Origin of the sequence: Mesorhizobium sp. M0954 (assembly GCF_040319155.1) — a bacterium.
Lineage (GTDB): Bacteria > Pseudomonadota > Alphaproteobacteria > Rhizobiales > Rhizobiaceae > Mesorhizobium.
The window spans coordinates 55,447-111,950 of the sequence record NZ_JAMYNR010000002.1 but is presented as its reverse complement, the minus strand read 5'-3'; the positions used below and the strand labels follow the sequence as shown (position 1 = coordinate 111,950).

Sequence of the window (56,504 nt, the reverse complement as noted above, 5' to 3'; positions counted from 1 at the left end):
GAGCGCGCCGTCGAGCCGCAGATCACAGAGATCTATCGACGCTTTGGTCTCAACGATCGCCAGATCGAGATCGTCGCCCGAGCGACACCGAAGCGCGACTATTATTGTCAAAGCCGCCGCGGCAACCGCCTGTTCGAGCTGGGGCTTGGTCCGATCGCGCTGGCGCTCTGCGCCGCATCGTCCAAATCGGACCAGGCCGCGATCGACCGGACAATCGCCGAGGCGGGGCGAGACCATTTCCTCGAGGCTTGGCTTACGAACCGTGGTCTCTCCTGGGCGGCAGACCTCATTCCCAATCTCACTGGCGTGATCGACCAATCCACAAAGGAGCTTCCCTCATGAATTCCGTTCTTGCAGGTCGCCGTATCCGTCGCATGGCGGCAGCCGGCGCAATCGTCGTCGCGACGGCGCTGTCATCGGCACCGGCATCGGCACTGATCGTGTTCGACCCAAAGAACTACGCCGAGAACCTGCTTTCGGCATCGCGTGCGCTGGAGCAGATCCACAACCAGATCAGCTCGCTTCAGAACGAAGCGCAAATGCTGATCAACCAGGCGAAGAATCTCACCTCCCTGCCAACCTCGCTGCTTGAACAGATCGAGGCCAATTTTTCCGAGATGAAGAGCCTGCTCGGCGAGGCCGACAAGCTGGCCTATAGCGTCCAGGAGATCGAGAGCCAGTTTACCTCCGCTTACGAGAATTTCGGTTCGGAACTCTCCAGCCAGCAGCTTGTCGACGGCGCGCGTCAACGCTGGCAGACCTCGGTGTCGGCCTTTGAGCATTCGCTGAAGACCGGCGCCGTCGCAGTAGACAACATCGCAGAGACACAGGAGCAGACGAGTGCGCTGGTTGGTGCCAGCCAGTCCGCGGTCGGCGTGCTTCAGGCGACGCAGGCCGGCAACCAGCTTCTTGCCGTGCAGGCCAAGCAAGTTGCCGACCTCACCGCGATGCTGGCGGCACAAGGACGAGCCGAAGCCCTTGAACAGGCGAGGCGGGCGGCCGCACAGGAGCAGGCGCGGGAACAGTTCAGCCGTTTCATGACGGGCAGCAGCTACAGCGCGTCATCCGTAAAAATGTTCCACGACTGAGGCGAAGACCGCATGGATCTCAAGATCGCCGCCCGGATAACAGCCGTTCTTGCCCTTGGCGCCGCCATGACCGCCGCCTCCATGGCGCTGCGCGGCGGCGGCTCGCAGGACGCGTCCTCCCCGCGCTCCGCATATCCGGGCGGCGAGCCGGCAAGTGTCGAGCTTGCCCGATGCCGGGACATCGGCATGGCGGCGATCGATGACGACGCCTGCAGGAAAGCCTGGGCGGAAGGCCGCCGACGCTTCCTGCGGCCATCCCGCCCGATCATGCCAAACGTGGCTCCGTCGATCGAAAAGGACCCGACCCGGCTGCCGCCGCTCCAACCGCCAACGCCGCCTTTCGCGGAAGACCGGCCCTATCCCGAAACGGTGGCGCCATGAACGACACCGGCGTCATCGACCGCTTCCTCGAGACTTTCACTCGCTACATCGATTCCGGCTTTGGTCTGCTCGGTGGGGAAGTTGCGTTTCTCACTTCGACCCTGATTGTGATCGACATCACACTGGCCGGCCTGTTCTGGGCATGGGGTGCTGATGAAGACGTGCTGCACCGACTGGTGAAGAAGACGCTCTATATCGGCTTCTTTGCCTTCATCATCGGCAACTTCAACCGTCTTGCCGGGATCGTCTTCGAGAGCTTTTCCGGGCTCGGCCTGAAGGCTGGAGGCTCGGCACTTTCAGGCTCGGCATTGCTGCAGCCGGGCCGCGTGGCGCAAGTCGGCATCGATGCCGGCAATCCGATCCTCGAGGCCGCCAGCCAGCTGATGGGCTACGTATCGTTCTTCGAGAATTTCGTCCAGATCGTAGTGCTGAGGGCGATCGTACTGATTGCGTTCTTTCTTCTGGCCGTCCAGATCTTCGTCACGCTGGTCGAATTCAAGCTGACGACGCTTGCCGGGTTTGTGCTGATACCCTTTGCGCTGTTCAACCGGACCGCCTTCCTTGCCGAAAAAGTGCTCGGCAACATCGTTGCCTCCGGCGTGAAGATACTGGTCCTTGCCGTCATCGTCAGCATCGGCTCGGGCCTGTTCGGCGAGTTCACCCAAGGCTTCGGCGCCGAACAGCCCACAATCACGGATGCGCTGTCGCTTGTCCTGGGCGCTCTGTCGCTGATGGGACTGTCGATCTTCGGTCCCGGCATTGCGACGGGGCTGGTCTCCGGTGCCCCGCAACTGGGCGCAGGTGCCGCTGTTGGCACGAGCCTCGTCGCTGGCGGCCTTGGCGTGGCTGGCGCTATGGGTGCTCGCGCCGGATTGAGCGGCGCGGCAGGCGCACTCAATGGCAGTGCGCGTATGTCGGCAGCAGCCGCACGCCGCGGCGCGCATCTGGCCGGCAGCACTTCGGCCGCCTGGGAACTTGGCGCAGCGACATCTGGAAGAGGTGGTGCAGGCTCGGTCGCCGCCGGCGTGGCGGGTGTCGCCAGGGCCGGTGCCAGCGCTGCCGTTCGACCGGTGAAGCAGGCCATGTCGCGCGCGGCGTCGGCGCTGTCCGACAGCTATGAGGCCGGCCGCTTTGCGGCTTGGAGTGCGACGAGTGGAGAGCGATCGTCGGGAACGGCTTCCTCGGGTGACTGGTCGACCTCCGAAACCAGTTCCGACGCCCCGCCCGCATGGGCAAAACGAATGAAGCGTAGCCAGGTCATGAGCCATGGCGCCAGCGTCGCCGCGCATTCAGTTCACTCGAGTGATGATGGGGGCGGCTCGATGAATGTTTCCCTCGATCAGGACGACCGCCGATGACCCCCCTTAGACGCCCTTTCGTTCGCTACGCAAAAACGCCCCACCCCGAGACGCCATATCAGCGTGCAGCCCAGATTTGGGACGAGCGCATCGGCTCGGCTCGCGTCCAGGCGAGAAACTGGCGGCTGATGGCCTTCGGCTCTCTCGTCCTGGCCGGCGGTTTTGCATCCGCATTGGTCTGGCAGTCAACGCGCGGCTCAGTGGTTCCCTGGGTGGTGGAGGTCGACAAGTTCGGTGAAGCGCAGGTTGTCGCTCCGGCCGTTGCCGACTATCGGCCGACCGATCCGCAGGTCGCCTGGCATCTGGCCCGCTTCATCGAACAGGTCAGAAGCATTCCGGCCGACCCGGTCATCGTCCGCCAAAACTGGCTGCGAGCCTACGACTACACCACAGACCGCGGCGCCATTTCCCTCAATGATTACGCCCGGTTGAACGACCCTTTTGCCAAATTAGGCAAACTCCAGATCGCCATCGAGGTTTCCAGCGTCATCCGTGCTACCCCCGATTCGTTTCGCGTCGCCTGGGTCGAGCGCCGTTACGAGAATGGCAACCTGGCCGACACCGAGCGTTGGACCGCAATCCTCACAATCGTGATTCAGCAACCCCGCGACGCTGACCGGCTCAAAGCCAATCCGCTTGGCGTCTATGTCAACGCCATCAGCTGGTCGAAGGAGTTTTCATGATGCGTGCAGCACCAACAAGAACGTCGGCGAGACCGGTCACGCACAATGCGCCCGAGGCACGTAGGCTTGCCCTGGCACTGCTGTCGGCAACGGCGCTCGCCGGCTGTGCATCGAAGAAATACATTCCGCCGGAAATCGCCTACGACGATGCGGTGCCTGCGGTGCGCAGGGTCGAGCCGCCTGGTCCGGTCAAAGTGGTGGAAGTGCCGAAACCGCTTCCGCTGCCTGGTCAGTTGAAACCAGTCGACGCTACGAAGGTGAAGCCGGAGCCGACCGATCCGAAGCAGCGTATCAGCCTGGCGAACGAGGCAGCGAGGATGCAGCCGGTTCGCGACGGGTTCGTCAATGCCATCCAGCTCTATCCTTGGAGTGAGGGCGCGCTCTACCAGATCTATGCCGCGCCCGGCCAGGTCACCGACATCGCCTTGCAGCCCGGCGAGCAGCTTGTCGGCTCCGGGCCTGTGGCCGCCGGCGACACGGTGCGCTGGATCATCGGCGATACGCAAAGTGGGGCAGGGGAGCGCCAGCAGGTCCATATTCTTGTGAAGCCGACACGGCCGGATCTGCAGACCAATCTCGTCATCAACAGCGACCGCCGCACCTATCATCTCGAGCTGCGCTCGACCGAAAAGACCTACATGGCTTCGGTCTCCTGGCAGTACCCGCAGGACCAGCTGATTGCGCTGCGGCGCCAGAACGCGCAGGCTTCCGCCGCACAGCCGGTCGCGTCCGGCGTCGACATCCAGAAACTGAATTTTCGCTATCGCATCGAAGGCGACATGGCGCCCTGGCGGCCGCTTCGCGCCTTCGATGACGGTGCAAAAGTCTACATCGAGTTCCCGTCGGGCATAGGGCAAGGTGAAATGCCGCCGCTCTTTGTCATCGGCCCATCGGGCGGCTCGGAGCTGGTCAATTACCGTGCTCGCCAGAACTACTACGTCGTTGATCGGCTGTTTGCCGCCGCTGAATTGAGGCTCGGCGACAAAACAAGCGAAAAGCGCGTCCGCATCGTGCGCACGGACGGCAAACGAACCTCGCCCAGCACGAGGCTGTTCCGATGAGCGACCCTACAAATGCACCCAACCAGGACATTCGAGCGGAACTGCGCCTTCGGCCCGAACCGGCCAGGGTCACGCGACTGTCGCGCAAGGTGCTGATAGGCGTTGGTGGAGTTGCCAGCGCTGCGATCCTCGGCACGTTGATTTGGGCGCTCGACACCAGACAGCGCGGAACCGAACAGCCGCCCGAGCTCTTCACCACCGAAAACCGCTCAACGGCCGACGGGCTACAGAAGCTGCCGAAGGACTATGCAGGTGTTCCGCAACTCGGCCCCGCGCTGCCTGGCGATTTGGGCCGGCCGATCTTGCGCGCGCAGGAGCGCGGCCAGCCGATTCGGGCGTCCAACGTCAGTGGACCGCGCGCCGATCCGGAGGAGCAGCGCCGACTGGCCGAGATCGAGGCCGCACGCTTGGCGAAGCTCTTCACCGATACGAACACGAGACCTGGTCCCACACGACAGGATACTGGCGGCAGAGTCATAGAACCGGACACCCAATCTGGTCTGACTCCGCCGCTTGGGCCGCCACCGATCGATCCTGGCGCCGCGCAAAACGTGCAGGATCGCAAGCTGGCCTTCGTCAATGCCGAGCCAGACCGTCGCACAGTCAGCCCCAATCGGCTCGCCGCGAAGGCCTCGCCCTATGTGGTGCAAGCCGGCAGCGTCATTCCAGCCGCCCTTATCACCGGCATCCGCTCCGACCTGCCCGGCGAGATCACCGCTCAGGTCACGGAAAATGTCTATGACAGCCCGACAGGATCCCATCTCCTGATCCCGCAGGGTGCGAGGCTGATCGGCCAGTACGACAGCCACGTCGCCTTCGGCCAGTCGCGCGTGCTGCTGGTCTGGAACCGGCTGATCATGCCTGACGGCACCTCGATCGTGCTGGAGCGCCAGCAGGGCGCAGACGCTGAAGGATTTTCCGGGCTGGAGGACGAGGTCGACCGTCATTGGGGCCAGATGTTCCGGGCCGCAGCACTCTCGACATTACTGGGCATTGGGACATCGCTTGGGTCCAGCGACGACGAAAGCGAAATCGCCAAGGCCATCCGCGAAAGCGCGCAGGATTCGGCCTCCGATATTGGCCAGCAGCTCGTGCGCAATCAGCTCTATGTCCAGCCTACGCTCACCGTGCGGCCCGGTTTCCCGGTTCGCGTGATTGTCAATCGCGACCTTCTTCTTGTGCCTTACGGCGCGTCAAAAAATCCATCATGACCAAGCTGAAACTTTCCGCCATTCCCGATGACCGTCCGGTCAAGATCACCGTCGAACTGCCTGCCGCCGTTCATCGCGACCTCGTTGCCTATGTCGATTATCTGAACAGTCAACATGTCTTTGTCTCACAAGCAGGAGGTGAACAATGCCTGATCTGAGGCTCGGTCGGCTGCCGAAGGTTGGTGTCGTCCGCATGACGATCATCCTGCCGGAGCCCCTCAAGGAGGAACTCGATCAGTATGCGGCCGAGCACAGCCGGCTCTATGATCCCGTGGACACCGCTGCCCTGATTCCGCACATGCTGGAAGCCTTCGTCGGTTCGGATCGCGGCTGGCGCAGCCGTAAGGCGAAGACCGGCCGTGCCCGTCAACGAGCGGCGTCTCCAGCCAGCACTATGGCGCGAAGCGGTGCTGAAGGCGATGGCCCCGCCTGAAGCTGTCCTGGTGGCTTTACCCTAAGCGGAATATCGGTTCCCACCCTAAGCGGAAGCTCGCTTGCTCCGGGCCAATTCACGGCCATGACCCAACAGAGATCTACGGCCCTTTGAGATGAAGGTCCGGAAGGGAGGACAAAGCAGCCAATCAGAAGTTTCTTCCTCCTCGCCCGTTCAGGCGAGCACTCGAGGTTGAATTGGCCGCTTTGCCCTCATACTCAAAGAACTTCGCGTAGCGGCTCCTCCAGATGACCGCCCGCAGTGTAGCGTCATCCCCTCCTCGGACATGTGATCCTCAAGCCCTTCGGAGAAACGCTCAAAGGGCGCGCAATGCCTCGGGCGTTTATCGTCCGCCTGATCGGAGCGACCCGGACTCTAAGCAATCAGATGTCGGAAAAAGAGCCGCTTTCGTCATCCACCTCGGACGCAACAACCTTTGTCCACTGTCGGCGAAATTCAATTGCCGCGAACAGCGCCAGCTCGTATCAATTTTTCTGAGACGATTTCTGCAAATTGTCATAAAAGATAATGTATAAACCAACGACAGTCCAAACAAAAAATTAAGTTATATTTTAATTAATTGCCTATATTGCTTTTTAGACATAGTTCTAGTTATATTTCTGATTGCTCATAATATGGCTTCATGTTATGGTCACATTGCGTAGTTTTAGCTTTATGCTTGTTTGGCGAGTTTTATCGCCAGCAAGAAGGCAACCTGAGGGCAATCAATTAAACCGACGGTAATGGCGGCAGACAACCGCCATGTTACTGATATTTCCATTTTGCCAGTTCTAGCGATTTAAACAACCCTGTCGAAATACTCATCGACGGGGGTGGCTTGTGGTGCAGCGATGCAGCATTTTGGTTTCGATTTCCGTGGGTTTCACTGCTTCGCGGCGGATGCCGACATGAAGTCTTGGCACTATCTGCCGCAGAGCGCAGATGTGCAGAGGGATGACGCGGGAAAGCCGATCCTGAGCTTCACCGACCTCGGTTCGACGGCCTATCTAATTTTCTCGGCGCGATGGGGCGCTACCAATGAAGATATCGAGGCGCTGCGGCGGGAAATAGCGGCCCGTTCGGGCCAGCCGGATGCGGCACAGACCCCGCTGTCGTTTGCGCCGATCACCTCGCCGCTTTGCAACGCCCTGATCGGTGACGGCCGCGGGACCTTTGAAATCGCCGCAAGCAGCGCAACATCGGGTTATCCGCCCTATGCCGCGGTCTTCGATCTCGCCCTCGAAGCCGAGTGGCTCGCATCTGCCCGCGCCGGTGTGCGGGAGCAAGCTGGCTTTCTCGCTGTGGAATATCTCGCGCGCCATCGCATGCCGATAAAAGCCAGGGCGCGGTTCCGCGCGCCGGCCGCTCTCATGGATGGATTGCGCCTCGACAGCGAAGACCTCGCGGAGCAGCTTGATGACGCCATCCGGGATGGCAGGGCCAGCATCGCGATCGAAGTCGACGGCGCGCCTGACGGAAAGATTTCCCAGACGCTGCACAGCAAGCTTTTCGCGCTGATCGCGGCAACGATCAGGCAGTCGCCCGCTCACCGGACGGTTGGCGACGCTGATATCGCGGTTGAACTCGAGCAAATGATTGAAGAGCCAGTCCGTGCGTTTCGCGATCTCGGCACGCTAGTAGCAGCGGGGTCGAACCGAATGCTCCCAGGAGGTGAAGATGCTGCAGATTGACAAGGTACAAGAGATCGAGGGCGTGACGGTCTTTGGCGATTCGGACAAGATCAATGTCTTCTATCCGCTGGCGCAACAACCACGTTATCGTCGCGGCCCCGACGGCAGATTGTCGTTCGCTTTCTATAAATACAGGTTCCCGGTCGATAGGCCCGACGGCAAGAAAGGCGGCGGCTTCCTTCTTTTTGACGTCGAGTTCGTGGTCGAAGACGAGGTCCTAGTCAAGGTCAAGCAGAAGCTCGCCGAACAGGTGGCTGCCGAGGCCAATCGCCTCGGAATCCAGCCGGTACCGGAAGTCGTCATCGGTGCTTTCACCTATACCAAGGGAACGACGTCGTTGCTCTATCCCCAGGGCCTCGTCGAAAGGGAAGTTCCCAGCGGCGGAACGCCATCGCTCTTCGGCAACAACATCTCGACATTCGCGCTGGAACTGCCACCCGAGGGTGCCACTTTCTTCGAGCAGGCCATGCAGGGCCAGGGAGGCGCCGTCGCTATCGCCTATGAGCTGTGGTTTTGGGCGCAACTGCCGGCGATTAACGTCAACGGCTATTTCAACGCATCGAAGTTCTACAGCTTCTATCAGACCATCGACACCGACTGGAACCTGTGGTCGGAGGATTCTTACAGGGAGACCGTCCGGGAACAGACGATCAATTCGGAATCGATGCACATCGATTTCGAGTGGGGCGGGGTGACCGATGAAAAGATCAGGGGGCCGATCCGCGACTGGGCATACCGCACGCTGGAAAAATCCATCGAACGCAACATGATCGATGCCATCGCGCCGGTTCCCGACGATCAGCGCAAATTGCCCGACGGGATCGAGGATGTCACGCGCGACATCTCGAACACCAAGATCACCAATATCTACATCAACTACAAGGAGTCGCAGACTGTCGAGTGGCGCGTGGCGCCTCGCGGCGTCCTGCCCAACATCACCAACCTCAAGGATGGCAACGGCGCGCCGGTCAAGTGGAGCGACTATGCCCGCGTGATCGATCTCGATGATCCGTTCTTCAAGACGCTGCGCATCAACACGTTCGTCAACGCCGATTTCAAAGGACTGCCGATCCACTCAGTCGAAGTGAAGCTGATTTACAAGGGCCGGCCCATGGCCAATCTCGCGGAAGGCGAGCCCGACGGCGAAGTCGTCATGAACAAGGAAGAGGATGTCGGGAAGTTCGCGGCTTATGTCGAAGGCGACGACTGGAAATACACCTACAGTTACCAGGTCAATTACCGCGGCGAGAGCCGGCAGTACCAGTCACCCGAAATCGAGACGAACGAAGGCAACCTCACCATCGGGGTCGACGATGTGGGCGTGCTTTCCATCGAAGCCACGGCCGGCGACATCAACTGGACCGAACTCGACCGCGCCGCCGTCGTGCTGACCTACGAGGATGACGCGGGCGGTGTGGAAGAACTCGAGGAGCAGTTCAACCTCACCCAGGCAGCGCCGACATTCAAGATCCAGCGCGTCATTTTTCAGCCGATGCGGAACAATTACAAATACCGCATCAAGTATTTCATGAAGGATGGCCGCGAATACCAGGGCGCCGAACGTCAGGGCCGATCGCAGAGGCTGTTCATCAACGATGTGTTCGATGCGCGCAAGACGGTTTCGGTGCGTGGCGTCGGCGACTTCGCCAACAGGATACAGACCGTCTTTGTCGATCTCGAATACACAGACGCCACGCATACCTATACGCAGACCAAAAGCCAGGCGCTGACGGCGGCCAGTCCCTTTTTCGACTGGACCTTCCCCGTCATCGACGAAAAGGCGGGCAAGGTCACCTACAAGGCCATGATCGCTTACAAGGACGGCACGACGGACACGGTGCCGGTGACGGACGCTGCGTCCGGAACCATCGTGCTGCCGCCGCCGGCGGAAGCGTTCCTCGAAGTGCAGATCATCGCTGACCTGATCAACTGGGAGCAGGTGAAATTGGCGCGCGTGTCGCTCAATTACGACGATCTCGCCAGCGATGTCTCACAAGCCAAGGATTTCGTCTTCAGTGCCAGCAACAAGGCCAACACCACATGGAAGGTGGAGGTCAAGAACAAGGAGCAGGACGATTACACCTACGCCGTCAGCTACTACCTGGCGACCGGGCAGAAGAAGGATGTTCCGCCAACGTCTACCAGCGAGCTTGCCCTGATCCTCGACCCCGCCGCCTGACGCTTACGCCGCGAGTGAGACCTTCATGCTTTATCTCAAGCCTCCATTCCACATCGTCCGCGGCGTGGCGGTCTTTCCGGATCACGCGAACAACCGTGCGTTCTATTTCCTGCCGGCGGAGCCGCATCTCTCGATGGTGCTGGACACTGCCACAGGCGTGAAAGTGCCGCAGATACAATTGCTCAAGTTTCGCGGCGGAGCGGGAAACGGGGGCTTCCTGACGTTCCAGGTCGACCTGGGTCTGGATGATGGCGTGATGGACGACATCGCAGCGGAACTCCGCGGCTTGTATCCCGGAGAGGGGCCTATCCAACTGGCGCCCGTTATCCTCGAAGGGGGGAGCGTGCGCCTGATCATGCTCGGCCGCGCCACAGACGAGCAGGGCAAGCCAATGTGGGATACGGAGCAGCAACAGCGTTTCGTCGTGCGCATCACGCATCCCTCGAAGCCTTCGCTCTATGGAAACAATCAGGCGATCTTCAGTGTCGAACTCGATCAGGAAGGCGTCGAACTGGTCGAGAACTCCATATTGCACAGCGAGCTGATGCCAATCGGAGTCGTCTATCAGCTGGACTTCTTCGCCCTGCGCCCCGCCTTCTCGGTCAAGATTTCGGCCGATTGGAACCGCGTGCAGACCCACATGGAGGAGAGTTTCACGACCGATGTCCTGTTCGCGTCCACCGAGATCGACAAGGTCGTCGACAAGCTGGTCGAGACCCAGGTGGTGCAGATCGATGTCGATTCATTCCTTCCGGAGGGCGAGGACGCGGGCTCCTGGGTCGGGCGGCGCGATCAGGCAATCGATCAGTTCAAGGACATGGTGCTGGAGAATTTCTTCAAGCCCAGTCTTGAACCGATGAAGGAAGAAAAAGACGGCTGGGATCGCTTCACCGATACGGCGGAGCGCCTGGCGCTTCTGGGCGCGACCGGCGGCTGGGGCGGCGTCGCCAAGTTCAGTTATGTGAAGAAGGACCTGCAGCGCATCGACCAGAAGCGCGCCAGTCTGCAGATGAACGAGCGCGTGACGGTGAAGCGCAGCATCTACCCGCAGACGACGCTGAAGGGGTTGGGCAAGATGTTGCGCGACGCGCAGGGGCAGATTGATGCCGGTCGCTTCATTCAGGAGGTGACGCTCGACGATCCATGGTTCGAGAAGCGGAAGATCAAGGCCTACTCACTCGTCAACTTCGAGCACGATGAAGTCGATTCGGTGAACCTGACGCTGACCTATGATGGCCAGCCGCGAACCATCCGGCTGAGCAAGGATCAACTGGACGGCAGCCAGGAATGGAACAGCCTCGTGGACGGCGGCAAGATGGTCCGCGGCATCCCCTATGAGTATCGGGTCACGTTCCACGATGTCGACTCTGGTGAGCGGCCCGGCGTCGTCAATACCGGCACGCTGACAACCATCGGCGACGAGTTCGAAGTCTCGCCGCGCAGCGACGGCCTCTATTTCATCGACGATATCCAGATCGGGGCGAGCCTGCTTCCCTGGGATCGCTTTCCGCAGGTTGCCGTCGAGGTGCGCTACAACGATCCGGTGAACCGGATCGATCTCGCCGAGAGCTTCCTGCTCACCCAGGACAAGCCGGAAGTCACCTGGAAACGGTTCCGCCTCGACAGCACCCTGGACCGCTACGACCTGAAAATGACGTTCATGGCGGCCGACCACAGGGACATCGTCCTCGACTGGGCGCCGACCGACCAGGAGCGCCTGATTGTGCGCGATCCTCATCCGCAGAAGCGGACGCTACAGGTCGCGCCTGCCGTGGACTGGCGCCTCGTCGCCATGATTCTCGTTGACCTGCGCTATGTCGATGCCGCGAACGGCATCGACGAACAGCAGACGCTCACCTTCTATGACACGCCGACGGACCGCAATCCCAAGGCGTTCTTGGTTAATCTCGCCGATGCGAGCCAGCGTCTCGTGAGCTACGCAGCCACGATCATACTGAAGGACAATCGCGTCATCACCATTCCCAACTCGATGACAACCGGATCGACCATCGCGCTGCGCACCGACATGGTCGGGCACAAGGTGGTGACGGTTACGCCACCGGACATCGATTTTACCTCGCGCGGCATCGAGCGCGTCGAAGCGCAGCTCTCATACCGCGACAACGATGCAGGGTTGAGCTTTCAGGACCGGCTGGTTTTCACCAAGCCGCGCGACATCGGCTTCTTCGAGTTCGACTACGTTTCGCCCGACCACTCGAGCTACGGCTGCCTGGCCACGCTGGTCTTGTCCAACGGCCTCGTCCTCGAGCGGGACCTGGGGAGCCTCGGCCTTGATCGGCTGGCGCTGCCGGCGGGTTGAGGAGCGTGTAATGCCGGGAGCTGAGCCATGCTGATGATGGGAAGCAAGACGGTTACGGTCGAAGGCGTTACGGTATTCGCCGATCATGCCGACCCGGCGCAATTCTGGTACCTGCCGGCGCCGGTCGTTCTTGCCGAGCGCGAGGGCGTGCCGCAATTCACGCTCATCCGCTACCGGCCGGCGGTGGCGGGCGCGGGCGTAAAGGGTGGCGGCTTCCTCATGATGGAGGTCGAACTGCGTCTTGATCCGGAGGTGGAACGCAAGATCATCGGTGCGGTAGCGCGCTTCAGCAATGGCACGCCTCGGCTCACCCCTGTTCCCTTCGATGACGGCAAGGTGCAGGTAATCGCGCTCAATGTCCAGGGAAGCGGCGGCACCATGGCGACGCCGTCACCGGCCGGCGCCTTCGTGGCGGTGGAGGCAGTGCTCGGCGCAACCAAGCCATCGCTCGGCGGCAACAATACGGCGATCTTCAGCCTGACGCTCAGCGAGGAGGGGTCGACCATCCTCGACCAGGCATTCAGGCAGGGCGCCACGCCCGTCGGCGTCATCTACGACCTCAAATACACCGCGCTGCGGCCGGCGCTCGATGTCAAGATAACCGCGAATTTCAAGCGGATCTACGATCGCCTGAACTTCAGCGTCGACCTGACCGCCGGCGCCGTCATCTATGGCGTTCCCGTCTATCTCGAGGCGGGCATCGACATGGCTTTCGAGAAGCTGAAGCAGGACGGCGTCATCGACATTAAGGTCATCAATTTCTCCAGTGCCGCCGACCAGGACGACAAGGAGAAATGGGCGCTCGACTTCTTCAAGCAGAATCTGCTGCAGCAATGGTTCCAGCCGACACTGGCTCCCGTCACCTTCGATCGAAAGCCACCGGCTGGCGGCACGCCGCCGGCCGGTGGTGGCGGTGCAGTGCCTGCCAGCGGTGGTGCATCGCCACCCGCCGGAGGAGCGCCGGCTGGCGGCAGCGCGCCGTCCGGTGGGAGTTCGCCGCGTCCGGCCGGCGGCGAGATGGCAAGCGAGTCGACCGTCATGCCAATGCGCTATGAAACGCGCGAAGTGTGGGCCTATGCCTTTCTCGAAGCGGCCGGACGAGCCCCGGCGCAGTTCACCCGCACGATCGATCCGGAAACCCCGGGTTATGACGTGCAGATGACTCAGCGCGCCGACAGCGACGAGGTGACGCTGCTATTTCTCGGTGCAAGCGAGCCCCCCATCGTGTTCATCAACGGAACACAAGAAGCGCTGTCAGATGACCGGCAGGCGACGCTCACCCTCGCGGCGGGCGCCACCGTCCAGGTCGAAGCGACCTATCGTCCCACGCCCGGCGGCCAGCAGGAATTCCGGCTCTATTTCGATTTTGACAAACCGCGCGCGCAGGGCTGGTCCGTATCGCCGCCCTCGGCCGCCTATGGCGGCTACCTGGCCAACCGCACCACTCCGCTGGATTCGCGGTTTGAAACGAGTACGGGTCAGCCGGGCGTTGGCGGCGATGGCGCGCATGGCGCCGACGCCTTGCGCGGCTGGCTCGGGAATACGCTCGGTTCGCCAAGGCGCGTGACGGTCGAGAGCCATGCGAGCTACGAGGGCAATGATGGCGCGGCGAGCCTCAACCAGGATCTCACGCAGCGCCGCGCCGATGTCGCCGTGGGCATCATCGGCACCGATGCGCAAGTCACGTCGGTCACGCCCATGGGCTTCAGTGTGGCGCGGGCCGCCGGCCGATCCGGCAGTCCCGAGGATCGCTATGCGCTGGTGCGCGGCGCTTCAGCCGAAGGGCGGGCGGTGACAATTCGCGGAACGCTTTCGCGCGCGGCCGCTCCTTCGAATGGCGGCGCCACGCCGCCGGCCTCCGATGGCGGTGGTTCAGCACCTCCGGCTTCCGGCGGCGGCACAACGCCTCCAGCTTCGGGTGGCGGTTCAGCGCCTCCAGCCTCGGGTGGAGGGGGAACGGCGCCTCCAGCTTCAGGTGGCGCCACGCCGCCTCCGGCTTCGGGCGGCGCTGCCGCACCCAAGCCCGGCACCACGGCGCCGACGATCCCGCAGCAGCCGCCGCTCGGCGTGAAGCTCGCGTTCCGGCTCCAGAAGATCGAGCAGATCGAAGACAAGACCGTGACGCTGCAATACAATCGCCAATCGGCGGAACAGCGCAGCTTTGCGCCACAAGGATTGATCGGGCTGCTTGCCGACGATCTCGACGGACCGCCGCATTTCATAGAGGTCGATCTCGACAGCCCCTTCTTCCGGGAACTCGCTATTCAGATCGACGCGCCTTCCGTCTTCGATCCGATCGGTCTGATGAAGGCCGATGTCGCCATCGAATACGGCCGCGCAACGGACCCGGTCGGCATCAAGCACAAGGACATCAGCTTCAGGCCCGGCGGCGCGAACCAGGACAAGGCGTCGTTCTTCCTGAACCCGAAGTTCGACTTGAGCTACACGCTCTCATTGCAATATCACTTCAACCCGCTCTCTGGCTGGGATGGCGAGAAGCTTAGCTACGACCTGCCGCCGGTGTCGTCCTTAGACCGCACGCTGCTGGTCAATCCGTTCCGCGATTTTGGATTCCATGAAATTCGGATCGTGCCGGGGGACATCGATCCCGACATGGTCGATTCCACCGATGTGTTTCTGCACTACGAGCATCCCGGCCAGTGGTCGCGCGACACCATGATCACCGTCACGCCCGGCGATGTCCCCAAGAGTTGGAAGCTGCGTCTCAGCGATCCGGAGCAGCGCTGGTTCACCTATCGCTGGGTTCACCGCCTCAAGGATGGGAGCACGAAGGAAATCGCTCCCCTGCGGACCAACATTCCTCTGATCACGGTGAACGACCCGTTCGACGAGCCGCTGATTATCGAACTCTACCCAAATTACGATGCCTCCCAGATCCGCCTGGTCATTGTCGATTTGAGCTATCAGGAGAAAAACTCGACGAAGAAGCGCACGCAGCAGATCAAGTTCCAGCCAACCGAGGTGGACTCGCGGCGTATCCGCTTTGGCCGCACGGATCGCAGTCAGAACACCTACACGATGCAGATCACCGTTCTGGGCGTCGACAACTCGGTACGCCGGCTTCCACCTGTCAACCCTGCAACCACAACAGTGTTCTTGGGCGAATACATGGCCCAGGAGACATTACGAAGGAGAGTGCTATGAGCAGTGCAACAAGTGCTACCTTACAGGCCAAGGAAGCGAAGCCGGCGCGCGAAGGAAAGAGCTACGGCTATCAGAAGCCTGCCGAAGCAGCGGCGGCGCCCGTCGTAGTCGCAGTCTCCGCTGTCGAGACGCAGAAGCAGAAAGTGGTCTCCGCCTTCGACGATTTTCTTGACGCCTTGGCGGACCAGGTTTCGCCCGGCGGCACCGGTGGAACCACTCCGAGCAACGGCTCCACTCCCAACGCGCCGGGCACCGGGTCGGGCACAACATATCCCGCAGGCACCGGAGGAACGGGCACCGGAGGAGCGGGAAGCGGCAGCGGAACCGGAACGACGACGGGCGCGGGAACCGGAACGTCAGGGACCGGCGCGCCGAGCGGCGGCACGGGAACGACAGGAACCACAGCGCCTTCGACCGGGGGAGAAACTGCAGATAGCGAAGCGGCCAAGAAGGAAGCATTTGAGCGCAACGTCGCCGTGCAGAAGGAAGCCTATGTTCTTGATCGCTTCCGCGAATCCACCAAATTGAGAAGGAAGCAATCCGAGTCAGCTCCGTCTCCCGCCGCGACCCTCATAGCCGCGGTCAACATGCATCAGTCGGACTCCAATCGCGCGCCGCTGACGGAGTCGAAGGAGTTCAAGTCGTATTTCGGGGCCCAGGGCCGCTCGCAGGCGCCGACAATCGAGAAGATGGCGACGCCGCGCTCGGAGCGGCCGGAGACGGTTCCAGCCCCGGGCGTCGTCAACCTGAAGCCCATCGACGCCTACTGGGGCAGCTATGGCAACGCGATCGAGCGGGCGGCGGCGCGAGCGCAACTGGTCAGCACCAAGCTTTACGAGGTCATTCTTGGAAGCGACGACCGTGTGCGCGTCACCAACAACCAGCTTTACCCGTGGCGCTGCATCTGCTCGCTCCTGATTACAGCCAATACCGGGGCCCAATATGTCGGAACCGGCTGGTTGGTCGGGCCTCGGCTGCTGTTGACGGCGGGGCATTGCGTCTACATGTCGGACGAGGGTGGTTGGGTCAGCCAGATCGAAGTGGCTCCGGGCCGCGATGCCGACAACCGTCCGTTCGGCACGGTTGTCGCCACCGACATGCGCAGCGTGACCGGATGGACGCGTGACGGAAATTCCGATTTCGACTATGGTGCGATCATCCTGCCCACTGACAAACGCCTCGGCGATCAGCTTGGCTGGTTCGGCTATGCCAATCGGCCGGACGACTACCTGCGCAACGTCACGCTGAACCTGTCTGGATATCCGGGCGACGGCGGTCCGGCCCATGTCGACGGCACTCAATGGTTCCACAGCCGGACGGTGAAAGACGTCTTCGAAAAACAGCTCACCTATGAGATCGACACATATGGCGGACAGAGCGGCTCGCCGGTCTGGGAAATGACCAGCGAAGGCTATCGCTATGGCGTGGCGATCCACACTTTCGGAACCTCGGTCAACAATGGCGGCACCCGCATCACCGGCGAAGTTCACCAGAACATCCTGAACTGGTCCGGCGAGGCGGCCTAGGGGGGCGGGGCATGGCGAAGGGATCGATCATCGGCATGGTCCGGGATGAAAAGGGTGGGCCGGTCGCCGGTGCGACGGTTGCGATCACGCAAAGCTCGCAGCCCCATCGCGACATGGCCGCCATCACCTCCGGCGACGGCTCCTTTCGGCTGAACGGCCTGAGGGGGGGAAGCTATTCGCTGGAGGCCCGCCGCGGCAACGGGCTCGGCGGCGCCAGCGTGGAATTGGTCGAGGGCGGCCTAGCAACGGTGGAGATCGCGCTTGCCTAGCATGGCCGCCCGCCGCGCGAACGAGCAGGCCGCGCCGTCTACTCATTCGAGCATCGACGCGGCGATCAGGCATGTGCTCGCCTGCTATCGCGATGTTGCCCCCGACATGCCGGATGTGATCGCTGCGATTCTCGCTTCGCGGCTCTACGCCGAAGGTCCCGACGCCTTCGGCGGCAGCAAGCTGACGGGCGACGGCTTTCCCGTCGAGTTCGCCGTTTCGACGGCCGACGAGACGTTGCGCGTGACGGTGGAAGCCGGCGCGCGCAACCTGACGACCAGGCAGCGGCTCGAGCTTGCCATCAGCCTGATCGGATCGATCGACGCTAATGCCTTGGGGGAGGAAACGCTCGCGTTGGTCCGCAGTATTGTCCAGGCCGATTCACCGCCTGCCTACGGCGCATGGATCGGCCTCCGCTTCGGCGGCGGCGCGAGGCGGGCCAAGCTCTATGCGCAGATTGCTCCCAATGTCGATCCCGGCTTGCTGCCGCTTCGGCTTCCGCGCCTGCCCGACCGGCCCGCGATTCCTCGCATGATCGGCTGCTCGGCAAGGGGTATCGAACTTTACCTGAAGCTGCCATCGCTGTTGCCGGCGGAACTGGCGGCGGTTCTCGAGCCTGCCGGCTTTGCCAAAAGCGCCCGCGAGGTTCTGGACTTCATCGAGAACCTGTACAGCCATGAGATCCGCGGACGCCTGCCGGGTCCGTCGGTCGGGGTCAGCTTCGCGCAAGCGTCCGGCCAAGTTTGCGTGACCCTCTTTTTCTTCGCTCGTTCGCTCTGGGGGGCGGATTCGCGTATCCGTCGGCGCTTCGTTCAGGCAGCCGGCGTCGCATGGAGCGGTGCCCACAATTATCTTGAGGCCACCGCCCCCATAGCGGACCGGGAAAAATGGACGACGTTCCATGGTCTTGTCGGCATCACGCTTCGTACCGGTGCAGGCCCGAGCCTCTCAATCGGCTTTCGCCCGGTGTCGCCATGAATGGGAACGAATTCAGCGCGCTGGCAAGCTTGCAGCGTGCCGACGGCGCGTTCCCCTCGGTAATCGTCTCGCCAGACGGGCAGGCCGTCTCCGACTTCAATTGTTTCACGGCGGCGATCGTGCTGCGCAGGCTGCGCAACGCGCCACCGTCTCCAGAACGCGACAAGATCGTCGGCCGTGGTCTCGACTGGCTCACCGCTTGCCGTTCGGCTCGCCCGCCCAATGCTTTTTCGTTCTGGCCCGACGACGACAGGCCTGCCTGGGCAACGGGCGTGCCTGCTGATGTAGACGATACCGCGATCATCCTGTGCGAACTGCTGCGTCATGGGCGGATCGGCCGCGCAGCGACGCTGCGCATTGTCTGCGACGCCATTCTGCCCTGCCGGGTGAAAGCCGCCATGTTGCCCGTTCTGCCGCCATGGGTAGCGGAAGGCAGCTTCTTCACCTGGATCCCTCCCGAATCCTCACGCGCCGAGCCGGCGAAACCCTTCGCCAATATCGTCGACTGCTGCGTCAATGCCAACGTGGCGGCGCTGCTGGCGCTGCTCGGCACAAACTCGTTTCCGGGCCACGATGCGGCTATCCAGACAATCGTCGGCGGATTGCAGTGGGCGGGACAGGATCCAGCGCGGCTGTCGTCTCTCACGCCCTTCTATCCCTCTCTCATCTATCTGGCGGAAGCGGTCGACCATGCGGTCGAATGCGGTGTGACGAAACAGCTGGAGGCGCTTGCCCAATTGCGGCTGCTGGCCGCGGGAGCACCGGATGGTGCAGCCGGCATCTGTCGCAGCGCCTATAGTCGCACGGTCTGGCACGCACCGGCGGCTGACATTGCGCGTGCGATCTCGTCACAACATGTGTTGAGAGTCGGGTCAGGTCGAACCGAGAAAGATGGATTTCGAGAACCGGAGCGCAGCGCACATTCTCCGATCCTTTAGTTCTTACGCAGTTCCGGATGGAAAACCGCTGCGCACCTTTCACGGAATTGCCCTGGCAGGAGGCCGGAATGGCGCTCATCGACAGTGCAGATTGGGACCGGCCCGTTTCTTTTGACAGGGGACGCATCTTCCAGGGCTTTGGTGGCGGTCCGTTTCGGCTTGAGCCGGCTGGCGGCACGGTAGGCTCATCGAGCACCGGTGAGCTGGCCTTCAGGCTCGATCTCATTCGCAGCCTCAAGGAAAGCCAGTCGCGGGCAGTGCTGTCTTGCGGCATCGTTGCCGAATACGCTACCGACCCGGCTCTCGAGCGCGCTCGAGAAATCAATGCCGACGCATCCATCTCACCGGTCGTGCTGACCGATTGGATTTTCAGGTTCACCCCATCGCCGGTCTTGCAACCTTTCGCCAGCTTGCTTGAGCCGATTGCTCTCGTGTCGAACGGGCTGGGCAGCGCCCGACTTCTTATGGAACTCGACATCGGCGCGGGGCAAATGCTGGAGGCCATGCTGCAGACCCGTGACAGTCTCCCCGCCATCGCCGAAGCCCAGACCATGGGCGTGTCGCCGCGCGTGCCGGTGGTGGTGCGTTTCAGCGGATCCCGGTTGCTGGAGGAGCTACTCGTCCTGGCGGATGCGACCGGTGCCGTGCCGCGATCGCTGATTGCCGACCATTTCAGCCGCGACCTCGCGGCTCTGCCCATTGGTATCGACGGCATCGTCGACGCCGGCATGGCGAAGAGTTTCGCCGAAACCATGACGGACCGAATCATCGCGCGTTTCGGGCACTTCATTCCCGCCCGGTTGCTCGGGGATTCTCCCGTCATCCGCTTGGAGCGGCAACCCGGAGACGTCGATCTCGTCTGGTCGTTGTCGCAGCCTTTCCTTGCCGCGCGGCGCATGCTGCTGCCCGTCGACCTGCTGTCGGCGGCGCAGGAGCAGGCCGAGCGTCTCGGCATCGGCTCGGTCGTTATTCGTCGCGACATGAGCACGCTACCGCCGGTCGGCCAGTCGCGTGTTTCGGTGTTATTCAACCTGCCGGCATCGCGTACCGGGGTAGAAGCGCTCGGCATCACGATGGTGTTTGCACCACGCCCGCCCTTGCGGCCGCAGCCGCGGATCGTGACGGCCGAACTCGGCGGCACAAGCGATATCGTCGACATCGATGTCATGCTGTCGCCCGGTGAGCCCCTCGTCTATCGCTTTTCGACTTTCGCGGTGTTGAAGGACGAGAACGGTGTCACCCAGGTCGACGGGCCGGAAACGCAGGCGAGCGGAAGTCCGCTGCGCCTCGGCCCGGATATGTTTCCTTTTGAACTGACGCGGGTCGAGGCAACGCCGGCCCTCATTCAACTGGCCATCGTCAGCGGCCTCTGCACCTACACGGCCGGGGGAAAAGAGCATACGACGCCGTTCGTGCTCGACAGCGGACGGCTTTCCACCGCCATAGCCATCCCGCGCGGGTGCGACGCGGTCCGCATCGAAGCCGTTGCAACCGCGCGGGACGGCTCCGGTACGCTTCGCCTCAATACGGTGGACGGCACTGACGCGCGGTTCGATCTCGCATCCTTTCCCTCCTATGGCCCAACTCAGGTCCAGATCACCTGCATCTTCGACGATGACGCGCAGATCCGGGCGCTCAGCGTGCTGCCGATCGGACTCGACGATATCCCCGACAACGTCACGACGTTGGCCTTCACGCCGGCGGAACCGACGAGGACTTTCCGGTGGTTCGCATCCACGCCGTTCACGGCGGGTCTGCGTTATCGCGGCTCCGCCGCCATGGGATCGCTCTGGTCGGTCTCGCCCGCCGATAAACCATTGGCCGTCAAAAGCTCGCGGTTAAAGCGCCAAGAGCGGGCACGCCCGGTGGCAGCGCGCGCGGCGCAGCCAGTCCGCGAAGTGCTGCCAAAGAACCTGGATCGCCGCAGAGAGTCGTCTCCGGCCGGCCTTGAAGACGCGGTCGTGGCGGTTGGGCGCAGCCCGCAAGAAGAGCCGACCGATCAGCTTGTCTACACGCTCCTCTCCGACGACAGCCGCAAACTGTATGTTCCGGTCTATCGGCTCGGCACCGACAATGTCGAGGGCGGGCAGCGCTTTCAGATTGCGCTTTCGCAGCAGCACGCTACCTCGACTCTGACGGTCGGCCTCGAGGCTTTCCCGGCTGCTTCGGTCTTGGCGCAGGCGCCCGACTCCACGGAATATCAGCACAGAGTGCTGATCGAGCTAAGCTTCCTGATGGCACCGCCGTCCGGCGCGCGTAAGACGCTGGAGTTCACCGATGTCACTCGCGAGAGCGATCACATCTGGGCCAAATTGACCTTTGCCACGCTGATGGAGCGTGACGAGGTTTATCGCGCGCTGACCGAGCAGGAGCGAGCCGCCCGCCTTACTATTCGTCGCGTGATTGACGTGGAAATTCCCGATCCTCCGCCAAGGCCGCATGGGGGAGGCGGGTCCGGCACGGGCAATGGCAGGCCGCTCGGCCCCTTCCTGCCGAAGAAAATTTCGGTCGTGTGGCCGCCGAACAAGATCCTGACATTCGAACCGGACAGCATACGCGACAAGATAATTACGGCAAATGCCACCTCGAAAACGAGCCTCGCCACCCTGCAGCGGGGCATCGTGGCGAATTTGATGATTGCCGCGCATGAGGCGGGCTTCGTGAAGGCGGCCATTCCGTCCGTCCGGCTCGCCATCGGTACGCTTGTGCGGCAACCGCCGATTCCCATCGTGGATGCGCTGCCGATACCGCGGCTGTCCATCCTCGGTGTCGAGGACCAGTCGGACGGTTCGACTATTACCCTCGCAATCGACAATTGGGCGGACTATTCCGACGATTTCTTCGCCCCGTCGCCTGACCTCCCGCCGGGTGGCGTGAATGCCTCGGCTTCGCGAACCTGGATCGATGTCGTCGATGCCGACAGCGGCAAGCGTCTCCACGGCTTCTGCGACCTCGATTCTGCGCGCCAGCTTTCCGCGCTCATTGTTCCCATTCCCGCTGGCACCGATGCGCCATCGGCCTTGCGCGTATCGCTCACCGACAGGCGCTCGAACATCGAGCGGCAGTCCGAGCCTGTCGCAACCGTCGACTTGCGTCGATCGCAACGGACATACACGGCCGTGCGGCGTGAGCTGGAACAGACGATTACGCCCGAGCCGTTTTGCTTCTCGCCCGCCCTGCACGGTTATATCTTTCAGGGAGTCGCGGCGTCCGCGGGAGGCGCAAGCCAGTTGATCCGCCATGCGCTTGCCTGGAAAGACAATTTCTACACCTATCTCCAGGACGCTTCACGCCGGTCGATCATCTATATCTTTCCCGACCGTTACAAGATTGCGCGGCGACGCGATCCGCCCTTCACGCCCTTCGCCACCGTTCGTGTCACCTCAAAGCCCGATGGATCGGACACGACGATGATCCTTGACTATGTCGTCGCGCCGTTCATCGATCCCAAGCGGCTAAAGGATGCACGCGACCAGCTTCTGGCCCTTCCACAGTTCGGCGCGTCGAGCATCGACTTCCAGCCTTTGCCGACCAGCGATATACGCTTCTTCGTTGACCGGCCGACGCAATCGGGTTCGGTTCACGAACAGCGGCCGGATATCGCGACAGTGCTGCACGGCGCGCTGAAAGACACGCTGTCCATGCCGTTGCCCGACTTCCGCCTTCTGTTCGATGCGATGCATCAGACCACCGCCGCTCTGTTCATCGGCAAGGTCGAGGTGGATGTCCCAAACGGGCGCACGGAGATCATTCCGTTCGAGGCCAGATTCGACGATCTCGAGGGCGACATCTTTTCCTATATCGCCATCGCCGAGGCCGGAACGCTGCGTGTCGTGCTGACCAATGCTATCGAGAGCCCGGTCGATATCCAAACCCTCGACGCGGCGATCGGCACGGGCGGCGAGGCGATCCCGGCTTCGATCGCACCGGGTGCGTTGCCGAAGCAAAATGTGGCGCCGGGGGAAGCGGTTGAACTGTTTGTCACGTCATCGGCGCCCTTCGCGCTGGCGCCGGACATAGCCTTCGATCTCAGCGGCGTGCGCGTGAATGTGGATCCGGAGGCGGTGTGGAATCACATCTTCGACGGTAGTTCCGTCGACTATTTCCGACTGGTCACGGCTAAGGCCGTTGCTGGCTTGTTCGAACCGATCGCCGGACGTGAGAGCGAGCGCATCGTCGCGATCCTCGTGGAATTCGAGGCAGGCGGCACGGCTGAATTGAACGCCGATACGCTCGCTGCCCAGGTGCGGATTGATTATCCGATCACCGCCATTATCTTGAACCGGCCCGTTGCCGCCGGCTACCGCTATTCGGTAACGGTCATCCGCGCCAATGGCCGTCAGGATCAGGACCCGCAACCAAGGACAGGCACAGGCGCAACCTTCTTCGTCAATGTCCAGCCGTGACCTGACTGGAACTGCGCACGGACCGGTCGGCGCAAGGGTCCCCGAGCTGCCGTGCCTCGCTGCTGCCGACGAACACCTTGAACATGGCATTGCCGGCGCAGTGCCCGACATACCGGAGGGCCGCTTTGTTTCAAAATCGCGACTTCCTGCTATCCGACCGCAAAGGTCGCGAAATGGCCCTCCTTGCCCGTTCGGGTGGACAAAACAAACAGCGGCTGTCCACCTCTGGGCGGCAGTTTATTAAAGGTGCCGAGCGTTGGATTTTGGCCACCCTCATAGGTGTGGATAATGCCGATGTGCTTGGCCGTGAAAGCGGCGAGACAATCACTGATCCGGCAAAGCTGATCGCGCCGATGCTGGCACGGTTCATGACAACCGAAAGAGGCTTTGCCAGAGCCCAACGCACTCTGAACCCGGTGCGCTTTTGGCCGCTGCGGGCTATCGCCAAATCTCAGTATTGACACAGGGTGAGCAGTCCAACCTCCTTACAAGAACAATAATGAAGACACGGTGCGTGGCGCAATTATTTCGGAACGGTTGTCCGCATGGCCAACCGCCCTCGGCACGTGCTGCTGTATCTAGTCCAGTATTGGACGCCCAATTTGTGGGGCGATCTTGCCCCTATCTTTGCATGAAGCGCTTGCCTTTGGCACTACCAAGATTTGGCGAGTGACAGCATGGATCAGTCATACGCATCATCTGTCAATTCCAGGTGAGGAGATGACGTGGTGACAAAGACGGGGATGACGAGATCTGGCCATCGGACAAGCTCGGACAACATCAACAACGAGACTATCAGGCTGCCTCTGGCGGTAGGCGTCGGACGAGCGCACGCCCACCATGGGGAATTCCTCCAAGGCGTCTTTGAAGGGGAAAAAGGAAGGCTTTGTCGCGGACTCGTAACCCTGCCGCTCACGTCGCAAGAATCGCTAGCGACTTTCTGGCCGCATGAACAAATTGGGATTCGACCGCGGCCTGCAAACCGGACCAAAGCGGCACGCGCGGCAGCCCTTACGCTCGAGCATATCGGAGTAGCTGAAGGAGGTGGAGAACTTACGATCGAAAGCCCTATTATGATAGGGCATGGCTATGGTTCCTCGACCGCAGACGTCATTGCTGCGATTCGTGCGGTGGCAGCCGCAGCGGGCCTCACGCTGCGCCAGTCAACGATTGCGCGACTGGCGGTGGCCGCGGAAGGCGCAAGCGACGCCATTGCCTACGGCGACCAACCTCTCCTCTTCGCCCACCGGGAAGGCCGTACGATCGAACACTTCGGTGGCGAGTTCCCGCCCCTTCTCCTGGTAGGTTTCAGGGACGGCAGTGCCCGGCCGATCGATACGCTGAGCATGCCACGGGCACGCTACGATGGTGAGGAAATCGGGCTGTTCCGTGTTCTGCGGGGACTGGCGAACCACTCCATCCGGCAACAAGATCCCCGCTTGCTTGGACGTGTCGCAACCATCAGCGCCAGTATCAGCCAGAGGCATTTGCCGAAGGCATCCTTCAATACCGTTTTGGATATAGCACGGGCGCATGACGCGTGCGGTGTGCAGGTGGCCCACAGTGGCACGTTGATCGGCATCCTTCTGGATGCCAACGCACCCAGGGCGGGCATGCGCGCTGCTGAGCTCGCAAGGCAGGTGAGCGGCGCAGGCCTCCAAGGCGTCCATACGTTTGCCCTTAACGCCGAAACGGGGCTAATCCAGTGAGCGCGGCGCAAGACTATTTACGCGCCTACGAGACGCCGCGTTTTGCCCAACTCGCACCTAACCTCAACGCCGCCTGCTTTTCCCTTATGAAGCTGATGCCCGCCCGATTCATGGTCGATCAGGCGGAAGCGTCAGGGCGCCTCAGGCGGGAAGGTCACATCATCGAAACGACGTCGGGCACATTCGGCCTCGCCATCGCCATGCTGGCTGCGGCTCGTGGCTATGCGCTTACACTTGTCACGGCCTCCACCCTCATCGACCTGAAACTCAGGCGGCGACTGGAACAACTTGGTGCCAAAGTCATGGCCATCGACGATCCTCAAGGAGACGGCAATCAGCGCGGTCGGCTCCAGTATCTTCAGCAGACGCTGCAAGATAGCCCGGGCACGTATTGGCCTCGGCAATACGACAGTCCGGAAAACCGCCTGGCCTACGCGCGCCTGGCCGACCTCGTTGTTCGATCATTCGGCCGTATCGATTGCCTCGTCGGCTGCGTGGGCACTGGGGGATCGCTTTGTGGAACCGGAGGCTTCCTTCGTGAGCTCTTTCCTGATCTCAGGATGATTGCAGTCGATACCCACAGAAGCATGCTCTTTGGCCAGCCTGTCGGACGTCGCATGTTGCGCGGGCTGGGCAACAGTGTTTTGCCGGAAAATGTTCGTCATCAGATGATCGACGATATTCATTGGGTGGGCGCATTGCCGGCCTACGCAATGGCGCATGGGCTGTTTCGCGATCACGGGCTGTTCATGGGGCCGACCAGCGGCGCCGCAGCCTTGGTCGGCGCCTGGTTCGCCAGGCACAATCCGGACGCCTCCACCGTCGTGATAATGCCAGATGAAGGGCATCGTCATTCAGATACAGTCTACAACCCCGACTGGCTCGCCGGTTTGAAGGATTGGCCAATCTCAATTCCTCTTGAACCAACTGTTCTCACGCAAATTCATCCGGCCGAAGAGACGGCATGGACGAGATTCCCTTGGAACCGCAGAACTTTAAACGCCGTGGTCGCGGGGGCGGACGGCTTGGTCCCTACGCAGTGACAGGTCCGAATTCAGAGTTGGACGCGACAAACCAGCGCCCGAGTCACACGGGGTGCATAACCCGATGAAGAAAGTCCTTAGTGCGTTCGTGTCTCGGATTTCGAAGCAGTTCCTTGGCCGGACCTTGCTCAACGATCCGGCCGCCGTCGAGAAAGAGGACGCTGTCGGAAACCTCGCGGGCGAACTGAATTTCGTGCGTAACCACGAGCATGGTCATGTTCTCGTATGCGAGCGCGCGCATGACCTGCAGGACCTCGCCGACCGTTTCCGGGTCAAGTGCGGAGGTGGGCTCGTCGAAAAGAATGGCCTGTGGGCGCATCGCCAGGGCACGGGCGATGGCCACGCGCTGCTGTTGACCCCCCGACAATGACGCGGGATAGGCATTCGTCTTGTCGGCCAACCCGACGCGATTGAGCAATGCCGTGGCCCGCTCCCGGACCTGGTTCCTATTTTCCTTCAGCACGTAGAGCGGCCCTTCCATGACATTTTCCAGGGCTGTGCGGTGCGGAAACAGGTTGAAACGTTGGAAAACCATGGAAACGCGGGTGCAGATGGCGTGAACCTGGGGCGAGGCGGCATCGACCACGGTGCCGTCGATGCTGATGCGACCGCGCTGATAGGTCTCAAGCCCGTTCACACATCGCAGAAGCGTCGATTTGCCGGAACCCGAGGGCCCAATCAGACATACGACCTGTCCTTTGGCGATCTCGGCGTTGATCCCCTTGAGGACTTCGTGGGAGCCGAAGGACTTGTGCACGTTTTCAAAGGTGATCATCCCGCCGCCCCAAGATAGGTTTCGATTCTACGCATAAACAGGTTCAGCGGAACCGTCAGGCACAGGTAAAGCAGTGCCACCAAGGTAAAAACTGTCATGTTGTCGAATGTGGACGACGCAAGCATCTTGCCCTGCATGGTCAACTCCTGAACCGAAATCACCGAGACAAGCGAGGAGTCCTTCAGCAGCATGACCATATTGTTGGCGTAAGGCGGCAGGATGATCTTGAATGCCTGCGGCAGCACGACGCGGCGCATCATCAACGGACGCTTCATGCCGATCGATTTTGCCGCTTCGACCTGACCCTTATCGACCGCCTCGATGCCAGCCCGGAAGGTTTCCCCGAGATAGCAGGAGTGCGCCAGCCCCAGCCCGATCGTGCCAGCCTGGAGCGCAGTCAGGTTGATGCCGATCTCGGGCGCGACGAAGTAGATATAAAAGAGAACCACCAACAATGGTATGCCGCGCACGAAGTCGACAAGGAGCCGCGTCGGCATGGCGAGACAGCGTATCCCCGATGTCCTGAATAGCGCCCAGACAAGGCCGAGCGCCGTCGCAAGACACAGCGCAAGAAGGGTTATCATGACGGTCAGCCAAACGCCGTTAAGAAGAAGCGGCAGATATTCCGTTGCATGCGCGATGAATTTGGTCATGGCCGGCTTCCTCTTGGCACGTACCCCGGCCGTCAAAGCCGGTCATTCCGATGCGATCCTTTGGTCCTGCCAGCCGGCGCTTCTGTCGAGGTCAGTGCGGGTCGGCCTCAAAGGCCATATTTGGCAAATATTCGGCTTAATTCGCCGCTTTCCTTCAGCTTGGCGATGGAGGCATTCACCTTTTCGAGAAGCAGTGGATTTTCCTTAGCAACCGCCAACGCGACCTCGCCTTTTTTCATCGGCTGATAGCCGTCGACGAGGCGAACACCCAGCTCGGGATTCTTTGAAAGCTGATATGCGACGATCGGGGCGTCACCGAAACCGGCCTTGATGCGGCCCAGAACCACATCGCGCATCATGTCAGCGATTGAGTCGTAGAGCTTGACTTGACCGAAGACGCCAAGCGCTTCCAGAGCGTCAGCGTAGGTCGAGCCGATCTGCGCCCCGACGGTCGCACCTCTGAGCTCCTCGATCGTGTAGTCTTTGCTATCGCCGGCAGCAACAAACATCGCCTCGCCATAGGCGTAAACCGGCGTGCTGAAATCGATCACCTGCTTTCGTTTGTCCGTTATGAACATGCTGGCGGAAATCAGATTGATTTTGTCGGTCGTCAATGCCGGGATCAGGGCTGGAAAAGCGTTTACTTGAAAATCGGCGGTCGTGCCAAGGCTCGCGGCAATCGCACTTGCCAGATCGACCATCGCGCCTGTCGGCTTTTGGGTTGCGGTGTCGACAAACGTGAACGGCACTCCGGTTGGCGTGACGCCGACTCTGAGCGTTTCCTCAGCCATCGTCTGAGTTGCCATTGCGACACTGAGGGCTGCGAGCCAGCCTATGAGCGTTTTGCGAAGCATGAACATTCCCCTTACATCATGTTTGAATCGAGATTCCGCTCGCTAAGCGAGTTGAATTTGCCTCTCCCGGATAGCTTTTAGGAAGTCGCAATACCGTCCAATGGTGGACGAGATCATCAATCGATCAGAAATCGCATCCGCTCATGATCGCCTCTATCTTCTCTTCAGGACATCTTGGTCGCGCGCCGTTCAAGTGAGGGCGTGAAATAGTCACGGCCCTCGGCAACGTATTCCCACGCTTCGGCAACTGAGTGAAACGATGGTTGTGCTTTGTTCGGACCGGTCGAACGATCCAAATCCTTGAGGCCGCTCGCTGTCACGATGGCAACGACGCTGTCCGACCGCGCGATGGTGCCTTCTCGCCTCAAGGATTCGATAGCTGCAAATGGCGTCACCGAGGCAAGCTCGGCAAAAACACCCTCGGTGGCCGCAAGCTGCTGCTGCATCGCTATCAAGCCGATATTGCCGACCGGCATTGCCGTGCCGCCAGATTCACGCAGGGCGTTGAGCGCCTGAAACGTGCTTCGTGTGGTGCCGATCGAGATGGCAAGCGTGTCGAAGCTTGCGGGCACTTCGGCAACCAGATCTCCCTTGCCGGCAAGGGCTCTGGCCAAAGATCCATGCACTTCCGCCGCCACGAGTCTCGGCAACCGCTCGATCTTGCCTTGGCTGAGAAGATCCTTGAATCCGGCCCACAGGCCGGCAAGCGCGTCCCCGTAGCAAACAGGCAAGGCGCACCAGTCCGGCACTGCACCGTGCATTTGTTCGACGATTTCGTAAGCCAGGGTCTTGTAGCCCTCGATCCCGACAGGATGACTGCCCACCACGGGGCTGTGAAACGGTGATGTTGCAAACCATCCGAGGCGCTCGGTACCAGCGGCAAGCAATGGCCAGCGATGGGACTTGTCGGCCAGGGATATGACGCTTGCGCCGTATTTGCGGATCTGCGCCAACATTGCGCCGGCGGTGCCTGAGAATGTGACAACGACGCATTTCAGGCCCGCCCGTGCAGCATAGGCGGCAAGTGAGGCCCCGGCGTTCCCCGACGAAGCAGTCGCCACCACGCGTGCGCCACTCAAACGTGCCATCGACACCGCCACCGTTGAGAAGCGGTCCTTGTGGGACCAGGTAGGGTTTGCGCCCTCGTCCTTGATAAGCAGCTTGGGGACGCCGAGCTGCTTTCCCAGCTTCTCGGCGCTCAGCAACGGCGTCAGGCCCTCGCCCAAGGAGATTGCATCGCTGAGTCCACAAGGAAGCATGTCGGCATAGCGCCAGAGCGAGGGCAGGGCGGCACCCGCTGTGGAAGCGGTCGATGTAGCTCCGGACGGATCGTAGACGACCTTAAGATTGGCCGGTGCTTCGGCACAGCATTTCGGGCAGCCGCGCGAGTCGATTTTGGTATCGATCCGGAACAAGGCGCCGCATCGAATACAGGAAAACCCTGCCGCGCGGCTCATAACGGCACCCGGGTGATTGCATCGTGCGTCTGCGTCAGCCGCTCCACTCCGCGCTGGCGAACAACCACCATGTCCTCCACCTGGAGTCCCCAGCGGCCGATTTCGTAGTAGGGGGTCTCCACGCACAGCACCATTCCTTCTTCAAGGATGTCTGCACTGCGCGCCGAGAGCGTCGGCGCATCATAACCATCAAGGCCGATGCCATGTCCGACGTGATCGCGCTCGTAGTGGGCAATTCCTTCGCGCTTCACCACACGCACGACCGTCTCGAAGAGCTGTGCTGCTGCCATGCCCGGACGGATAATGTCGCAGGCATGCTGAACGCCGCGCAGCAGCGCCTGCTGAAGTCGATGCGCCTGCGGCGGCGGCTCGCCCAGCGTGGCGATGCGGGCAATGTCGGCGCGGTAGTGCCGGAACCGGCCACCGACGTCGAAGCGGATGATTTCTCCAGCGCGCAACCTGCGGTCAGACGGCTGGACGTTCATGAGCGCGCTGCGCTCGCCAAAGCCGATGCATCCCAGTACGGGCAGGGCGCCTTCCTCGACTGTCCTGACATGAAAAGCGCGCGCCAGATCTGCTTCGGTGGCGCCTTCCTGAGCAACGCCGAGTGCTGCTTGAATAGAGCGTTCGGCAATCTGGGCAACTTGGCCGAGCCGTTCGATTTCATCTGCCGTTTTTACGGCACGAACCTCGCGAAGCAATGCGGTGGCTGGTAGGAACGACGCATTGGGAAAATGGGCTCTGAGGGTTTCCTGGTATCCTGGTGCGAGCCCGGCCTCGTCTATGCCGATCCGCCCACGGCCGAGCTGAGCTTCTTCCAATGCGGCGACCAAAGCCGCGATGGCATCGCCATGCCTCGGCAGGTCTCGAAGCTGGAGGTGCCGTTCATTGGCGAGGTCCACGGTCGTCGAGGAACCGACATCGGCGTAAAAGTCGCCATAGCGCCGAACCTTGCTTACCCACAGTTCCTGATCGGCTACGAGGTCGAGCGTGCTGGAGCTGGCGATGATTTCAGGCGTGCCCTTGTCAGGAGCCGGCCACACCACATAAGCCTGCGGGCCGCGACGGATCCATTGCGGCAGAGCCCAGAAGCCGCTCATATAGGTCACGTTTTCCGGGGCAGTCGCTATAATTGCGTCAAGCCCGGCTGCCGTCATGCATTGTTTCAGGCGCGCTTCGTTAAGCAGCATGATGGGAATCCCGAGCCTGTTTTGCTTCCAGAAAGCCGAGGCCGGTGGAAATGCGCGCTGCAGCCGCCATTACTGCCTCTCCAATCTCAGCGATCTCCACATGCGGTCCCACTGACCGGGGGTAGGCCGCACTTATGGCCGCGATGATTGTGCCTGATGCATCGCGAAGCGGTGCGCCGACCGCAATCAGCCCGGTAAAGTTCTCGTCCAGGGATGTTGTGTAACCAATGGGCTCGGACGCTCTGATTTGAGCAATGAGCTTGTGCGGATCGGTGACTGTGCGAACGGCAACCTGCTCCAGTGGACCTCGGCCAAGAATCCCAATGACCGCCTCGCCGCTCAGCTCCATCAGGAGCGCCTTGCCCAATGCGGTAGAATGCAAGGGGAAGGTCTCGCCAGGTGAAGAACGAATGACGACCGGACTCTTGCTCTGCACGGTCAGGAGATAAATTCCGCAGTTGCCCCGCCTGATACCGAGGAATGCGTTGAAGCACCCTTCGGCGGCCAGCGCCTGCAGTTCGATTTCAGCCAAACCAACCAGGCGATCTCTGCCCAGGACCTTCCGCGCCAGAGCCAGCACGGAGTGACCCAGCCGGTAGCGCCGCGAGTCTGGCGACTGCTCGACATAGCCCTGCTCTGCCAGGGTATTCAGAATTCGCTGCACGGCGGGAGCACTCTGCTCAAGCCGGCGGGCGAGTTCGCGCACCCCGACTGCTTCGTCCGCTTCCTTGAGGACATTGAGAACCGCAAGCCCACGTTCCAACGAAAGATTTCCTGTCACTGACGTTCCTTATTTCGGAATGGCGTTCCTTAATATGATGAGAAAAGCAGCAATGGCCGCGCCTGTCAATGACGAATGTTCATTATAGTGTGTCGTCCTAAAGTGTGCCTAGCGACGACCATGCCGTTATGGACCTACGGTTGGTTGTCGGCCTCAACGTACAGAGGATTCGGCGCGCACAGGCCCTCTCTCAAGAGGAACTGTCGTTCCGTTCAGGATTCACGCGCGCCTATCTGAGTGGTCTCGAGGCCGGCCGTCGCAATCCCACACTCCTGTCGCTCGCAAAGCTTGCCACCGCATTGAGCGTCGACATCGAGGAGCTGACGAAACGGCCCGGCAAAAACGCCCGAGCCCTAGCTGGTGATTGTGCTGTGGCGCCGCGTGAGCGGCGCAAGGGAAAATCCTGATGCTCTCGGCGGCCTGCTGACCAGTGCATCACGGCGAGTTTCGACGGATGAGCTGCTCCACGTCAACTTGCAATGCCAACGCCAGTACCTCCAGCGTGTCGACGGTGGGTGAGTTTTCCTCCCGCTCCAGCTTGCCGACATAGTTGCGGTCGAGGCCGGCAAGGTCCGCGAGCTGCTCCTGCGACAAGCCGGTGCCCTGGCGAAGCAACCTCAGATTGCGAGCAAAAACAGACCTCAGCCTCATGCGGCGAGGCAGTCAGAACGCGCCCTTTAGTGCCACCTACTATAGTAGTCAAAAGTCATGCCGGACGTTGCGGTCGGACCTAAGTTCTTTATTTTGTTTTCTTTGTCTCAGTACATTGAAAGGGCCTGCAATGGCGGCGGTTCACGGGAGCGTCCTACAGGATCAGCTAATACAGATCTTTGAAGCAACGGCGCAGATTGACCGTGCAACCAGCGCCGCCGAGATCATTCGGCAACTGCGCAGGAGCATCGAATGTCACGGCTACGCAGCCTGTCTGGTCACCGAATTGCCACGCCAGGACACCGGATCGCTGGATGGACACATCCTTGTCAACGGTTGGCCGCAGGAATGGTACGACCGCTATATGGCTGCCGGACACTATCGCCATGACCCTTGTGTTGCTGTGTGCCGTGGTGCGATCGAGCCCTTCCTCTGGCGGGACGTCCATCACGGCTTGACGAACGGAAATGCCAGGAGGGTGATGGATGAAGCGAAAGAGTTTGGGCTTTGCGACGGGATCTGCATCCCGATCCAGGCTGCGTTTGGCGATCCGGCCTGTGTAACGGTTGCCGGAAATGAAATTGATTTGGCGCCGACGGTGCGCTGCACCATCCATGCCCTTGCGCGCCATGCCTATTCGGCTGCCGAACGCCTCGTTGGCAACTCGCGCAGGCGGCCGAGACAAAAGCTTTCCCAACGAGAGCGTGAAATCCTGCAGTGGGTCGCGGGAGGAAAGACCGCATGGGAGGTTTCCCGCATACTTGGCATCTCGGAAAACACTGTGACGACCCACCTGCGCAACATCAAGGAGAAGCTCAGCACCGCCAACGTTGTGCACGCGATCGTGGAGGCTTTTCGCAGGCACGAAATCGAACTTTGATCCATCCCCAGATCTGGGTATTTCCCGGGCAATCGTCGCGTGGTCGGATGGGGTTCCATCTCGAGGAACCGCAATGATTCAGGTCCATGTCGTCGACGCGTCAAACAGCTTTGCCTATCGAGGGGATCTCGACAGCTACTTCCGCCTGCGGCATGAAATCTATGTCGATGAACGTGGATGGCAGGACCTGAGACGCCCCGACGGTCGCGAGATCGACGCGTTTGATACTCCAGAAGCGATTCATCTGCTCGGCATCCAGCCAGGAAGAGGCGTCGTTGCCGGATCCCGTTTCGTGCCGAGCCTTCGGCCCCATCTGATGAGCGAAACCTTTCCGCAACTCGCCGAGGGCGGCGTTCCGCGCCGACCCAATATCTTTGAATGGACCAGGTTCTTCGTGGCGCGGGATCTTCGTGAGCCCGGCCGACCTTGCCAGGCAGCCGGCGTGATCTACTGCGGAATTTTGGAATTCTGTATCCAGCGACATATCAGCAATCTGACAATCGTGTGCGAGGAGTACTGGTTCGACCGCCTCGCATCGATTGGCTGGAATCCGAAGCAGCTTGGGCCTGCGCTCGCACATGGTGATATGACGATCATTGGTCTGATGGTTGATGTCAGCCCGTCAGCCTTGATCGCGACGCGACAATTCTACCGCATAACGGAGCCTGTGCTTTGGGCCGAAAGTGCAATCGGGCAGCTGGCCTGACCGCGGGCCGTCCGCTTTTGGGCGTCACGCCTCGAACGAACATGCTGCCTGGCACTCGCAGAGGGCGGCGATGTACTATCGCGTGCAAATCGGCTGTCTGCCTTGCGCCATAACAGCCATTCAAAGGCGGAGGTGTCCAAAGACGGGCGCGCGCTCAGGCGGGGCAAGCGGTACCAGCCTTGGCATCGAAATCGACGAAGAAGGCCTGGGAAAAGGACACACCGGATCTTGGAGAGTACGACTTCTCCTTCGATCCAATTTCTTTTTTTGGGCAGTTCACGCCTGATCGCCTGGTGAAGGTGAATCTTGGCGGCCAACCTCGGCTTTGATGAGAAGCCTGACGAACATTGGCGCGTGGCTCCGAACTGGAAGCAAAGGTTCTTCCGCGGGCCAACCTCGGACCCAACCCAAGAAAAAGCTGCAGTGGCGCGGCCGGAGGAGCGGGAGTCCTGGGGTTCAGCATCGCGAATGACGGGAGCGAGCGGCTCATCGCGCCGAAGGCCCTCGCCAAATTCAAGGCGCTGATCTGGGTAATGACACGCCGGACCCGGGGCATCAGTCTGCCGCAGCTGGTCAAGGAGCTGAAGCCATACCTCATCGGATGGCGCGGCTGCTTCGGCTTCTGCCGGACCCCGCGAAGTTCGGTGCACGCAGCGCCATGCGAACGAGCTGCAGCTGGCGAAAATGATGGTGCAGGGTCGATGCGCTCATTTGCACATGTGCCGCGAGCTCGTCGATGCTGAACTGTCGAGGCGGCGGTCATAGAACTGGCAAGCGAGGACCATTGGCTTGTCCGACTATCGTTGCGCCTTCAGCAGACGCTCGAGTGTTGAAAAGTCGCTCATGTCGCGGTAGGGCGTCAGGTCAAGATCCTTGGGGATCTTCTTGAGCGTCTCTTCGGAGATCGGTTTTTCGTTCTTTTTGTTGACGGCCTGGTAAGCGGACCAGCCAACACCCGCCGCCTTCACGGCATCGCGTTCGGCTCGAAGGGCGATTTGATGCGCGTGCAGATAATGAAGCCCGAGTTCGTCTAGGAGCGCCTTTTCAACGATCTCGTGCGTTAGCAGAAATGGGGCAAGCCGGACCTTGGCCGATTTCCAATCCATAGTGCGAGGCATATGGCGATCGATATAAATCGTCCTGCCATCTTTGCTGTATCCAGCAATGTAGGGGATATCGAAATCATGAACGATCTTCACCCGACGATGCAGCGCCCGCACAGCGTCACTCAGTACATCATCGTCCAAGTCTTCGGAAACGTGGCGGACTTCATCTTCAAGCTTCATTTTTTCCACACTGACACCAGCGGCGCTTCCTCCCATAGACCGGGAGCCTTCCCGTGGACGGCCAACTTGGGAATCGTTCGTAATGCCCGCTCATGTTCCTGGGCTGTCGTGCATTCGTCATAAGCGTCGGATGCGGGATAAGCGCCGACCACCAGGAAACCAGCAGACTCGGAGAGACATTGGTGACCGGTGCCGGCCGGAAGAACTGCCATGTCGCCGCCTTCAAGGACAATGTACGGCCCCTGTTGCCCCCGAACCGAACCTTGCCGGTTCCGCCCGCAACCCCAAGCACTTCATTTTTGCGCGAATGGTAATGGACGTAGTGGTAGATGCCGTGCCGCCAGCGCTACTCCTGCCATTGGCCTCGAAAAGCTCTTCCAGCACGGCTGCGGAATCAAATTGTTCCACCGACCTTACGGCGCCACGATAGACGACAAACGGCCAGAAGGGGTGGTTCGGCACGAGGCCGTCATCCTTGAACCGAAATTCGAGTGGCTTCTTCATCTTCACAAATTCGGCGAGTTCTTGCTTTCTCGGTCGCGCGATTCCCGTCGCCTGCTCGGTAGCTTTCTTCAGGCTCGCGAGAATGCCCACGGCGAAACCTTGCGCTGGATGAGACAGCGGGGAAAGCCTCCGCTCTGGTCTCAACAAATCTCAACCAGCGACACCGCACTTTGTTCCTTTTGCCGCCACGATTAAGCTGGGGCCCGCGAGGAGGACTGAAAGTCAGAGAAGCGCCGGCATGTCGGCCGCTCAGCTTGTGCCTGCCGGAGTTGAACGAGAATTGTCTTGGCGGTGCTGCGCCAGAAGGCATTCGCGTCCTCCAAGTTTTTGGATTCTAGGACCCGGGCGATACCTTCGACCAATTTCCGCCGCCGATTCAGCGGAAACGCGCTTATGTTGAATCATCGATCACCTCACCCGGATCGCCCAGGCGCAAAGTACGGATGCGACAGTGACATTCCGCAGCCAGAACGGCGTTGTGCGGCTCTCGGAGCTTAAGAAGGTCGATGCTTAAGGCGTGCCCCTATGAATGCCTCGCGGTGATGCTCCCGCCCGGTGCCACTCATCGCAGCGCGAGGCGGCTAAAAGACGTCCTTCTTCTCCCTTTTGAGGTTCCGCCACCGCTCCGTCCGCAGCACCCTCCAGCGCCACCATTTTCTTGACCATGGCCAGCAGATCGCGCTTGGTGCCGTGCGGCAGGGACACGACCTGTGTGCGAGTTCCATGCTGTCGCGCGCTTCCTCCGGCGTGCGGCCGCACAGATGCGGGGCAGCGTTGAACAGCATTTCCATCGGCATGAACCCGAGGATTTCGCACACGCAAGGCGCTTGGCAGCGCCATCTTAACGAGGCCGGACGATGGGCGGCCGAACGGGTGATGAAAGCCATCACCGCCGAGGGCGCCGCGTGAGCGGCGCCCCATGATCGAAGCGAAGTCAGAGCAATCACCATGACCACGGACACGGCCAGAATGGCGATCCGTTCGTTGGTGGCGATGCCGAGGGGAAATAATCGATCGAAACGCCTCGCGAGATGCGATCCCCGCGGTCGCCCTAGCCATGCCCCTAGCTGCAACGCGTCCAACGGTCTGTTCATCCTGACATGACTGCGCTGGCAGTCGTGCTAGCGTGAGAGCGCGGCCGGCCGGTGTTACGACACCGATCTGGCAGCCTGCCGTGAAGCGGAGAGGAGAGGAGAGGAGAGGAGAGGAGAGGAGAGGAGAGTTCACCATGTCCAGGATCAATCGCCGCGCCTTGCTTCTCAGCGCCGGCAGCGCCGTTATCGCCTCGACGGTTGCGGCAACAGCTCTCGCCACAGAGACGCGACGCCGGGACCGGGAACCGTCCAGCGATCTGCGGGCGCTGATCAAGGCGCACAAGGCAATGTACGCTGCGTTCGGCAAGGCGATCCACGAAATGGACGGCAGTAATCGCAACCACGACAGAGCCAGCGGGGCTGAGGAAAGGGCGCTGCTGGCTGTATGCGCCTATCCTGCGGTCAGGGAAGGTGATCGCCGGGCCAAGGCACGATATCTTTTGAAGATCGAGGCGCGCGGTGAGCTCGACCTGGCAGAGCACATGCAGGCTCTTCTCCGCTCGACGATGTGGAAAGGATAGAACGGCTTCCCCGTCGTGTACGACGTCCGCCTCCTAATGCGCCAAAACCCGATCGCGTCCATGTTTGAGAGGTTCGCGTTGATACAGCGCTAACGGAGAACAAGCGCTGATTTGGTGGCGATCATTATGATCGCTGCCTGGGTCACTCGCAGTCAACTCTGCCGGCTGTGGAATGAGCAAGGAGCGCCAATTGCCGACCTTTCCGGCGCTTCTGCGAAGCTGACGTTTGCGGTGCGGCCGGAATGCCACCGAACCTGCCGACATCATAGCCATGCCTCGAGTAGAGGCTTCGTCTCGAGCACCTCGGCATGGTTCCGTTCGCGCGATAGAAGCAGCGGTTGGCGATTGAGCAGCATGGAATCGCCGAATTCATGCGCGCGGTATCGATACGCGATGAAGGCTGCGGAGGCCTTGGCGAGCAGAGCATCGTCGGCAAAGGCGCGCAGGAGCTCGAAATGGCTTTCGCCGGGCTGGTGGACGCCTGTGAGAATGGCATCGACCACGCGAAGCGGCGTGCCCCGCGTGATGCGCCCTGTCGCAATGCCATCTCCGGTACGCACGTTGCCGCCGGGATTGGCGGCTGCCTCAAGTGCGCGCACTACGCTCGTGCCGATCGCAATGATGCGGCTGCCGCGCAGCTTCGCCCCCGCGACCTGTGCCGCTGTGTGCTCGGGAATGTGGTAGGGCTCGTCGAAGGGAAGGCGCGAGTCGAGCGCGGGATCGCCGGTGGAAGAGACGCCCGCAGCATGCGTGAGTGTTGCAAAGCCAACGTCGTGCCGACGCCAGGCTTGGATTGTGCGCCAGTCGAGCGCGAAGCCTGCCGACGGCGCCTCGAACGCGACCGGCCCGGCGGCAATCTTCGTCCAAATATCCCACAGTGCCAAGGGCTCGGGAACATGCGCGTATTGGATCGGCCGGCCGTGCTGCGCCAGTCCTGCAAAGACCGCTGCGCGGTTGCCGGAGAAGCGCAACTCGAGAAGGCGGGGATGGTCGAGAAGGCACTCTACGACGGCTTTAAGCGGGCCGAGCCGGAGGTAGTCGCCTGGTGACAGCGGTGGTGGAGGCAGTCGGTCTTCCGTGCGCGTGCGGTGATCGCCCGAGCCGAAGGCAATCGCCACGAAGCGGGTTGGATCGGGAAGTGACAGCCAGCCCGCCAGGCGGATCTCGATCGCCTCACCGCTTGGGACATGCGTGCCGTGCAAGCTGGCAGGCAAGGTCGCGGCATCATTGGCGACGACCAGATCGCCGGGGTTGAACAGCGTCGCGAGTCCAGCTCGCGGCAGGTCGCGCATCGTGCCGTCCGCCTCGACGACGAACAGCCTGGCGGAGCGCCGATCGGGACGATCGGCGGCAATCATCCATGTGCTCCGGCCAGACGCGTAGAGCGGACCGGCAACGCGTCGAGCATCTTTTCGATGATCTCGGCAGCTGCCTCCTCGGGGCGCTTCAAGGTCGCCGGATCGGCATCAGGGATCGCGAGCGCGTGCAGTGGGGTGTCCATATCGCCGGGGTCAAGCGAGAGGAGCCGGATGCCGTCTGCTTTCGCCTCCTCGTCCCAAATCGCCGTCAGATGGGCAAGAGCGGCCTTGCTCGCGCCGTATGCTCCCCAGCCGGGATAGGCGTTCACCGCGGCGTCGCTGGAAATGTTGATGACCAGCGCGCCGCGGCCCTCGCGTGCGGACGCGGCAAGCGCACCGAACAGGGCTTTCGTCAGCCGGAAGGCGCCGACGAGGTTGACCGCGAGCGCCATTTCCAGCTCCTCGCACTCGGTATCGGCAAGGAGCGCCAGAGGGACAGGGCCGAGGCTCGACGCATTGTTGATCAGGACGTCGAGCCCGCCAAGGTTTGCCGTGACCTGCAGCGCGATCGAGTAGGTGTCCGCCTTCTTGCCGACGTCGCCGACAATGCCGTGCGCGCCCGTCTCATCGGCGATGCGTTCGACATTCGCGGCGGTGCGGGCGACGAAGGCGACGCACGCATTCATCGCGGCAAGCTGCCGCACAAGCGCCAGTCCGAGGCCGGACGTGCCGCCCGTGACCGCCACGCGAAGTCCCTGAAGTTCGACATTCGTCTGCATTGCCAGTGCTCCTTTAATCCGTATGCCTCTTGCTACAAGTTCAAGTTAACTTGAAGTCAAGTGGGAATTGTGCTTTCGTTCATGCATGGATTCCATGCTGACCATCACCGACGTGTCACGGCGCAGCGGCGTCGCCTCATCGGCCCTGCGCTTCTACGAGGAGCGCGGGCTGATCGCGTCCGAGCGGGCCGGCTCGGGACATCGACGCTATCCGCGATCCGTGCTGCGCCGGATCGCCTTCATCGTCTTCGCGCAGCGAATTGGGCTGACGCTCGAGGAGATCGGCGCCGAGCTGGCCAAGTTGCCAGCCGATCGCGTGCCGTCGCGTCGGGATTGGTCACGGTTGTCGGGCCAGTGGACCAAGCGCATCGACCAGCGCATCGCCGAGTTGCAGCGCCTGAGGTCGGGGCTTACCGAGTGCATCGGTTGCGGCTGCCTGTCGATCGACCGGTGTAGCCTTGCGAACCCTGCCGATATGGCAGGACGCAAGGGGCCGGGGCCAAGGTATTGGCTGGGGTGAGTTGGCAGCGTGCCTGTCACTATTGCAGAACTCGGCTGCAGAACTCGGCAGCGCAAGACTTCGCCAAGTGCGAGACGCCGCGGCCCCAGTAAGGTCAGGGCGCGGCGGCCCTGATGTCAATTCAGGAATCGCGCTGAACCGGACAGCTCCTGCATTTGTCTCAAAACCGCGGTCAACAAGAGGTCAGAACAGGAGCTGCTCAAAATCGACGGGATGGAATGCTCCAGCTCCGCCGGTGGTTGGCATTGTTAGGATTGACAAACCGGGAGCGTAAGACTCCTGCGGCGGATTTGATTCGTGATCGTCGCGCAGCCGTACCAGCAGTGCCGCCCGCAGGCCCGCTGCGTCTCTTCCTGCGATCCGATCGCCTGTCGCGAGCGAGTCAGGTGCTCTTCAGGGTCCCGTTCATCCCTTCCGGATAGAAGCCGCCCTTGCTCACGCCGTCCTTATCGGTGAGATAGACGATCCGCAGCACTTCCTGCGGCGTCCTGGTGAACGCGATCGCGTCGGACGTCGAGGGAACGAAATTGGCCTTGCCGTTCACCTGGATGCCCTGGTCCTTGTCTTCCGGCCCGTCGATCTTGTCTCGTGCGTCCGAGACGGCATTGGCGGCCTTCCAGGCTTTCTCTCCCTTCCGGTACAGAGTGGAGCGCGCCATTCCCATGTGATAGGCCTCGACCGCCAATATGCCGGCGGCGGCGGCGAGAAACTCCTTGTTTTTCAGAACCGTCGCGGCACCGGCATAGGCGGTGACGCCGACATCCTCGAACAGCATGCCGCCGAGAACGAAGTTCGTTTCGTTGCCGAAGGGGTCGAAGTCCCGCCCGAGGCCCGCTGCCTCCGCAACCGCGTTGAACCCCGCATCGAAATCGATGGCTGGCCTGTCGACAGCGTTCTTTGCAAGCGTCTTGCGGTAGAACCGTACATGCGCGAGTTCGTTTTCAGCAACCTCCTGCATGAATTCGCCGATGGCGGGTGTTTCGAAGGACACTTTCTTTCCGCCGACGACATCGCCGGGTTTCGAACCGGCATCGGCGGCGTCGATGCCTTTTCCGGTGGTGCCGCGAAGATAATATTCGGCCTCCATGTATTCCAGGTTGAGCGCAAAGCGGAAAATGTCCTCATCCTGCACTTCCTCCTTGGCATAGGCGCGAGAAACCGGCGCCAGGCCCGTCGTGGCGGCGAGGCTGGCTCCCAGCCCAAATTGCAATGCGCGGCGACGGGAAAGGTGGAGTGAAGGGATGGCACGTATCATGACTTCCTCCCAAAAGCCCGCCGGCACCACCGTTGGCACCTTATCGCGGGCAACGCGCCCAACTCCGCGATAGGCGAAATGTTCCTGTAAAGGTCGGACTTTGCAGGGGCCGTGCTCCGGATCATCGGCTTTTTGGGCGCGTAACGTCGGAGTTGGCATCGACTATTTGTGACCAAGCCTCGAGCCTAGACATTGAGGTGACACATTATGAGCCGGATAGGCTACGCCCGCGTCGGAACTGGGAGAAACGTCCGCTACCGAACGACCACTTTTCGTTCGCGCGGTGAAGCTGCGGAACAACAAAAGGCTGCTCAAGCTCGATCGCAGAAAAGCGATGCACTTGGTTTGGACCGAACGAGATTCCCGGAAGGTGTGATGCCAGATAAAGCGGGCAGAGGTGCAGTCGCCTCTCTGTACTTTTCATTGCGTAATCAAGCCGGTCCGCGATCCCGGTTGCACTCGCCGCCAAACCGGCACCCTGGCCACGGACGAGACAGGCCAAGCCTAGCTGCCGGGCCGCCAAGGCAAGCGAAAACCGCAAAATACATGTGGGGTATCGAGTTTGACACAGCTTCACAAAACCCAGAAAGGCCGGCGTATTCTGCAGATGATTGACGTCAGTCGCCGGCCCCCGATCCAGCTGTTCCAGTTCGTGGAGAATATCGACAGCAGGACCAACCGTGACGTTCATGATGACCGCCGTTTCGGCGGAGCTCGATAGAGGATGATCCGTCCCGTCGGCAGAACCTGGGTGAGGAAATCAAAATCGCGGACGTTGCCGGTCAGCACGCTCGCACCCAACTGACGCGCCTGCAGGAACACGAGGGCGTCATTTAGGAAGCGGCGCTCGTGCCCCTCCCTCTTGGGCAGATTGCTCAGCCGGAAGAGCAAGCCAGCCAAGACCCCGGCCTGTCCCCAGATCGCATCGTCCGGTGCATGAAGTCGGTGGTCCGGAATGTCCTCTACCGTGGCTTCAATCGTCTCGAGGACAGCTTTTGTGGAGGCATGCTTAGGGTCCAGCCGACCAAAGGCTTGGGTCAGCTCAGACAGGCAGACAGCGGAATGGTGGCATCGGCGATAGGTAAGCAGCGTATCGACTTCAACCGGCGATCGTCCCTGCAGGACATCCAGATAGACGCTCGTATCCAGAAACAGCGGTCCCCCGATCGCAGGTTCGTCAGCAACCCATGGGAGATCGTCGTCGGCCCTGCGCTTCAGCGTTCCGTTGTGCTTTTGGGGCTTTAGCGATCGGAGGGTTTCGGAAAGATCAAACCCCAAGATCTATGTCCGCCGGGATGCTGCCCTTACGTCCGACCAGGCGGGCGCCAAAGTCATCTTCGAGGGCCAGGCGCGACAGCGCCAGTTCCAACAGCTCCGTGTCCGAGGTGACATGGGCGCGCTTCTTGGCCGCCTCGATCAACTCCGAGGGCACCCGCCCCGAAAGACGGGTATTCTTCGCGGCGCCGAGGAGGCCGGCGGCTTTCGCTTGCTCCAGTACAAGTTTATTGCGGGTCGATGCGACCGTTGCTTCGCTTTCTGCAGCCCTCCGTGTCTGCGCAGCCATGAGAACCTCCTGTGTTGAACAGAATATAGATTGCGTTGAACGCATAGGCAAGGCTTAGTGGCCGCTGGCCGTCGGGACCATCGCTCGCGGATGATGAAGCGGACATCTGACGCTTTCGCACTCATCACGCGCGGTCTCGGGTTGGGTCGCAAGCCCCGAATACTAATTCACGAGCTCACGTAGTTGGCTGCTGCGGCGTGGGATGAGTTGAGGCTGCAAACTGAAAGTAAACGGCGGGGCCGTCAGAAACACACCGCGAAAGGACGGCGAGTGCCACGGAGTCGGGGAACGCATTCCCATCCTCCGCCGGCAAGCCGAAAGCTCCAAGCTGGGCAGCCCGTGCGAAGCCTGGGCGGCTGGCTCACTCCACGTGGGTTCCCAACGTCCGGCCTAGCAGCGCACGCCGCTGCTCTCGCCGGTCCAACCCGCGGGAGGTCTTGGCATGCCCAATATTCATTCCGGCCATTGCGACAGCGCCGACGGCGACGGCGATTTGACGCTCTGGGAACTGGCCAACCCAGCAGCTGCGCTACGGGCAGCTATTGAGCTGTATGGCACAAGCGCAGTTACTGCTGCTGCATGGTGCGCGTGCGCGTTGACTGCACATTTTGACGGGCGCAAGCGCGACTAGCAGTTCTGGTGTGCAGTTTTCTCAGAGTTGGGTACCGTCACGCAGGCCTGACCCAGCCGGCAGCCGGGATTTTCCCGGAACGAATTCGTTCGCCCGGTATCTAGTTCGCTCGGTATCGCTTCTAACTGCTGACGCCACCCGTTCAAGTCGGTACACCAGGATGACAAAGCAAAAGCACAGCGCCCAGACTCCCGCCGTTTCGCGAGGAGAATCCAATGCTAATGACGCAGTGCCGCCGACCATTCCTGCCAAGCGTCAGACCACCGGAAAGAGACGGCGTTCTTCGTTGCGCAAAATCTGCAGACCCCTCCAGTGCCATGGCGCGCTATGTCGAGCGGCACCGGCGCTTTTCTGATCGCCTCTGACGGTTTTCCCGGAAGAGGACCGCCAAATGGTGGGCGTCCCGCGCCATTGCAGCCTGGTTGGCTTTGGCGGTCAGCCAGGTTCTTGAGCAATCCGCGCGGCGGCGGCTGATGCGCCGGAAGGCAGGCGATGCTCGCGAGGCCCAACAAAAAATTCTTTATCTAATCGCCGCAATCATGACGCATAAGCTCCAGTTGCAGCCGGCGGAAATACCAGAAATCACAGCCAGTGTTGAGGCGTACCGAACCCATATTGCCCACTTGCTGCAAGACCTGCGACACGCGGGTCCGTCCGAAAAAATCATGCCTCTACCGGCAACCGGTTCGATCGCTTGATCTGGGCAAGCGCGAAGCTGGACTCAATCGAGGAGACGCCATCGAGCCGCGTCAGCTTTTCCTTCAGGAAGCGCTCATAGGCGTGCAGGTCGCGCACCACCACACGCAGCAGATAATCGCGCTGGCCAGTCATCAGATAGCAATCGACCACCTCCGGCCAGCGCGCGATTGCCGCGTTGAACCGCTTCAGCTCGCTCTCGCGCTGGCGCTCAAGCTTGATCGAGGCAAACACCGAGATCGGCAGATCGACCATGTCCTGGTCGATCAGGGCGGCATAGCCGGTGATCACCCCCATATCCTCCATCAGGCGGACCCGGCGGGCGCAGGGCGAGGCCGAAAGGCCGACCCGCTCGGCAAGCTGCTGCGCCGTCATCCTGCCATCGACCTGCAGCGCGGCAATGATCTTTCGGTCGATATTGTCCAGTCGACGCTTTGGCATCGAACGTTACTCCATTGGCTGATATTGGCACAACCAGCTAATGCAGCTGCCAATCTCATGCAAGTTTAGCGACAATTGGTCTTTGCTCAGCCCTATGATTGAGACATCGCAACCGGGAGTCTTGCAGCATGGACAAACAAGAACTGGAGGCACTTTCGGCACTGGAGAAAAAGGTGCTCTGGCTGTCGACATGGATGATCCATAACGCCAATCACCTGCGGGAAAATACGGACGGCTTGAAGGTTGGCGGACACCAGGCATCCTCGGCGTCGCTGGTGACGATCATGACCGCGCTCTATTTCTCGGTGCTGAGGCCACACGACCGCGTCGCGGTAAAGCCGCATGCCTCGCCAGTGTTTCACGCCGTCCAGTATCTTCTGGGCAATCAGACGAGGGAGAACCTCGAAGGGTTTCGCGCCTTCGGTGGCGCGCAAAGCTATCCGTCGCGGACCAAGGATGTCGACGACGTCGATTTCTCCACCGGCTCAGTTGGCCTCGGCGTCGCGCAGACACTGTTTGCCTCCCTTGTGCAGGATTATCTCGGCGCCCGCGACGAAAGCATGCCCGAGGGCCGCATGGTGGCGCTGATCGGCGATGCCGAGATGGACGAAGGCAACATCTTCGAGGCGCTGCTCGAAGGATGGAAACACGGCCTGCGCAACTGCTGGTGGATCGTCGACTACAACCGACAGAGCCTCGATGCCGTGGTTCGCGAAGGCCTTTGGGAGCGCTTCGAAAACATTTTCCGGAATTTCGGCTGGGACGTCGTGATCCTGAAATACGGCTCGCTGCTCGAAGCCTCCTTCACCGAACCGGGGGGCGAGGCGCTGAAGGTTTGGATCGACGCCTGCCCGAACCAGCTCTATTCGGCGCTGACGTTTCAAGGCGGCTCCGCCTGGCGCAAGCGCCTGATCGCCGACATCGGAGACAAGCCGGGCCTGGCATCGCTTCTCGACCGGCGCTCCGATGCCGAGCTCGCCGCGCTGATGACCAATCTCGGCGGCCACGACCTGCCATGCCTGATCGAGGCCTTCGGGACGGCACGCGGCAACGATCGGCCGACATGCTTCATTGCATATACGATCAAGGGCTTCGGCCTGCCGCTCGCCGGCCACAAGGACAACCACGCCGGCCTGATGACCAGGGATCAGGTGGCGGTCCTTCGTGCCTCGATGTCGGTCGGCGACGGGCGGGAGTGGGACGCCTTCGAGGGATTGGCTGTTGGGGATCTGGAGCTGCAACGGTTCCTCGACGCCGTTCCGTTCGCGGCAAAGGGCCAGCGGCACCGGCACGTCCAGCGCATCGTGGTCCCTGGTCGTCTCGTCGCGGAAGCCAAAGGCAGCGTCTCCACGCAGGTCGGCTTCGGCAGAATTCTGGACGAGATTGCGCGCGCTGGCGGGCCGCTCGCCGACGCGATCGTGACGGCATCGCCCGATGTCACGGTTTCGACCAATCTCGGCCCCTGGGTCAACCGGCGCGGCCTGTTCGCGCGTCAGTCACTCGCCGACACTTTCCGCAGCGAACGCATCGCTTCGGCGCAGAAATGGGAATTCGGCACCTCCGGCCAGCACATTGAACTCGGCATCGCCGAGAACAATCTGTTCATCCTGCTGTCGGCACTTGGGCTGTCGCATTCGATTTTCGGCAAACGGCTGCTGCCGATCGGCACGCTCTACGATCCGTTCATTCAGCGCGGTCTCGATGCGCTCAACTATGCCTGCTATCAGGACGCGCGCTTCCTGCTGGTCGCGACGCCGTCCGGGGTCACATTGGCGCCGGAAGGCGGGGCGCATCAGTCGATCGCCACACCGTTGATCGGCATAGCGCAAGACGGGCTTGCGGCTTACGAGCCGGCCTTCGTCGACGAGTTGGGCGTCATCATGCGCTTTGCGCTGGATTATATGCAGCGCGACGGCGACGCCGTGCAGTCGGAGCGCACCTGGCTGCGCGACGAGACGGGCGGTTCGGTCTATCTGCGGCTCTCGACGCGCCCGGTCGAGCAGATCATTCGTCCCATGATGCCACTGCTCGAGCAGGACATCATCGACGGGGGCTACTGGCTGCGGCCTCCGGGTCCGAATGCCGAAGTGATTGTTGCCTACACCGGCGCGGTTGCGCCGGAGGCCATCGGGGCTATCGGCATGATGGCGGAGGACCGTCGCGATGTCGGTCTTTTGGCCGTGACTTCGGCCGATCGGCTGAACGCAGGCTGGACTGCCGCGAGCCGGGCACGCGAACGCGGCCTTGTTCACGCCAGGAGCCATGTCGAAAGGCTGTTTGCCGATCTCCCGGCGCACTGCGCCATCGTCACCGTCACCGACGGTCATCCGGCGGTACTCGGCTGGCTGGGTTCGGTGTACGGCCATCGCACGCGCAGTCTCGGCGTCGAGCATTTTGGCCAGTCGGGCACGATCGGCGACCTTTACCGCCATTTCGGCATCGACGCCAATTCCATAGCGACAGCGGCCGAGCGGATTGCCGGTGGCCGCCCCATCCGGTATCTGCGCGCGCTGGATTGATGCTGGCGACATTCTGTGGCCGAGGCCTGATCGTGGATCCGAAGTCATGCCACTCGCTGCCCGGGTAACGCAATATCTGAACGGCGCGCCTCTGTCGGACCGGGCTAGTGCTGAAGCCCGGTGATCATGGCGACGATCTCGTTCTTGTCGGTCTCGCTGGTCTTGCGCACGCCGATCTGTTTGCCACGTCGCAGAACACAGATCCGATCTGAGAGCCTGAACACCTGGTCGAGGCTGTGGCTGATGATCAGCACGCCGATATTGCGCTGCTTCAGCGACAGAACAATCGTCTCGACCTTGGCGGTCTCGGCAACGCCGAGCGCGGCGGTTGGCTCGTCGAGCAGGATCAGCTTGCTTGCCCAGTGCGTGGCGCGCGCGATCGCCACGCCCTGGCGCTGGCCGCCCGAAAGATCGCGGATGGTGGCGTGAGCCGATGGGATGCGAACGTCGAGATCCTTCACCAGCTTTTCGGTGTCGTCGATCATCCGGCGTCGGTCGAGCAGGCCGAAGCGGTTCACCGGCTCGCGGCCAAGAAACATGTTCATGTAGACGGTCTGCTGATCGGCGAGCGCCAGGTCCTGATAGACCACCTCAATGCCGTGCGCGCGCGCCATGGTGGCGCTCGACATTGCCACCGCCTGCCCCTCGATGATGATCGTCCCGGATGTCGGAGCATGCACCCCCGTCACGATCTTGACCAGCGTCGACTTGCCGGCACCGTTATCGCCGACCAACGCCACTATCTCGCCGGGATAGAGCTCGAGCGAGAAATTTTCGATGGCGGTGAGGCCGCCGAAATTCTTGCGGATGTCGCGCAGCTGCAAAACAGGGGGCATGCCGGTCGTGGTCGCGTTCATCACTTGCTCCTAGACAGGCCAGGCAGCGGTTTCGCCAAAACCGTTTTCGATCGTTTCGACTTGGGGCGCCCCCTTTGAGACACCGGAGATGCCGACCACGTAGGCGCGGGTCACGAACGCCTGGCCGCGAAAGCCGAACACCGCCGTGTCGCCGGGGCGTGGAGCATTGGCGCCGCTAGCGTCAATCATTGCGTAGTAGTCGATTGCCGCAGGCGGCGGCACCTCGACGCTTCTGAGCGCGGCGGCGGCCGTGGTGGGTTCTGCGGACACGATTGCCTTCACCTCATAATCCGGAAAGATCGGATCGATATAGAAGCCGCCACCCAGGCAGTAGGCTTTGCCGCCAGACAAATGCGAGACCTCGGTCAAATACAGAACGGCAGGGAGCTCCGGCAGATCATCCATGACGTGCAGCGCGGTGGTGCCGGCCAAGCCATTGCCCGGTTCACATTGCGTGGCGCCGGCTTCGGCCAGCGCGCCAAGCAGGACACTCGACGTTGTGCCGGGCGCGTTCACCTCTATGTCGCTGCGGCCGGACTTGGCGAGCGCTTCGGCAGCTCTGCCCAGTGTCGCCAGATTGTGTGTCGGCAGGACCGTTCGCGTGGTCTGGTCGAACAACAGCGCCGGGAAGGTGGTGATGCCAGCGAACCGTGCGCCGTCGAGACCATCCAGTTTTTCGGCGACCGCGGCGATATCAGCCGCCTCAAAACCACCTTCGTGGCCGCGGTAGAAAACGTCACCATCGGCGCGGATGCGGGCAAGCAGGTTTTGCGTGTACCCGGCGAGCCTTGCGCCGGCAGCGGCTTCTTCAGCCTTGGTGTCGTTGAAGACGGTCCAATAGTCCGGCCTGAACGTTTTGGCCGCCGCATTGGCCTCGTGCCTTGCGATCTGCTGCAGGTGGCCAAGATGACCGAGCCTCAGGCCTGCTCTGTGCGTTGCCCGCGCGCAGGCCATGTCGACGGCGACGGCCTGATCGATGCCGCCACGCTTGAGCGCATGGCAGAACGAACTGGCGCGGCCGACCTGCTTGGTCATGGCGAAAATCTTCAGGCCGAACCGGTCGGCCTCGCGCTTCAGGACCCGCGCATTGCTTTCGACGGCATCGAGGTCGAGCACATAGGAATTAGCCGGCAGCTTTCCTTCCTGGTGCAGGCGCATGGCATTTTCTATAAAGCTCGGATTGCGGCGCCGCAGAACATCGAGGAACATGACAAAACTCCTTCAACGGGACTTTTCGCGCAGCGATACAGCGACGGCCGCAAGAATGATCAAGCCACGCACGATCATCTGGTCGGAGACGGACAGGCCCATCAGGATGAGGCCGTTGTTCAGCATGCCCATCATCAGCGAGCCGACCAGCGCACCGACAATCGATCCCTTGCCGCCGTTGAGCAGGGTTCCGCCGACAATGACGGCCGCTATCACCGTCATAAGGTCGGTTTCGCCGAGCGTGTATTTCGCAGCCTGCAGCCGGCCTGCATAGAGCAGCCCGGCAAGGCCGGCGAGCCCGCCGCTTGTGGTCAGAACGGCAAGCCTTATCTGCGCCACGCTGATGCCGGAAACACTGGCGGCACGGCTGTTGTCGCCGGTGGCCAGCACATGGGCGCCGAAGCGCGTCTCGCGAAAGATGAGATGCGCGATCGCAACGGCAATTACCGTCCACCAGATCAAGGACGGAACACCCAGCAAAGAACCCGAGCCGAAGAAACCGGTGAAGGCGTCGTTGGTGACCGGGATCGACCGCAAATCGGTCATCGAGCGAGATACGCCGGCAAACAGCCCGAGCGTCGCCAGCGTTACCAGGAATGAAGGCAACTTGACGTAAGCCACGAGGGCGCCGTTGAGCAGGCCGATCAGCAGGCCGGCGCCGAGGCCGGCCAGCACCCCAGCCAACAAGCCGTAGGCGTTTATCGTCACCGAGGCGGCAAGGGCTGCCACGGCAACGATCGAACCTATCGAAAGATCAATCTCGCCAGCCGACATGACAAAGACGAGGCCGATCGCCATGATCGTCACGGGTGCTGTCTGCAGCACGATGTTCGACAGGTTGCGGACGGTCAGAAAACCGCTGTCCTTCAGTACGATGGCGAAGAACAGAAAGATCGCCAGAAATCCGAGATAGACGACATATTGCTGCAGGTTGAAGCGGCTGACCAAGCTCGCTGCCCGGCCGGGGCTGGTGTTGACACTCGACATTCTCACTTCCTCCGGCGGGGCGCCATTGTCCGCCGCTATTTCATGGCGGCCGCGATGGTCGCGGGCACGTCCTTGTTGAGGGACCGCTTCCACCCGTCCTTGACAGTGTCTTTGGTGACGGCGAGGGAATCGACCACGATGAACGGCGCGGCCTTCTTGCCGATCAACGAGGCGGCCGTGGCGCGCGCCAGCGTCACGCCGATGTCGTAGGCTTCGTCTGCGACGAGTGCCGCAACGTTGCCGCCTTTCACCATGTCCAGTGCCGCCGGTTCGTTCAGGTCGAGCGTGACGATCTTGGTGTGGCTGTTACCGGCCGCCCGCAATGTGGACAGCACGCTAAGCGCCGGCTCAGCCCAGGTAACGTAGATACCGTCGAGGTCCGGGTGCTGTGTGATCATCGCCTGCGCGATTTCCTCGCTGCGCGCGGGGTCGGCCATTCCGGCCTCGGCCACGATCTTCATGTCGGGATAGTCCTGCTCGATCGTGTGCTTGAATGCTCCGTCACGCTGGTTGGTGACGTAGAAATCGGCATCGTGAAAGATGTAGCCGACCTTGCCCTGCTTGCCGAGCGCGTCGGCCATTGCGATCCCGGCCTTGTTGCCCATCTGGAAAAGGTCGTCCGAAACGATGGTCACATAGTCCTTGTCGTGAACGTAGCCTGCCGGGGAATTGTCGACGAATCCCAATTTCACGCCGGCCTGGCGCGCAGGATCATATACGGTGGCCGCACTTGCGGGATCGACCGGTAGGGACAGTATAATAGAGGGCCTTTTGGCGAGTACTGTCTCGACGTCGGATTTCTGACGCGCCGCATCAAAGCCGGCGTCAGTCTGAGCGACGACCGTGATGCCGAGCCGCTTCAACTCGTCCTGGGCGCCGCTGTTCACCGCGTTGGTGTATTCGCTCATCTCATGCCAGACCAGCGCGGCGGTGTATTTGCCGTCCTTGATCTGCTGCTCCTCAGCTGGTGTGAGCACGACGCTCTTTGCCGGCGTCGGCTTTTCCCCGTTCGGTCCCGTGGTGGTGCCCTCGGCTGCAAAGGCGTTGGCGGCGACGAGTGCTACCAGTGCCGACAACATTCCAATTGCTATGCGCATGTCAGTTCCCCTTGTTTTTATGATGTCGGCGGCCCTGATTGGCCGCCGGGCATTGCCCTGTCATTTGGCCGCGTCGAGCACCGATTGCGGCGCGTCGCGGTTCAACGAATCCTTCCAGCCCTGCGCAACGTTCTGCTTGGTCACGGTAAGCGCCGGGGCAACGACGAAGGCCGGGGTCTCCTGGCCGAGCAGCGCCTTGACGCCGACAGCGGCCATGGCGCGACCGAGCTCATAGGCCTTGTCTGCCACCAGTGCGGTCACATTGCCGCCCTTGACCATATCGAGCGCCACCGGTTCGGCGAGGTCGAGCGTGACAATCTTGGTCTTGGTGTTTCCGCTCGCCCGCAAGGCCGACAGCACGCCGTCGGCCGGTTCGGCCCAGGTGACGTAGATGCCGTCAAGATCGGGATGCTGCACGAGCATCGCGCTGGCCAGCTCTTCTGCTCGCGCCGGATCCGAGATACCCTGCTCGGCGACGATCTTGATACCGGGATAATCCTTCTCGATCGTTGTTTTGAAAGCCTGGTCGCGCTGGTTCGTCACATAGTAACTGGCGTCGTGGAAGATGTAGCCGACCTTGCCCTTGCCATCGAGCGCCTTGGCCAGTGCATCGGCCGCCTGCTTGCCCATCTGGAACAGGTCGTCAGTGACGATGGCGGCATAGTCGGCTCCGTGCTTGTAGCCTTTCGGCAGATTCGAAAGGAGTACCAGCTTGGTGCCGTCGGTGAGCGCCTGACGGAACGCCTCGGCCGAAGTGACCGGATCAAGGGGCAGTGACAGGATGACGTTTGGCTTCGCCGCGAGCGCGGTTTCGATGTCGCTGCGCTGGCGCGCGGCGTCAAAGCCCGCGTCGGTGGTGGCGACGATTTGAATGCCGGCACGGGCAAATTCATCCTTGGCACCGGCCGTGACCGCATTGGTGAAGTCGGAGGAGGTGTGCCACAGCAGTGCGGCCTTGTAGCCCTTCTCCTTTACTGCGGCCAGGTCTGCATCCGACAATCTAACCTCGGCGCTGGGTGTCGCCGTCTCGCCGCTCGGTCCAACTGTCTGTGCGCCGGCTCCACCGGCCACGAGCATCAGGCTGCCTGCAAGTGCTGTAGCAACAAGTCTGTCTATCAGCATGGTCTTTCTCCCATTTTCGCTCTCAGTTGTCCTTCATTCCGCAACGCCGCAATACTCCACCATGAACCGGGCGAAGCCTACGACGCCGGCCAGATATTCCTCGACATCGACGTGTTCGTCGAAGGTGTGGCAGTTGCGAATGTCGCCTGGCGCGCAGTACACGGCGGGGATGCCGAGCCGGTTGGTGAAAAATGATGACTCTGACCAGAATGGCGCGCCTTCGATGGCGCCGCGACCAGCCATCGATCGGGCCATGGCGGCAGCAAGAGCGCCGACCTCCGGCCTGTCAGGTGCAATCTCGGCGGCGTTACCCCCGAGCGGATGATCGCGACCGGCCGGATAGGCGAACGCCAACATGATTTCGGGATCGGCGATGGCGCCGCGCACCACTGCCTCGATTTCGGCGGCGGCCTCGTCCAGCGACTCGCCGGGTAACAGCTTGCGGATCAGCGACAACGTGCAGCGTTCGGGCACCGCGATGTAGCCGCCGCCCGCAAGGCCGGTGATCAGCAGGAAGCCACGCCCAATCAGCGGGTGCTCGGCTCTTGTTGCAACATCTTCCGAATGCTTCCACAGCGCGCTCATGACGGCGTGGCTTGCACGCAAGGCATCCTTGCCGAGTTCGGGTACGCCGAAATAGGCTGATCGTCCGGTGATGGTGATGTCGGTAATGAAGAAGCCAATTTGGGCCGGATTAACCGAAAGGCGGGTAGGCTCCACATAGACGACGAAATCGGGCGCCACGACTTCGCCTCTCTCGATGCGGTCGACGAAGTCCTTGATGCCGGCGGAGACGCCGGTTCCAGGCTGGCCGCTCTCCTCGTCGCCGACGAAGGCAAAGGCAACGTCGCCGGCCAGTTGGATGTCGGCCGTGTCGAGCAGAGAGAGTGCCGACAGCGCGGAGCAGATGCCGGCCTTGAGGTCGCCGGCGCCGCGGCCCCAGATCTGCCCATCGATCATTGGCGCGGCAAACGGATCCTGCTTGGCGGTGCCAGCCCAGTGCTCGCGCCAGCCCTCGACATGGACCGTATCGGTGTGGCCGATGAAGAGCAGCCGCTTGCCGGCGCCGGCACCTTTGCGCTCACCCCAGACGTTGGGCCGGCCGGGCGCGAATTCCGCGCGCCGAATTTCGCTCAAGCCAAGCACGCGCATGCGTTCTTCAAGGAAGGCGACAAAGTTTTCTTCGTGACCGGTTATGCTTTCGCGGCCGATTGCCCCCTGCAGAAGCTCAACCGCTGCGTCGCAATCGAAGGCGGCGCGCAAGCGGGTGGTGATGTCCTTTGACGCGGTCATAGCGTGGCCTCGCGCAGCACGGCCGAACTGGCCGGGGGAAGCGAAATGCGTCCGTCGGGCGCGTCGACGCCGAACAGTGTGTTGTGCAACTGGCCGAGCCCGATCGCGGCAGCGCCGATGAGCGCTGCCCGCGACCCGAGTTCGCTGGCCTCAACGGCGATAGGGTAGGGGAAGCAGCGCGGCAGCAGGTCCCTAACGCGCAACAGGATTTCCGGCCGCAGCCCGATCGAGCCGCCGAGGACGACCTTTTGCGGATTGGCAATTGCCGCTATGGCCACAATGCCCTGTGCGAGGTAGCGCGCGGTTTCGTCGAGTACCGTCGCGGCATGCCTGTCTCCAGCCGATGCACTGTGGAAAATCGTCGGCACGTTGACGATGTTGCCCGTCAGCGTTGCGTAGCGTTCAACCATGGCGTTGGTTGCGACCACGCGCTCGAAAGCGCCGGCGCGCAACGATGTCGGCGCGAAAGGATCGGCGCCAATCGGCAAAAAGCCCATCTCGCCGGCTGCATTGCTGGCGCCCCGCACCAGATTGCCTCCAACCATGAGGCCGCTGCCGATGCCAGTACCCAGCGCTATGAAGGCGAGATTGTCGATACCGCGGCCGCACCCCTGCCAGTTCTCGCCGAGCACCGCCAGATTGACATCGTTCTCGATCATCACATGAAACCCGAATGCCTGCTCGAAAGCGCGGACGACATTCATCGTGCCAAAGCCGGCAACATTCGGGGCAAGCAGGACGCGGCCCGTCTTCTTGTCGGGTGCACCGGGAACACCAATCACCGCCAGCCTTATCTTTGTGCGCGAGATTCGGTGCCTCTCGGCCGCCTGAAGCGCTAGATCCACGATCTGGTCGACGATGAACTGTCCGCCCCGAGGATCGGTCGGCGCCGTTTCCTCCGCGAATATCTGGCAGGCAAGATCGGTGAGGGCGACCCGGACTTTGGCGGCGCCGAGGTCGACGGCCGCGATGTACGCCGCGTCAAATACGAGTTCGTAAGTGACAGCCGTGCGTCCGACATGTCCGCTCGTGCGCCCTGTCTCCTGCACCCAGCCTTCCTGCTCGAGTGTCCTGACAATCTCGGAGATTGTCTGCTTGGACAAGCCGGTCTGCTTTGCGATCGAAGCGCGCGAGATCGGCCCGCCTTGCACGATCGCCTCCATGACGGAGCGCTGCGAGAACTGACGAGAAATGCGCGGTTGGTCGTTCAACAGCACCTCCGATTAATTCGTTCTGTGACCGAACTTAATAGTCATTTTTGACGGCCGTCAACTGGCCGCTCAGGCTCTTCACCGGCGGGCCGCCGACGCATATGCGAGGCCACGGGGCCATGCAGGAGGTTGATAGTCACCGCACCAATTGCGGCAGCTTATCTTTGGTGATTTCGACCAAGGCTCTTACCGCCTCTTGTTTTGCAGCTTCGAGGTCGGGCAGATCGGTGCCTTCGACGTCGGGGGAAGACTTGCCCGGTATCGGTGAAGTCGAAGAAAAAGCGAGGCATCCCTACAAACACAGTAAATGCGGGAAAGGTTCATCTTGCTTCACGATTGGCTATGCAGCCGGCGCCGCCGCTCTAATGCACGCAGCCGCTAACGAGCGTGATCTGACGTCCAATGATGTCCGCGCATTTGGTTAAAAACGTACGCGGCCAGACTCATTGCCCTGATCCGCTTAGAGTTACTTCCGAAAGGAGTGCTCTCATGCTGCCATTGCCCCACGCCGTCGATCCAAAGGTAGTTGCTGAGATCAATACTCTGCTAGCCCATCACGCCGGGGCAGTACCGGTCCCCGTTCACAAACTCGCGGCGGTTGTCCGGCTGCGCCTCAAAAGCCATCTTTCCATCGCGACGATCGAGGAGCTGATCGTGGACGAAGCCGAGTGTCGCCATCTGCCCATGCTGTTCGAACTGCCGGGAACGGAATCGGCTTTAGTTTCAACTGCTCTGAGTCGCGCGACTTGAAGGTTAGGGGCTCGGGCATTCGGCTCTGGCAGGGGAGCCCACCGCGCGTCCGCCCCAATGGTGACAGCCTATGACCAGCAGCAGCTCAACTAGTGGTACTGCCTATCCTGGCGACCTGATTCTGTTGAAGCAGGTCTTTGATCGTGTATGCGCCGAGCAAGGCATTCCAGTAGGAAGCGAGCAGGCGGAGCGCCTGAGCGTGAGCGCAATGGCACTCTTCTCGGACGGCGAGTTCGACGAGGCCGTTCTCTACGAACACCTTCGGGTTGTTGCCAGCTCCCTGCCGAGAAGGGACCGAGCATGACCTACCATGATTCGGATGGTCGGCGGGTTCGTGCCGCCCTACTTACCCCTCATGCCACCCATTGGTTCGTCCCTCCGGTGTTCGTGAAGACTGAAACCGGCGACAGGCATGGCTGCGACAATGCGAGGGCAGCCCTTGAGCAGCTCAAGAGGTGGACCGCAGAGGACCTCGCTGGCATAAGG

At 61.5% G+C, this 56,504-nt stretch carries 57 protein-coding genes and 1 pseudogene (1 of these 58 running past the window's edge); 32 read left to right on the top strand and 26 right to left on the bottom strand.

Features of this window, described 5'->3' with window-relative positions; all coding sequences use genetic code 11:
• The 21 genes and pseudogenes from trbE to NKH93_RS03580 all read left to right on the top strand — a co-directional run.
• A protein-coding gene (trbE, locus tag NKH93_RS03680) for a conjugal transfer protein TrbE (protein WP_352969193.1) crosses the window boundary here: on the top strand, positions 1-342 show its final stretch. Its footprint begins 2,166 nt before the window's first position; the window shows 342 of its 2,508 coding nt (coding positions 2,167-2,508); its start codon lies off the left edge, out of view; its stop codon occupies positions 340-342.
• The gene (trbJ, locus tag NKH93_RS03675; protein WP_502896424.1) at positions 339-1,088 is read left to right on the top strand and encodes a P-type conjugative transfer protein TrbJ; all 750 of its coding nucleotides are present in this window, start codon (positions 339-341) and stop codon (positions 1,086-1,088) included. The genes trbE and trbJ overlap by 4 nt, the downstream gene beginning before the upstream one ends.
• A gap of 12 nt (positions 1,089-1,100) precedes the next feature.
• Complete coding sequence (trbK-alt, locus tag NKH93_RS03670; protein WP_352685424.1) at positions 1,101-1,469, top strand: putative entry exclusion protein TrbK-alt; 369 nt, start codon at positions 1,101-1,103, stop codon at positions 1,467-1,469.
• A complete protein-coding gene (trbL, locus tag NKH93_RS03665; protein WP_352969190.1) occupies positions 1,466-2,827 on the top strand; it encodes a P-type conjugative transfer protein TrbL in 1,362 nt (453 codons plus the stop codon). The genes trbK-alt and trbL overlap by 4 nt, the downstream gene beginning before the upstream one ends.
• Positions 2,824-3,510: a conjugal transfer protein TrbF gene (gene trbF, locus NKH93_RS03660; protein ID WP_352969188.1), complete on the top strand. Its 687-nt coding sequence runs from the start codon at positions 2,824-2,826 to the stop codon at positions 3,508-3,510. Before trbL ends, trbF begins: the two co-directional genes overlap by 4 nt.
• The gene (gene trbG / locus NKH93_RS03655) at positions 3,507-4,571 is read left to right on the top strand and encodes a P-type conjugative transfer protein TrbG (RefSeq protein WP_502896423.1); all 1,065 of its coding nucleotides are present in this window, start codon (positions 3,507-3,509) and stop codon (positions 4,569-4,571) included. Before trbF ends, trbG begins: the two co-directional genes overlap by 4 nt.
• Positions 4,568-5,782: a TraB/TrbI/VirB10 family type IV secretion system protein gene (locus NKH93_RS03650; RefSeq protein ID WP_352969184.1), complete on the top strand. Its 1,215-nt coding sequence runs from the start codon at positions 4,568-4,570 to the stop codon at positions 5,780-5,782. The genes trbG and NKH93_RS03650 overlap by 4 nt, the downstream gene beginning before the upstream one ends.
• Positions 5,779-5,886, top strand: a pseudogene (locus NKH93_RS03645) (DUF2274 domain-containing protein); the annotation flags it as partial. The gene NKH93_RS03650 and the pseudogene NKH93_RS03645, both read left to right, overlap by 4 nt.
• A gap of 41 nt (positions 5,887-5,927) precedes the next feature.
• Complete coding sequence (locus NKH93_RS03640; RefSeq protein WP_352969182.1) at positions 5,928-6,215, top strand: DUF2274 domain-containing protein; 288 nt, start codon at positions 5,928-5,930, stop codon at positions 6,213-6,215.
• An 851-nt stretch (positions 6,216-7,066) separates the two neighbouring features.
• On the top strand, positions 7,067-7,906 hold the full coding sequence (locus tag NKH93_RS03635; protein WP_352969180.1) for a hypothetical protein: 840 nt from the start codon (positions 7,067-7,069) through the stop codon (positions 7,904-7,906).
• Positions 7,893-10,085: a hypothetical protein gene (locus tag NKH93_RS03630; protein WP_352969177.1), complete on the top strand. Its 2,193-nt coding sequence runs from the start codon at positions 7,893-7,895 to the stop codon at positions 10,083-10,085. Before NKH93_RS03635 ends, NKH93_RS03630 begins: the two co-directional genes overlap by 14 nt.
• A 25-nt stretch (positions 10,086-10,110) precedes the next feature.
• The gene (locus NKH93_RS03625) at positions 10,111-12,405 is read left to right on the top strand and encodes a hypothetical protein (protein ID WP_352969175.1); all 2,295 of its coding nucleotides are present in this window, start codon (positions 10,111-10,113) and stop codon (positions 12,403-12,405) included.
• Between the two features lie 27 nt (positions 12,406-12,432).
• Positions 12,433-15,570: a hypothetical protein gene (locus NKH93_RS03620; RefSeq protein ID WP_352969173.1), complete on the top strand. Its 3,138-nt coding sequence runs from the start codon at positions 12,433-12,435 to the stop codon at positions 15,568-15,570.
• Entirely contained in the window at positions 15,567-17,096 is a 1,530-nt protein-coding gene (locus NKH93_RS03615) for a trypsin-like serine peptidase (RefSeq protein WP_352969171.1), read from the top strand. Before NKH93_RS03620 ends, NKH93_RS03615 begins: the two co-directional genes overlap by 4 nt.
• An 11-nt stretch (positions 17,097-17,107) precedes the next feature.
• Entirely contained in the window at positions 17,108-17,365 is a 258-nt protein-coding gene (locus NKH93_RS03610; RefSeq protein ID WP_352678424.1) for a carboxypeptidase-like regulatory domain-containing protein, read from the top strand.
• A gap of 1 nt (position 17,366) precedes the next feature.
• Positions 17,367-18,341 (top strand): hypothetical protein, encoded by a 975-nt coding sequence (locus tag NKH93_RS03605; protein WP_352772163.1) that lies wholly within the window; start codon positions 17,367-17,369, stop codon positions 18,339-18,341.
• Positions 18,338-19,279: a prenyltransferase/squalene oxidase repeat-containing protein gene (locus NKH93_RS03600; protein WP_352969169.1), complete on the top strand. Its 942-nt coding sequence runs from the start codon at positions 18,338-18,340 to the stop codon at positions 19,277-19,279. The genes NKH93_RS03605 and NKH93_RS03600 overlap by 4 nt, the downstream gene beginning before the upstream one ends.
• 68 nt (positions 19,280-19,347) lie before the next feature.
• Entirely contained in the window at positions 19,348-23,685 is a 4,338-nt protein-coding gene (locus tag NKH93_RS03595; protein WP_352969167.1) for a hypothetical protein, read from the top strand.
• 125 nt (positions 23,686-23,810) lie between these two features.
• Positions 23,811-24,146 carry a DUF2274 domain-containing protein gene (locus NKH93_RS03590; protein WP_352969165.1) on the top strand — a complete coding sequence of 112 codons (336 nt, stop codon included), beginning with the start codon at positions 23,811-23,813 and terminating at the stop codon, positions 24,144-24,146.
• Positions 24,147-24,428: 282 nt separating this feature from the next.
• Positions 24,429-25,394: a GHMP family kinase ATP-binding protein gene (locus tag NKH93_RS03585; RefSeq protein ID WP_352969444.1), complete on the top strand. Its 966-nt coding sequence runs from the start codon at positions 24,429-24,431 to the stop codon at positions 25,392-25,394.
• Entirely contained in the window at positions 25,391-26,437 is a 1,047-nt protein-coding gene (locus NKH93_RS03580) for a PLP-dependent cysteine synthase family protein (RefSeq protein WP_352969162.1), read from the top strand. Before NKH93_RS03585 ends, NKH93_RS03580 begins: the two co-directional genes overlap by 4 nt.
• A gap of 43 nt (positions 26,438-26,480) precedes the next feature.
• Here NKH93_RS03580 and NKH93_RS03575 read toward each other — a convergent pair whose 3' ends face one another.
• From NKH93_RS03575 to NKH93_RS03550, 6 genes are all read right to left on the bottom strand, one after another.
• A complete protein-coding gene (locus NKH93_RS03575; RefSeq protein ID WP_352819435.1) occupies positions 26,481-27,212 on the bottom strand; it encodes an amino acid ABC transporter ATP-binding protein in 732 nt (243 codons plus the stop codon).
• Complete coding sequence (locus NKH93_RS03570) at positions 27,209-27,865, bottom strand: amino acid ABC transporter permease (protein WP_352969160.1); 657 nt, start codon at positions 27,863-27,865, stop codon at positions 27,209-27,211. Before NKH93_RS03570 ends, NKH93_RS03575 begins: the two co-directional genes overlap by 4 nt.
• A 107-nt stretch (positions 27,866-27,972) precedes the next feature.
• Positions 27,973-28,719 carry a substrate-binding periplasmic protein gene (locus NKH93_RS03565; RefSeq protein WP_352969158.1) on the bottom strand — a complete coding sequence of 249 codons (747 nt, stop codon included), beginning with the start codon at positions 28,717-28,719 and terminating at the stop codon, positions 27,973-27,975.
• A 164-nt stretch (positions 28,720-28,883) separates the two neighbouring features.
• Complete coding sequence (locus tag NKH93_RS03560; protein WP_352969156.1) at positions 28,884-30,176, bottom strand: threonine synthase; 1,293 nt, start codon at positions 30,174-30,176, stop codon at positions 28,884-28,886.
• Positions 30,173-31,366, bottom strand: coding sequence for a M24 family metallopeptidase (locus NKH93_RS03555; protein ID WP_352472979.1), 1,194 nt, complete (start codon positions 31,364-31,366; stop codon positions 30,173-30,175). The genes NKH93_RS03560 and NKH93_RS03555 overlap by 4 nt, the downstream gene beginning before the upstream one ends.
• Positions 31,356-32,147, bottom strand: a complete 792-nt coding sequence (locus NKH93_RS03550) for an IclR family transcriptional regulator (RefSeq protein ID WP_352472978.1) — start codon at positions 32,145-32,147, stop codon at positions 31,356-31,358. The genes NKH93_RS03555 and NKH93_RS03550 overlap by 11 nt, the downstream gene beginning before the upstream one ends.
• A 140-nt stretch (positions 32,148-32,287) precedes the next feature.
• Here NKH93_RS03550 and NKH93_RS03545 point away from each other — a divergent pair, with 140 nt between their 5' ends.
• Complete coding sequence (locus tag NKH93_RS03545) at positions 32,288-32,554, top strand: helix-turn-helix domain-containing protein (RefSeq protein WP_352772142.1); 267 nt, start codon at positions 32,288-32,290, stop codon at positions 32,552-32,554.
• A gap of 28 nt (positions 32,555-32,582) precedes the next feature.
• Here the strand turns inward: NKH93_RS03545 and NKH93_RS03540 are convergent, their stop codons facing one another.
• Entirely contained in the window at positions 32,583-32,798 is a 216-nt protein-coding gene (locus NKH93_RS03540; RefSeq protein WP_023679380.1) for a helix-turn-helix domain-containing protein, read from the bottom strand.
• A gap of 130 nt (positions 32,799-32,928) precedes the next feature.
• Here NKH93_RS03540 and NKH93_RS03535 point away from each other — a divergent pair, with 130 nt between their 5' ends.
• Together NKH93_RS03535 and NKH93_RS03530 are read left to right on the top strand one after the other, a co-directional pair.
• Positions 32,929-33,678 (top strand): autoinducer binding domain-containing protein, encoded by a 750-nt coding sequence (locus NKH93_RS03535; RefSeq protein ID WP_352969153.1) that lies wholly within the window; start codon positions 32,929-32,931, stop codon positions 33,676-33,678.
• 73 nt (positions 33,679-33,751) lie between these two features.
• A complete protein-coding gene (locus NKH93_RS03530) occupies positions 33,752-34,384 on the top strand; it encodes an acyl-homoserine-lactone synthase (RefSeq protein ID WP_352969151.1) in 633 nt (210 codons plus the stop codon).
• Positions 34,385-35,181: 797 nt separating this feature from the next.
• Here the strand turns inward: NKH93_RS03530 and NKH93_RS03525 are convergent.
• The 4 genes from NKH93_RS03525 to NKH93_RS03510 all read right to left on the bottom strand — a co-directional run bounded on the left by NKH93_RS03525 (position 35,182) and on the right by NKH93_RS03510 (position 36,569).
• Complete coding sequence (locus NKH93_RS03525) at positions 35,182-35,670, bottom strand: hypothetical protein (RefSeq protein ID WP_352969149.1); 489 nt, start codon at positions 35,668-35,670, stop codon at positions 35,182-35,184.
• Positions 35,667-35,882, bottom strand: a complete 216-nt coding sequence (locus tag NKH93_RS03520; protein WP_352969147.1) for a hypothetical protein — start codon at positions 35,880-35,882, stop codon at positions 35,667-35,669. Before NKH93_RS03520 ends, NKH93_RS03525 begins: the two co-directional genes overlap by 4 nt.
• 10 nt (positions 35,883-35,892) lie before the next feature.
• A complete protein-coding gene (locus NKH93_RS03515) occupies positions 35,893-36,264 on the bottom strand; it encodes a hypothetical protein (protein WP_352969145.1) in 372 nt (123 codons plus the stop codon).
• A gap of 101 nt (positions 36,265-36,365) precedes the next feature.
• The gene (locus NKH93_RS03510; protein WP_352969442.1) at positions 36,366-36,569 is read right to left on the bottom strand and encodes a DUF6074 family protein; all 204 of its coding nucleotides are present in this window, start codon (positions 36,567-36,569) and stop codon (positions 36,366-36,368) included.
• Between the two features lie 379 nt (positions 36,570-36,948).
• On the opposite strand from NKH93_RS03510, the gene NKH93_RS03505 reads away from it, so the two are divergent.
• The gene (locus NKH93_RS03505; RefSeq protein ID WP_352969143.1) at positions 36,949-37,083 is read left to right on the top strand and encodes a hypothetical protein; all 135 of its coding nucleotides are present in this window, start codon (positions 36,949-36,951) and stop codon (positions 37,081-37,083) included.
• 319 nt (positions 37,084-37,402) lie between these two features.
• Positions 37,403-37,789 (top strand): hypothetical protein, encoded by a 387-nt coding sequence (locus tag NKH93_RS03500; protein ID WP_352969141.1) that lies wholly within the window; start codon positions 37,403-37,405, stop codon positions 37,787-37,789.
• A gap of 263 nt (positions 37,790-38,052) precedes the next feature.
• Here the strand turns inward: NKH93_RS03500 and NKH93_RS03495 are convergent, their stop codons facing one another.
• A complete protein-coding gene (locus NKH93_RS03495) occupies positions 38,053-39,147 on the bottom strand; it encodes an S-adenosylmethionine:tRNA ribosyltransferase-isomerase (protein ID WP_352969139.1) in 1,095 nt (364 codons plus the stop codon).
• Positions 39,144-39,833: an SDR family NAD(P)-dependent oxidoreductase gene (locus NKH93_RS03490; RefSeq protein ID WP_352969137.1), complete on the bottom strand. Its 690-nt coding sequence runs from the start codon at positions 39,831-39,833 to the stop codon at positions 39,144-39,146. Before NKH93_RS03490 ends, NKH93_RS03495 begins: the two co-directional genes overlap by 4 nt.
• 118 nt (positions 39,834-39,951) lie before the next feature.
• Between NKH93_RS03490 and soxR the strand changes: the two genes are divergently transcribed.
• Positions 39,952-40,386, top strand: coding sequence for a redox-sensitive transcriptional activator SoxR (gene soxR / locus NKH93_RS03485; protein WP_127862987.1), 435 nt, complete (start codon positions 39,952-39,954; stop codon positions 40,384-40,386).
• A gap of 382 nt (positions 40,387-40,768) precedes the next feature.
• On the opposite strand, the gene NKH93_RS03480 is transcribed toward soxR, so the two are convergent.
• From NKH93_RS03480 to NKH93_RS03465, 4 genes are all read right to left on the bottom strand, one after another.
• A complete protein-coding gene (locus tag NKH93_RS03480; protein WP_352969135.1) occupies positions 40,769-41,641 on the bottom strand; it encodes a ferritin-like domain-containing protein in 873 nt (290 codons plus the stop codon).
• A gap of 205 nt (positions 41,642-41,846) precedes the next feature.
• Positions 41,847-42,332, bottom strand: a complete 486-nt coding sequence (locus NKH93_RS03475) for a hypothetical protein (RefSeq protein ID WP_352969133.1) — start codon at positions 42,330-42,332, stop codon at positions 41,847-41,849.
• Positions 42,329-42,919, bottom strand: coding sequence for a type II toxin-antitoxin system VapC family toxin (locus NKH93_RS03470; protein WP_352969131.1), 591 nt, complete (start codon positions 42,917-42,919; stop codon positions 42,329-42,331). The genes NKH93_RS03475 and NKH93_RS03470 overlap by 4 nt, the downstream gene beginning before the upstream one ends.
• Positions 42,909-43,205, bottom strand: coding sequence for a hypothetical protein (locus tag NKH93_RS03465; protein ID WP_352875290.1), 297 nt, complete (start codon positions 43,203-43,205; stop codon positions 42,909-42,911). Before NKH93_RS03465 ends, NKH93_RS03470 begins: the two co-directional genes overlap by 11 nt.
• A 442-nt stretch (positions 43,206-43,647) precedes the next feature.
• Between NKH93_RS03465 and NKH93_RS03460 the strand changes: the two genes are divergently transcribed.
• Complete coding sequence (locus tag NKH93_RS03460; protein WP_352875291.1) at positions 43,648-43,836, top strand: Y4oE-related protein; 189 nt, start codon at positions 43,648-43,650, stop codon at positions 43,834-43,836.
• Positions 43,837-44,258: 422 nt separating this feature from the next.
• Positions 44,259-44,534 (top strand): hypothetical protein, encoded by a 276-nt coding sequence (locus NKH93_RS03455; protein WP_352969129.1) that lies wholly within the window; start codon positions 44,259-44,261, stop codon positions 44,532-44,534.
• Here NKH93_RS03455 and NKH93_RS03450 read toward each other — a convergent pair.
• Positions 44,500-44,973: an Lrp/AsnC family transcriptional regulator gene (locus NKH93_RS03450; protein WP_352969127.1), complete on the bottom strand. Its 474-nt coding sequence runs from the start codon at positions 44,971-44,973 to the stop codon at positions 44,500-44,502. The two genes, NKH93_RS03455 and NKH93_RS03450, sit on opposite strands and share 35 nt — an antisense overlap.
• A gap of 128 nt (positions 44,974-45,101) precedes the next feature.
• Between NKH93_RS03450 and NKH93_RS03445 the strand changes: the two genes are divergently transcribed.
• Positions 45,102-47,492, top strand: a complete 2,391-nt coding sequence (locus NKH93_RS03445) for a thiamine pyrophosphate-binding protein (RefSeq protein ID WP_352969125.1) — start codon at positions 45,102-45,104, stop codon at positions 47,490-47,492.
• Positions 47,493-47,596: 104 nt separating this feature from the next.
• Here NKH93_RS03445 and NKH93_RS03440 read toward each other — a convergent pair whose 3' ends face one another.
• From NKH93_RS03440 to NKH93_RS34300, 8 genes are all read right to left on the bottom strand, one after another.
• Positions 47,597-48,349 (bottom strand): ATP-binding cassette domain-containing protein, encoded by a 753-nt coding sequence (locus NKH93_RS03440; RefSeq protein WP_352745716.1) that lies wholly within the window; start codon positions 48,347-48,349, stop codon positions 47,597-47,599.
• Positions 48,350-48,358: 9 nt separating this feature from the next.
• Positions 48,359-49,558 carry an alanine racemase gene (locus tag NKH93_RS03435; RefSeq protein WP_352969123.1) on the bottom strand — a complete coding sequence of 400 codons (1,200 nt, stop codon included), beginning with the start codon at positions 49,556-49,558 and terminating at the stop codon, positions 48,359-48,361.
• Positions 49,559-49,570: 12 nt separating this feature from the next.
• Positions 49,571-50,545 (bottom strand): ABC transporter permease, encoded by a 975-nt coding sequence (locus NKH93_RS03430; protein WP_352969121.1) that lies wholly within the window; start codon positions 50,543-50,545, stop codon positions 49,571-49,573.
• 35 nt (positions 50,546-50,580) lie between these two features.
• Positions 50,581-51,642, bottom strand: coding sequence for a substrate-binding domain-containing protein (locus NKH93_RS03425; RefSeq protein ID WP_352969119.1), 1,062 nt, complete (start codon positions 51,640-51,642; stop codon positions 50,581-50,583).
• A gap of 60 nt (positions 51,643-51,702) precedes the next feature.
• Positions 51,703-52,764: a substrate-binding domain-containing protein gene (locus NKH93_RS03420; RefSeq protein WP_352969117.1), complete on the bottom strand. Its 1,062-nt coding sequence runs from the start codon at positions 52,762-52,764 to the stop codon at positions 51,703-51,705.
• Positions 52,765-52,797: 33 nt separating this feature from the next.
• On the bottom strand, positions 52,798-54,057 hold the full coding sequence (locus NKH93_RS03415; RefSeq protein WP_352969115.1) for a M20 family metallopeptidase: 1,260 nt from the start codon (positions 54,055-54,057) through the stop codon (positions 52,798-52,800).
• Positions 54,054-55,274, bottom strand: a complete 1,221-nt coding sequence (locus NKH93_RS03410) for an ROK family transcriptional regulator (protein ID WP_352969113.1) — start codon at positions 55,272-55,274, stop codon at positions 54,054-54,056. Before NKH93_RS03410 ends, NKH93_RS03415 begins: the two co-directional genes overlap by 4 nt.
• 130 nt (positions 55,275-55,404) lie before the next feature.
• Positions 55,405-55,530, bottom strand: a complete 126-nt coding sequence (locus tag NKH93_RS34300) for a DUF6894 family protein (RefSeq protein WP_502896427.1) — start codon at positions 55,528-55,530, stop codon at positions 55,405-55,407.
• A gap of 227 nt (positions 55,531-55,757) precedes the next feature.
• On the opposite strand from NKH93_RS34300, the gene NKH93_RS03405 reads away from it, so the two are divergent.
• Positions 55,758-56,018, top strand: a complete 261-nt coding sequence (locus tag NKH93_RS03405; RefSeq protein ID WP_352969111.1) for a hypothetical protein — start codon at positions 55,758-55,760, stop codon at positions 56,016-56,018.
• Between the two features lie 70 nt (positions 56,019-56,088).
• Positions 56,089-56,322 (top strand): hypothetical protein, encoded by a 234-nt coding sequence (locus NKH93_RS03400; RefSeq protein WP_352969109.1) that lies wholly within the window; start codon positions 56,089-56,091, stop codon positions 56,320-56,322.
• The last annotated feature ends 182 nt before the right edge of the window (positions 56,323-56,504 follow it).

Coding starts and splice junctions, on each gene's coding strand:
- NKH93_RS03535 (WP_352969153.1), top strand. CDS start 32,929: ATGGCGGCGGTTCACGGGAGCGTCCTACAGGATCAGCTAATACAGATC.
- NKH93_RS03575 (WP_352819435.1), bottom strand. CDS start 27,212: ATGATCACCTTTGAAAACGTGCACAAGTCCTTCGGCTCCCACGAAGTC.
- NKH93_RS03555 (WP_352472979.1), bottom strand. CDS start 31,366: ATGCTGCTTAACGAAGCGCGCCTGAAACAATGCATGACGGCAGCCGGG.
- NKH93_RS03425 (WP_352969119.1), bottom strand. CDS start 51,642: ATGCGCATAGCAATTGGAATGTTGTCGGCACTGGTAGCACTCGTCGCC.
- NKH93_RS03650 (WP_352969184.1), top strand. CDS start 4,568: ATGAGCGACCCTACAAATGCACCCAACCAGGACATTCGAGCGGAACTG.
- NKH93_RS03610 (WP_352678424.1), top strand. CDS start 17,108: ATGGCGAAGGGATCGATCATCGGCATGGTCCGGGATGAAAAGGGTGGG.
- NKH93_RS03615 (WP_352969171.1), top strand. CDS start 15,567: ATGAGCAGTGCAACAAGTGCTACCTTACAGGCCAAGGAAGCGAAGCCG.
- NKH93_RS03640 (WP_352969182.1), top strand. CDS start 5,928: ATGCCTGATCTGAGGCTCGGTCGGCTGCCGAAGGTTGGTGTCGTCCGC.
- NKH93_RS03525 (WP_352969149.1), bottom strand. CDS start 35,670: ATGAAGCTTGAAGATGAAGTCCGCCACGTTTCCGAAGACTTGGACGAT.
- NKH93_RS03460 (WP_352875291.1), top strand. CDS start 43,648: ATGCCCAATATTCATTCCGGCCATTGCGACAGCGCCGACGGCGACGGC.
- NKH93_RS03620 (WP_352969173.1), top strand. CDS start 12,433: ATGCTGATGATGGGAAGCAAGACGGTTACGGTCGAAGGCGTTACGGTA.
- NKH93_RS03635 (WP_352969180.1), top strand. CDS start 7,067: ATGCAGCATTTTGGTTTCGATTTCCGTGGGTTTCACTGCTTCGCGGCG.
- NKH93_RS03520 (WP_352969147.1), bottom strand. CDS start 35,882: ATGGCAGTTCTTCCGGCCGGCACCGGTCACCAATGTCTCTCCGAGTCT.
- NKH93_RS03445 (WP_352969125.1), top strand. CDS start 45,102: ATGGACAAACAAGAACTGGAGGCACTTTCGGCACTGGAGAAAAAGGTG.
- NKH93_RS03475 (WP_352969133.1), bottom strand. CDS start 42,332: ATGAACGTCACGGTTGGTCCTGCTGTCGATATTCTCCACGAACTGGAA.
- trbK-alt (WP_352685424.1), top strand. CDS start 1,101: ATGGATCTCAAGATCGCCGCCCGGATAACAGCCGTTCTTGCCCTTGGC.
- NKH93_RS03420 (WP_352969117.1), bottom strand. CDS start 52,764: ATGCTGATAGACAGACTTGTTGCTACAGCACTTGCAGGCAGCCTGATG.
- NKH93_RS03500 (WP_352969141.1), top strand. CDS start 37,403: ATGTCCAGGATCAATCGCCGCGCCTTGCTTCTCAGCGCCGGCAGCGCC.
- NKH93_RS03595 (WP_352969167.1), top strand. CDS start 19,348: ATGGCGCTCATCGACAGTGCAGATTGGGACCGGCCCGTTTCTTTTGAC.
- NKH93_RS03405 (WP_352969111.1), top strand. CDS start 55,758: ATGCTGCCATTGCCCCACGCCGTCGATCCAAAGGTAGTTGCTGAGATC.
- NKH93_RS03435 (WP_352969123.1), bottom strand. CDS start 49,558: ATGTTCCTCGATGTTCTGCGGCGCCGCAATCCGAGCTTTATAGAAAAT.
- NKH93_RS03625 (WP_352969175.1), top strand. CDS start 10,111: ATGCTTTATCTCAAGCCTCCATTCCACATCGTCCGCGGCGTGGCGGTC.
- NKH93_RS03400 (WP_352969109.1), top strand. CDS start 56,089: ATGACCAGCAGCAGCTCAACTAGTGGTACTGCCTATCCTGGCGACCTG.
- NKH93_RS03560 (WP_352969156.1), bottom strand. CDS start 30,176: ATGAGCCGCGCGGCAGGGTTTTCCTGTATTCGATGCGGCGCCTTGTTC.
- NKH93_RS03480 (WP_352969135.1), bottom strand. CDS start 41,641: ATGATACGTGCCATCCCTTCACTCCACCTTTCCCGTCGCCGCGCATTG.
- NKH93_RS03585 (WP_352969444.1), top strand. CDS start 24,429: ATGACGAGATCTGGCCATCGGACAAGCTCGGACAACATCAACAACGAG.
- NKH93_RS03430 (WP_352969121.1), bottom strand. CDS start 50,545: ATGTCGAGTGTCAACACCAGCCCCGGCCGGGCAGCGAGCTTGGTCAGC.
- NKH93_RS03540 (WP_023679380.1), bottom strand. CDS start 32,798: ATGAGGCTGAGGTCTGTTTTTGCTCGCAATCTGAGGTTGCTTCGCCAG.
- trbL (WP_352969190.1), top strand. CDS start 1,466: ATGAACGACACCGGCGTCATCGACCGCTTCCTCGAGACTTTCACTCGC.
- NKH93_RS03440 (WP_352745716.1), bottom strand. CDS start 48,349: ATGAACGCGACCACGACCGGCATGCCCCCTGTTTTGCAGCTGCGCGAC.
- NKH93_RS03605 (WP_352772163.1), top strand. CDS start 17,367: ATGGCCGCCCGCCGCGCGAACGAGCAGGCCGCGCCGTCTACTCATTCG.
- NKH93_RS03630 (WP_352969177.1), top strand. CDS start 7,893: ATGCTGCAGATTGACAAGGTACAAGAGATCGAGGGCGTGACGGTCTTT.
- NKH93_RS03495 (WP_352969139.1), bottom strand. CDS start 39,147: ATGATTGCCGCCGATCGTCCCGATCGGCGCTCCGCCAGGCTGTTCGTC.
- trbJ (WP_502896424.1), top strand. CDS start 339: ATGAATTCCGTTCTTGCAGGTCGCCGTATCCGTCGCATGGCGGCAGCC.
- NKH93_RS03415 (WP_352969115.1), bottom strand. CDS start 54,057: ATGACCGCGTCAAAGGACATCACCACCCGCTTGCGCGCCGCCTTCGAT.
- NKH93_RS03600 (WP_352969169.1), top strand. CDS start 18,338: ATGAATGGGAACGAATTCAGCGCGCTGGCAAGCTTGCAGCGTGCCGAC.
- NKH93_RS03530 (WP_352969151.1), top strand. CDS start 33,752: ATGATTCAGGTCCATGTCGTCGACGCGTCAAACAGCTTTGCCTATCGA.
- NKH93_RS03450 (WP_352969127.1), bottom strand. CDS start 44,973: ATGCCAAAGCGTCGACTGGACAATATCGACCGAAAGATCATTGCCGCG.
- NKH93_RS03565 (WP_352969158.1), bottom strand. CDS start 28,719: ATGCTTCGCAAAACGCTCATAGGCTGGCTCGCAGCCCTCAGTGTCGCA.
- trbF (WP_352969188.1), top strand. CDS start 2,824: ATGACCCCCCTTAGACGCCCTTTCGTTCGCTACGCAAAAACGCCCCAC.
- trbG (WP_502896423.1), top strand. CDS start 3,507: ATGATGCGTGCAGCACCAACAAGAACGTCGGCGAGACCGGTCACGCAC.
- soxR (WP_127862987.1), top strand. CDS start 39,952: ATGGATTCCATGCTGACCATCACCGACGTGTCACGGCGCAGCGGCGTC.
- NKH93_RS03465 (WP_352875290.1), bottom strand. CDS start 43,205: ATGGCTGCGCAGACACGGAGGGCTGCAGAAAGCGAAGCAACGGTCGCA.
- NKH93_RS03570 (WP_352969160.1), bottom strand. CDS start 27,865: ATGACCAAATTCATCGCGCATGCAACGGAATATCTGCCGCTTCTTCTT.